Genomic DNA, 55035 nt, shown 5'->3' on the forward strand with positions numbered 1-55035 from the left:
GCGACGTGCGCCGGATCGCCACCGGGCTCGATCAACTGCTCGCGCAGGGCAAGCTCGGCGAAGCCGACCTCGCCGCGATGAGCGCCGATGCGGGCTCCGTGCGCGGCCGCCTGGCCGAAGTGGGCGTGGCGCTCGGCTCGGATGTGAAGGCCTCGGTCTTTGCCGCGGCCAACACCTACCGCGAAATGGCCACCACCAGCCACACGCTGATGACCATCGTCGTCATCGCGCTGGCGCTGGCGGGGCTGGTGTTCGCGCTGTCGCGGATCCGGCCGGAGTTCCGCGCGCGCAACGTATCCGAGACCTTCGTGCGCTTCATGCTGATCGGGGCCTCGCTGGTCGCGATCATGACCACGGTGGGGATCGTGCTGTCGCTGGTGTTCGAGACGGTGCACTTCTTCCGCGTCTATCCGGCGGCCGATTTCTTCTTCAGCCTGAACTGGAACCCCAAGTTCGGCGGCGGCTCCGACCTCGGCATCTGGCCTCTGGTCTGGGGCACGCTCTACATCTCTCTGATCGCGCTTCTGGTCGCGGTGCCGGTGGGGATCTTCGCCGCGATCTACCTGTCGGAATATGCGTCGAAGAAGGTGCGCGCCTCGGCCAAGCCGCTGATCGAGATCCTGGCCGGGATCCCGACCATCGTCTACGGTCTGTTCGCGCTGATCACCGTGGGCCCGGCGCTGCGCGACTGGTTTGCCCAGCCGCTGGGGCTCGGCTCCTCCTCCAGCTCGGTGATGACCGCGGGCATCGTGATGGGCATCATGCTGATCCCCTTCGTCTCCTCGCTCTCGGATGACATCATCAACGCGGTGCCGCAATCGCTGCGCGACGGCTCCTATGGCCTCGGCGCGACGCAATCGGAAACCATCCGCCAGGTCGTGCTGCCGGCCGCGCTGCCCGGAATCGTGGGCGCGGTCCTGCTCGCGGCCTCGCGCGCGATCGGGGAAACCATGATCGTGGTGATGGGCGCGGGTGCCGCGGCGAAGATGTCGCTCAACCCGTTCGAAGCGATGACCACAGTGACGGTGAAGATCGTCAGCCAGCTCACCGGCGATACCGAATTCGCCTCGCCGGAAACGCTGGTCGCCTTCGCGCTCGGGCTCACGCTGTTCGTCTTCACCCTCGGCCTGAACATCCTCGCGCTCTACATCGTGCGCAAATACCGGGAGCAGTACGAATGACTGCCGAAGCCACAAACATTCCGCCCTCGCTCTACAAGACCGACGCGCGCACCCGCCGCCGCAACGCGGCCGAGGCCCGGTTCCGCTACTATGGCATGGCCGCCGTGGGCTTCGGCGTGCTGGCGCTGGTGGTGCTCCTGGCCTCCGTGCTGGGCTCGGGGCTGAGCTCGTTCTTCCAGACCCGGATGACGATGCAGGTCACGCTCGATGCGGCGCAGCTCGACAAGGCCGGCACCCGCGACCCGGCAACGCTCGCCAAGGTCACCACGCTGACCTACGGCAAGCTGCTCGATCAGGCGCTGGTGGCCGAAGTGAAGGAAAAGGGCCTCGCCCCCGCGGGCATGTCCGACAAGGACATCGCGGGCCTGCTCTCGAAGGAAGCCCCGGCGCAGCTGCGCGCCGTGGTGCTGGCCGATCCGTCGCTGATCGGGACGACGATCAGCTTCGATGCGCTCGCAGGCGGGCGGATCGACGGCTTCTTCAAGGGCCGGGTGACGATGGAGAGCGCCGCGCTCGACAGCAACGTCACCCCCGACCAGCTCCGCCTCGCGCAGGCCATGCGCGACCAAGGCCTGATCGCCCAGCCCTTCAACTGGGACTTCATCTCCGCGCCCGATGCCTCCGAAGTGCGCCCCGAAGCCGCGGGCCTCGGCGTCGCGATCCTCGGCTCGCTCTACATGATGCTGATCGTGCTGGTGCTGGCGCTGCCGATCGGGGTCGCGGCCTCGATCTACCTGGAGGAATTCGCGCCTAAGAACTGGTTCACCGACCTGATCGAGGTGAATATCGCGAACCTCGCCGCGGTGCCCTCCATCGTCTACGGGATCCTCGGCCTAGCGGTGTTCATCAACTTCGGCGGCCTGCCGCAAAGCTCGCCCATCGTCGGCGGCCTCGTGCTCACGCTGATGACCCTGCCCACGATCATCATCGCCACCCGCGCCTCGCTGAAGGCGGTGCCGCCCTCGATCAAGGACGCTGCCCTCGGCATCGGTGCATCAAAAACGCAGATGGTGTTCCACCACGTCCTGCCGCTGGCGATGCCCGGGATCATGACCGGCACCATCATCGGCATGGCGCATGCGCTCGGCGAAACCGCGCCGCTGCTGCTGATCGGGATGGTGGCCTTCGTGCGCGATTACCCGGCTGCCCCGCCCGAGGGCTTCTTCGATCCCGCATCGGCGCTGCCGGTACAGGTCTACAACTTCACCCGGCGGGCCGATCCCGCCTATCTCGAGCGCGCGTCCGGTGCCATCATCGTCCTGCTGGTCTTCCTGCTGGCGATGAACATCATCGCGGTGCTGCTGCGCCGCAAGTTCGAACGCCGCTGGTAAGGATGACGATCATGAACGACATGAGACTGACGGAGAGAGTCGTGGACGCCACCAAGATCAAGATCGCGGCGCGCGGGGCGCAGGTCTATTACGGCACCACCCATGCCCTGAAGGACGTCAATATCGACGTGCTGGACAAGACGGTCACCGCCTTCATCGGCCCGTCGGGCTGCGGCAAGTCCACCTTCCTGCGCTGCCTGAACCGGATGAACGACACCATCGCCTCGTGCCGGGTCGAGGGCGAGATCCTGCTGGATGGCGAGAACATCTACGACAAGAAGGTCGATCCGGTGCAGCTGCGCGCCCGGGTGGGCATGGTGTTCCAGAAGCCGAACCCGTTCCCGAAATCCATCTATGACAACGTGTCCTACGGGCCCAAGATCCACGGGCTGGTGCGCAACAAGGCCGAGCTCGACGAGGTCGTCGAGAGCTCGCTGCGCAAGGCGGCGCTGTGGAACGAGGTGAAGGACCGCCTGGATGCACCGGGCACCGGCCTTTCGGGCGGGCAGCAGCAGCGCCTGTGCATCGCCCGCGCCGTCGCCACCTCGCCCGAGGTTCTGCTGATGGACGAGCCCTGCTCGGCGCTCGACCCGATCGCCACGGCGCAGGTCGAGGAGCTGATCGACGAGCTGCGCGCCAATTTCTCGGTGGTGATCGTGACCCACTCCATGCAGCAGGCCGCGCGGGTGAGCCAGAAGACCGCCTTCTTCCACCTCGGCAATCTGGTGGAATTCGGCGAGACCGCGCAGATCTTCACCAAGCCCTCGGATCCGCGGACCGAAAGCTACATCACCGGCCGGATCGGCTGAGGGAGAACCGAATGTCCCAACACATCCTTTCCGCATTCGACAGAGACCTGGAGACGGTCCAGGCGCTGGTCGTGAAGATGGGCGGCCTGGTCGAGGCGCAGATCGTCGATGCGGCGACCGCGCTCGAGACCCGCGACGAGGAGCTGGCGCAATCTGTGCGCAAGCGCGACAAGGCCGTCGATGCCCTGGAAGAGCAGATCAATGCCGAAGCCGCACGGCTGATCGCCCTGCGCGCGCCCGCGGCCTCCGATCTGCGGGTGGCGCTGTCGGTGATCAAGATCTCCGGCAATCTGGAGCGCGTGGGCGATTATTCGAAGAATATCGCGAAGCGCACCCAGGTGCTCTTGCAGATGCCCACCGTCAGCGCCTCCACCGGCGCGATCCGGCGCATGGCGCAGGCCGTCGAGAGCATGCTCAAGGATGCGATCGACAGCTACATCCAGCGCGATGCGACGCTGGCCGCCGATGTGCGCGCCCGCGACATCGAGATCGACCAGATGTACAACGCCCTGTTCCGCGAATTCCTGACCTACATGCTGGAAGACCCGCGCAACATCACCGCCTGCATGCACCTGCATTTCATTGCGAAGAACATCGAGCGGATGGGCGACCTCGCGACCTCGATCGCCGAACAGGTGATCTATCTCGTCACCGGCGAAATGCCCGACGACGAGCGGCCGAAATCCGAGAGCGTGACCGCGTTCGACAAGGTGGGGGACTGACGCATGAGCCCCGCCCAACAGCCCTGCGTGCTGGTGGTCGAGGATGAATCGGCCCAGCGCGAAGTCCTGCAATACAACCTGGAGGCAGAAGGCTTCCGGGTTGCAATGGCGGTGAACGGCGATGACGCGCTGCTGATGGTTCGGGAGGAAAAGCCCGACCTGATCGTTCTGGACTGGATGCTGCCCAATGTCTCCGGCATCGAGATCTGCCGCCGGGTGAAGGCCAATCCGGAGACCCGCGCGATCCCGATCATCATGCTCTCGGCCCGCTCCGAAGAAGCCGACCGCGTGCGCGGCCTCGAAACCGGCGCCGATGATTATGTGGTGAAGCCCTATTCGGTGGTGGAGCTGATGGCGCGCCTGCGTACGCAGCTGCGCCGGACCCGCCCCGCCACCATGGGCGAGCGGCTGGTCTATGAGGACATCATCCTCGATGCCGGCGAACACCGCGTGTTCCGCGATGGCCAGCAGCTGAAGCTCGGCCCGACCGAATTCCGCCTGCTCTCCACCCTGATGGAGAAGCCGGGCCGGGTCTGGACCCGGGACCAGCTGCTCGACCGCGTCTGGGGCCGCGACATCTATGTGGACACGCGCACGATCGACGTGCATGTGGGCCGGCTGCGCAAGGCGCTGATGGTCCATGGCGGCGTGGACCCGGTCCGCACCGTGCGCGGCACCGGCTATTCGCTGGGCTGATCCGCGAGGAACGCATCGACCGCATCGCGGGCGGGAATGGCATCGGCCGCCCCTGCCCGCGTCACCTTCCGCGCCGCCGCGGCCGCCGCGCGGCGCGTCGCGGCCGGGGGCTCCAGCCCCTGCGACAGCCCCGCGATCAGATAGCCCGCGAACGTATCCCCCGCCCCGGTCGTATCCACCGGGATGACGGGGAAAGCCGGGGTCTCATGCGCAAGACCCGCGCCCAGATCGTGCCAGACCGCGCCGCGGGCCCCCAGCGTCACCACCAGATGCGGCACCGGCAGGTCTTTCAGCGCAACACCCATCTCGGCGCAAAGCTGCGCGGCCTCGACCTCGTTCACGATCAGCAGCGTGACATGGGGCAGGACCGCACGCACCGCCGCCGCCTCGAACGGCGCCGCCGAATAGGCGACGGAGAGGCCCTGCGCATGGGCAGCAGCCGCGGCCTCGGCCTGGGCCGAGGTCTCGTTCTGGGTGATGAACCAGTCTCCGGCCTGGGCCGCGGCCAGCGCCTGCACCACCCGCGGCGCCGCAATGGCCCGGTTCGCGCCCGGGTAGATCAGGATCGCATTCTCACCCGCGGCATCGACCTCGATGATCGCATGGCCCGAGGCCATGGCGAGCTCCGCCACCGCGCTGCACTCGACGCCGAACTCCGCCAACCGCTCCGCCATCCAGCGGCCATCGACGCCGATGGCGCCGATATGGCGCACCTGCGCCCCGGCCAGAGCGAGCGCAACCGACTGGTTCGCGCCCTTGCCGCCCAGGCCCACCGCATAGTCCTGCGCGGCCAGGGTTTCGCCCGGACGCGGCAGATGCGGCAGCCGGTAGACGTGATCGGCGTTGATGGAGCCAAGGTTCCAGACGGTCATGCCTTGCGCTGCCCCAAGCGGCAGGCCGCGATCGCCGCCATGTTCAGGATGTCGTTCACGGTGGCGACGGTGGAGCAGATCTGGATCGGATCGGCCGCGCCAATCAGGATCGGGCCGATCACGGTAGCCCCGGCCATTTCCTGCATCAGCTTGGTGGAGATCGAGGCCGAATGCCGCGCCGGCACCACCAGCACATTCGCAGGCCCGGTCAGGCGGCAGAACGGATAGTGCTTCATCTGCTCCATGTTCAGCGCCACATCGACGGTCATTTCGCCATCATATTCGAAATCGACGCCACGCCCATCGAGCACCTCGGCCGCCAGATGCATTTTCGTCGCGCGCTCCGAGACCGGATAGCCGAAGGTGGAGAAGGAGGCGAAGGCTACCCGCGGCTCCAGCCCGAGGCCGCGCGCCACCGTAGCCCCGGCGACGGCGATATTCGCCAGATCCTCGGGCTCGGGCCATTCATGCACCAGCGTATCGCCGATAAGGACCACGCGGCCCTTGTGCAGCACCGCGGTGATGCCCACCGCCCCGTCCGAGGGCTTCACGTCATAGACCTTGCTGATCCGCTCCAGGATATGCGCGGATTTGCGCGTGGCCCCGGTGACCATCCCGTCGCCATGGCCGTGCTCCAGCATCAGCGCCGAGAACACATGGCGGTCGCGCGTGGTCAGCTTGTGCACGTCCTCACGGTCATAGCCCTGCCGCTGCAGGCGGGCATAGAGGAATTCCTTGTAGGTATCGATATGCTTCGAATTCAGGGAGTTGACCACCGTCAGCTCGCGGTAGGCATCGCCGAGGCCGGCGGATTCGAGCTTCTCGCGCACATCGCTCTCGCGGCCCACGACCAGCGCCTGGCCCATGCCGCCGCGCTGATAGGCCACCGCCGCGCGCAGCACGCGCACATCGTCGCCCTCGGCGAAGATCATCCGCGCCTGCGCCTGCCGCGCCCGCGCCTGGATCCCCTGCAGGATCGAGGCGGTCGGATCCATCCGCGCCTTCAGGCTGTGGGCATAGGCCTCCATATCGATGATCGGGCGCCGCGCGACGCCGGTGTCCATCCCTGCCTTCGCCACCGCAGGCGGGATCACATGGATCAGCCGCGGGTCAAACGGGGTCGGGATGATATAGTCGCGCCCGAAGGTCAGCTTGCGGCCATAGGCCATGGCGACCTCATCGGGCACGTCTTCGCGGGCGAGCTGCGCCAGCGCATTGGCGCAGGCGATCTTCATCTCCTCGTTGATCGCGCGGGCGTTCACATCCAGCGCGCCGCGGAACAGATAGGGGAAGCACAGCACATTGTTCACCTGGTTCGGATAATCCGACCGGCCGGTGGCGACGATGGCATCGGGGCGCACGGCATGCGCCTCCTCCGGGGTGATCTCCGGATCCGGGTTCGCCATGGCGAAGATCACCGGATTGTCGGCCATGGAGGCGACCATCTCCGGCGTCACCGCGCCCTTGGCCGAAACGCCGAGGAACACATCCGCGCCCTTCATCGCATCTTCGAGGCTGCGCGCATCCGTCTGCGCGGCATGGGCGGATTTCCACTGGTTCATGCCCTCGGTGCGGCCCTTGTAGATCACGCCCTTGGTATCGCACATGATGCAATTGTCATGGCGCGCGCCCATCGCCTTGATCAGCTCGAGGCAGGCGATCCCGGCCGCCCCCGCGCCGTTCAGCACGATGCGCACATCCTCGATCCGCTTGCCGGAGATTTCGAGCGCATTGAGCAGCCCGGCCGCGCAGATCACCGCGGTGCCGTGCTGATCGTCGTGGAACACCGGAATATCGCAGATTTCCTTCAGGCGGCTTTCGATGATGAAGCACTCGGGCGCCTTGATGTCTTCGAGGTTGATCCCCCCGAAGGTCGGCGACATCAGCTTCACCGCCTTGATGATCTCGTCCGGGTCCTCGGTATCGAGCTCGATGTCGATGGCGTTCACATCGGCGAAGCGCTTGAACAGCACCGCCTTGCCCTCCATCACCGGCTTTGACGCCAGCGCGCCGAGGTTGCCGAGGCCGAGGATCGCCGTGCCGTTCGACACCACCGCGACCATGTTGCCCTTGACCGTGTAATCATAGGCGGTTTCGGGCCGCTCCGCGATCGCCTCCACCGGCACGGCGACGCCCGGGCTGTAGGCCAGGCTCAGGTCGCGCTGCGTGGTCATCGGCTTCGACGCGGTGATGTCGTATTTGCCGGGCTTCGGATCGAGGTGATAGGCCAGCGCCTCTTCGGCGGTGACGCGGTTTTTCGTGGACATGGGCTTCCTCCGGGTTGCGCCAGTCTTAGCGTTCCGCCGGGCGGGCCTCAATGGATTTGCAGCTGGGGGTGGCCTTTTGTAGGGTCGCGCCAAACACGGGAGACGCGAATGAACGAGCCGCAGGTCACGCCGATGATGGCGCAATATCTGGCGATCAAGGAGGCGAACCCGGGCGCGCTGCTGTTCTACCGGATGGGCGACTTCTACGAGATGTTCTTCGAAGATGCCGTGGCGGCTTCGGCGGCGCTCGACATTGCGCTGACGAAACGCGGCCAGCATCTGGGCGCGGATATCCAGATGTGCGGCGTGCCGATCCACGCGGCCGAGGGCTACCTGCTGACGCTGATCCGCAAGGGCTTCCGCGTGGCCATTGCCGAGCAGATGGAGGACCCGACGGAGGCGAAGAAGCGCGGCTCCAAATCGGTGGTGAAGCGCGATGTGGTGCGGCTGGTCACGCCCGGCACGCTGACCGAAGACAGCCTGCTGGAGGCGCGGCGCAACAATTTCCTGGCGGCCTGGGCGGAGGTGCAGGGTGAGGGCGCGCTGGCCTGGGTGGATATCTCCACCGGCGAATTCCGGGTGATGCCCTGTGGGCTGGCGCGGCTCGGGCCGGAGCTGGCGCGGCTAGCGCCGCGGGAGGTGCTGGTGCATGAGGCGCGCGAGGCGGAGTGTGCGCCGATCGCGGCCGACATGCGCGCCGCGCTGACGCCGCTGCCGCGGGCGAGCTTCGATAGCCATGGCGCGGAGCAGCGCCTGCTCGGGCTTTATGCGGTGGGCTCGCTCGATGCCTTTGGCAGCTTCGCGCGCGCCGATGTCTCGGCTATGGGGGCCATCGTCGATTATCTGGATCTGACGCAGCGGGGCAAGCTGCCGCTCCTGCGCCGCCCGGTACGCGAGGAGGCGGGCAGCCTGATGCAGATCGACGCCGCCACCCGGCGCAATTTGGAGCTGACGCAGGCGCTCTCGGGCGGGCGCGAGGGCTCGCTTCTTGCGGCGATAGACCGGACGGTGACGGCGGGTGGCGCGCGGCTGCTGGAGCGGCGGATCGCGGCGCCCTCGCGCGACCTCGCGCAGATCCACGCGCGCCATGAAGCGGTGCGTTTCCTGCTGGAACAGAGCCGTTTTTCAGAGGATCTGCGCGCCGATCTGCGCCGCGCGCCGGATATGGACCGGGCGCTGAGCCGGCTCGCACTGGACCGCGGCGGCCCGCGCGACATGGTGGCGATCCGCGCAGCACTTGGCCAGGCCGGGCGCATCGCCGCAGCCTTCGGCGGCAGTGACGCCCCCGACCTGCTGAAGCAAGCGGCGCGCGCGCTCCTCGGGCATGAGGCGCTGGTGGCGCTGCTGGAGGCGGCGCTGGTGGCGGAGCCGCCGCTCCTGATGCGCGATGGCGGCTTCATCGCGCCCGGCCATGAGGCCGAGCTCGACGAGACGCGCCGCCTGCGCGACGAGGGCCGCGGGGTAATTGCGCGGATGCAGGCGGAGTTCATCGCGGAAACCGGCATCGCTTCGCTGAAGATCAAGCACAACAACGTGCTGGGCTATTTCATCGAGACCACCACCACCCATGCCGAGAAGATGATGGGATCGCCCCGGTTCATCCACCGGCAGACGACGGCGAACCAGGTCCGGTTCACCACGGTGGAGCTGAGCGCGCTGGAGACCCGGATCCTGAATGCGGGCGCGCATGCGCTGGAGATTGAAAAACGTCTCTATGACGGCCTGAAAGCCGCGATTCTGGCGCAGGCGGGCCCTATTGGCGAGGCCGCGCGCGCCCTGGCGGAGATCGACCTCGCGGCGGCATTCGCCGACCTCGCGGCGGGCGAGGACTGGGTGGAGCCGCTCGTCGATGAAAGCCGCGCCTTCGCGATCGAGGCCGGGCGGCATCCGGTGGTGGAGGCGGCGCTGAAGCGGCAGGGCGAGCCCTTCATCGCCAACGACTGCGGCCTGACCAGCGGCGCGACCCCGGCGATCTGGCTGCTGACGGGGCCGAACATGGCGGGCAAATCCACCTTCCTGCGGCAGAATGCGCTGATCGCGCTTTTGGCGCAGGCGGGCAGCTTCGTGCCGGCGCGGCGCGCCCATATCGGGCTGGTGAGCCAGCTGTTCTCCCGCGTGGGGGCGGCGGACGACCTTGCGCGTGGGCGTTCCACGTTCATGGTGGAAATGGTCGAGACGGCAGCGATCCTCAATCAGGCCGACGCGCGCGCGCTGGTGATCCTCGATGAGATCGGCCGCGGCACGGCGACCTATGACGGGCTGTCCATCGCCTGGGCGGTGATGGAACATCTCCATGCCACGAACCGCTGCCGCGCGCTCTTTGCCACGCATTACCACGAGATGACCGCGCTTTCGGCGAAGCTCGACGGGGTGGAGAATGCGACCGTTTCGGTGAAGGAGTGGGAGGGCGACGTCATCTTCCTGCACGAGGTCCGCAAGGGCGCGGCCGACCGCAGCTATGGCGTGCAGGTGGCGCGGCTGGCAGGCCTGCCCGACAGCGTGGTTGCGCGGGCGCGGGTGGTGCTGGATGCGCTGGAGAAGGGTGACCGCGAAAGCGGATCGAAGAAACAGATGGTGATCGACGATCTGCCGCTGTTTGCCGTGGCGCCGCCGCCGAAGCCCGCCGGATCTGCGGTGGAGGCGGAGCTGCGCGCGCTTTCGCCCGATGACATGAGCCCGCGCGAGGCGCTGGAGGCGCTCTATCGCCTGCGCGGCCTGCTGAAGGAAAAGGGCCGGGATTGACCCGGCCCGCCTTCACGATTTCGGGGTGGAGCTGACGCCCACTTTCGCCGGGCGCAGCAACCGGTCGTGCAGCAGGAAGCCGCTGTCCATCACCTGGATGATGTCGCCCGCCTGGGTGCCGGGCAGCGGCGCCTCGAACATGGCCTCATGGTGCTGCGGGTCGAATTTCTCGCCCACGGCGGGCAGGATCGCCACGATCCCGTGCCGCTTGAACACGTTCAGCAGTTCGCGCTGCGTCAGCTCCACACCCTCGAACAGCGCGGGCGCCGCGGCGCGGATTTCCTCATTCGCGGCATCCAGCGCGCGTTTGAGCGCGTCGAACACCGGCAGCATGTCGCGCGCGAGCTTGGAGCCGCCATATTGTTCGGCCTCGCGCCGGTCGCGGTCCGCGCGCTTGCGGGCGTTCTCGGCATCGGCGAGCGCGCGCATGAAGCGGTCCTTGAACTCGTCCCGCTCGGCGCGCAGCGCCTCCAGCTCGGATTCCTCGGCCAGCGGATCGTTCAGGTTCTCCTGATCCTCGAGCATCTCGTCTTTCTTCTCACTCATGGTCCTACCCTTTGGCCCTGCCGGACAGAATGCGCCCGACAAGTTGCGCCGTGTAATCCACGATCGGAACGATCCGGCCATAGTTGAGCCGTGTTGGCCCGATGACACCGATCGCCCCGATGATCTTGCGTTCCGCGTTCATATAGGGAGAGACGACGACAGAGGAACCCGAAAGTGAAAAAAGCTTGTTCTCGGAGCCGATAAAAATGCGCACACCGTCGCCCTGCTCGGCGAGATCGAGGAATTCGGCGATGTCGCGCTTGCGCTCCAGGTCGTCGAACAGGCTGCGGATGCGGTCGATATCGCCCGCGGTATCGAGCAGGTTCGACTGTCCGCGCACGATCAGCCGCTCGTAGGGCTGGCCGTGGTCGGCCCATTGCGCAAGGCCACTCTCCACCAGCGCAGCCGCGAGCGTGTCGATCTCCTGACGCCGCGCGGTGATCTCGGCCGACATCTGGCCGCGCAGCTCGCTCAGCGTGCGGCCTTCGGCAAGGGCATTGATGAAATTCGCGGCCTCGCGCATGGAGGAGGGCGTCTGCCCGGCGGGCGGCGTGAAAACCCGGTTTTCCACCTGGCCATCGGCGAAGACCAGCACCACCAGCGCCCGCTCTGGCCCGAGGCTCACGAATTCCACGTGGCGGATCGGTGCTTCATGCTTGGGCGCCAATACGATGCTGGCGCCATGGGTCAGGCCAGAGAGCGTACCGCTGACACGGTCGAGCAACGTGCCGATATCGGGCTCATGGCCGAGGGTCTGATCAAGCGCGAGGCGGTCGTTCGCATGGAGCGCGCTCACCTCCATGAATCCGTCGACGAACATCCGCAGGCCGAGCTGCGTCGGCACCCGCCCGGCCGAGATATGCGGGCTGCCGAGCAGGCCCATGTATTCGAGATCCTGCATCACGTTGCGGATCGTCGCGGCGGAGAGCTTCTCGCTCATCGTGCGCGTGAGCGAGCGCGAGCCCACCGGATCGCCCGTCTCCAGATAGCCTTCGACCACCCGGCGAAACACCTCGCGCGAGCGGTCGTTGAGCTCTGACAGAAGCCGCGTCTGATCGTCGTTCGGTATCGTCATGGATGCATTAAAGCCCAGCTGTCCGTCGGGTCAACGTGCTTCGGGGTTGCATCGCGCGGGGTTGGGCCTCAAATGAGGCAAACTCTAGGAAAGGACCTCTGTCATGCGCCCCTCCGGCCGGAATCTCAGCGATCTGCGCCCGATCTCGATCGAGACCGGGGTCACCAAACATGCCGAGGGCTCGTGCCTGATCAAGGTCGGCGGCACCCATGTGCTGTGCACCGCGACGCTGGAAGAAAAGGCGCCGCCCTTCCTGAAGGGGACCGGGCTCGGCTGGGTCACCGCGGAATATGGCATGCTGCCGCGCGCGACCCATTCGCGCACCCGGCGCGAGGCGGCAGCGGGCAAGCAATCCGGCCGCACGCAGGAGATCCAGCGCCTGATCGGGCGCTCGCTCCGCGCCGGGCTGGACCGCCCCGCGCTTGGCGAGCGGCAGATCGTCATCGACTGTGACGTGATCCAGGCCGATGGCGGCACCCGTTGCGCCTCCATCACCGGCGGCTGGGTGGCGCTGCGCCTTGCGGTGAACAAGCTCCTGAAGGCCGGGCTGATCACCTCCGACCCGCTGATTGACCATGTGGCGGCGATTTCCTGCGGCATCTATGCGGGCCAGGCGATTGCAGACCTTGATTACGCCGAAGACAGCGAGGCGGGCGTGGACGGCAATTTCATCATGACCGGGCGCGGCAAGCTGGTGGAAGTGCAGATGTCGGCCGAGGGCGCGACCTTCAGCCGCGATCAGATGAACCAGCTTCTGGACCTGGCCGAAGCCGGGATCGCGCAGCTGGTCGAAGCGCAGAAGGCAGCGCTGGCATGAGGAAATTCACCGGCCGCAAGCTGCTGTTTGCCACGCATAATGCGGGCAAGGTGGCTGAGATGCGCGCGCTGCTGGCGCCCTACGGGATCGAGGTCGTCAGCAACGCCGATTTCGGCCTGCCGGAGCCCGAGGAAACCGGCACCAGCTTTGTGGAGAATGCCCGGATCAAGGCCCATGCCGCGGCCCGGGCCACCGGCCTGCCCGCCCTGTCGGACGACAGCGGCATCGAGGTGGATGCGCTTGGCGGGGCGCCCGGCATTTATACCGCCGATTGGGCCGAAACGCCGAACGGACGCGATTTCGTTCAGGCGATGAGCCGCACCTGGGGGGAATGCGAGGCGGTATCGGCGCCCTTGCCCCGCGTGGCGCGGTTCCGCTCCACGCTGGTGCTGGCCTGGCCCGACGGGCATGACGAGGTATTTGACGGCAAGGTCGAGGGCCAGCTGGTCTGGCCGATGCGCGGGGTGGAGGGCCATGGCTATGACCCGATGTTCCAGCCCGACGGCTTCGCCATCACCTTCGGCGAAATGGACCCGGCCCAGAAGAACGAGATCAGCCATCGCGCCGATGCCTTCCGCAAGCTGACCCGGGTGTTCGCTGCGCGGCGCAATATTTCGGGCGGCTCGCCCTATGAGCCGAAGCTGGGCTATTCGCGCGCCGTGGTGCAGGGCGACTGGTGCTTCGTTGCCGGGACGACCGGCGCCGATCCGGTGAGCAAGACCTTCCCCGAAAGCGTGCTGGACCAGGCGCGCAACACGCTGGCTACCATCCGCGGTGTGCTGGAGGCGCAGGGCTTCGCGCTGAGCGATGTGGTGCGGGCGAACTATATCATCACCGATCCGGCCTATATGGAGGCGATCGTCCCGGCGCTTTCCGAGACCTTCGGCGAGATCCGCCCTGCGGCGACGATGATCGTGGCCGGGCTGGTCAATCCCGCGATGAAGATCGAAATCGAAGTCACGGCCTTTCGCGGATGAGCGAGGATTGGCGGCACGGCGGGTTCGGCCTGTATCTGCATTGGCCTTTCTGTGCCGCCAAATGCCCCTATTGCGATTTCAACAGCCATGTTTCGGCGACGGTGGATCAGGCCCGCTGGCAGCGCGCCTATCTGGCCGAGATCGACCGGATCGGCGCAGAGACCTCCGACCGGATCCTCAATACGGTGTTTTTCGGGGGCGGGACGCCATCCCTGATGGACCCGGAGCTGGTGCAGGCGATTCTGGACCGGGTGCGCCGTACCTGGCGCCTCTCCAACGACCTGGAGATCACGCTAGAGGCCAATCCGACCAGCATCGAGGCCGGGCGCTTTCGCGGCTATGCCGAGGCGGGCGTAAACCGGATTTCGATGGGAATGCAGGCGCTGAACGATGCCGATCTGCGCCGGCTGGGCCGGATGCATTCGGTGGCGGAGGGGCGGCGCGCCTTCGACATTGCCCGCAACCAGTTCGACCGGGTGAGCTTCGATCTGATCTATGCTCGCCAGGATCAGGATCTGAGCGCCTGGGAGGCGGAGCTGCGCGAGGCGGCAGCGATGGCGGTGGATCACTTCTCGCTCTATCAGCTGACGATCGAGGAGGGCACGGCCTTCGGCGCCCGGGCGGCTGCGGGCAAGCTGCGCGGGCTTCCGGATGATGATCTATCAGCTGATATGTACCTGAAAACACAAGATATTTGTGATTCTCTGGGGTTATCGGCTTATGAGGTCTCGAACCACGCCCGGGCCGGCGCGGAATGCCGGCACAACCTGGTTTACTGGCGCTACGGGGACTATGCCGGGATTGGCCCCGGCGCGCATGGGCGGCTGACGCTGAACGGCACGCGCATGGCAACCGATACGCCGAAAGCGCCTGCGCTTTGGCTGCAAATGGCCGAACGCGGGAATGCCGAGCTGCCGCGCGAGGCGCTGCCGCTGGAGGAACAGGCGGTGGAATTCCTGCTGTTCGGGCTGCGTCTGAGCGAGGGGATCGACCCAGATCGCTATTGCGCATTGCGCGGGCAGCCCCTGCCCTCCGGGAAGATCGCGGATCTTCAGGAGCTGGGGCTGATTACGCAGTCAAACGGGCGGCTCGCAGCCACGCGCGAAGGCCGCGCGGTGCTGAACGGTGTCATCCGCGAGCTGATGCCCTAGCGGGCATTGCTCAGCGCCTGGCAGATGCGGTCCAGCTCCTCAAAATCCGCATAAGCGACCACGACCTGACCGGATTGCGCGCCTTTTGCGGCGATGGAGACCTTCAGGCCAAGCGCGGCACTCAGATCGTTTTCCAGCGCGACGGTATCGGCATCCTTGCTGCGCGGCGCGGCGGGCGCCTTGGGCGCGGCGTCACGCGGCTTCTGTGCCAGGCGCTCAACTTCGCGCACCGAGAGGCCTTTGCTGACCGTATCCCGCGCGAGCCGGATCGGATCCAGCGCGGTAATCATCGCACGCGCGTGGCCCGCGGTAAGTTTGCCATCGCGCAGGAAATCCTGCACCTCGACCGGCAGATTCAGCAGGCGCAGCTGATTGGCGATATGGCTGCGGCTTTTCGACAGTGCCTCTGCGAGCTTTTCCTGCGTATGCCCAAAGCGATCCATCAGCTGCCGATAGCTGAGCGCCTCTTCCAGCGGGTTGAGATCGGCGCGCTGGATATTTTCGATAATCGCGACTTCCAGAACTTCGGTATCCGACAGATCGCGGATGATCACCGGAAGCTCGTGCTGTTGCGCGATTTGCGCCGCGCGCCAACGCCGCTCCCCGGCGACGATCTCGTAGTGATTGTCCTTGCGCGGATGCCGCCGCACGATCAGCGGCTGGATGACGCCCTTCTCGCGGATGGATGCCGCCAGTTCTTCGAGCCTGTCGGCATCAAACGTGCGACGCGGCTGATCCGGGTTGGGTTCGATGAATTCGATCGGCACATGCGTTTCGGCACGGCGCGGCGGCGCATTCGGTTCTTCCGGCGTCAGATAGGCATCCGCCATCAGCGCAGACAGCCCCCGCCCCAACCCGCGACGCTCCGGTTTCCTGTCGTTCATGCCTCAGCTCCGCTGCTGTGCCGCACCATGACGGCCAATGAGTTCCTGCGCCAGAGCGCGATAGGCCTCCGCCCCACGCGAGGACGAATCGTAATTCAGAACCGGCATCGCATAGGAGGGCGCCTCCGATACGCGCACGTTGCGCGGAATCATCGTCCGGAACACGAGCTCGCCCAGCGTCGCGCGCGCATCCGCCTCGACCTGCTGGGAGAGATTGTTGCGAACATCGTACATCGTCAAGACGACACCTTCGATCCGCAGATCGCGATTGGCCTGACGAACCTCCCGGATGGTGAGCATCAGTTGCGAGAGCCCCTCCAGCGCGAAGAATTCCGCCTGCAGCGGCACCAGTACCGAATGGGCGGCGACCATGGCGTTCACCGTCAGCTGGCTCAGCGATGGCGGGCAATCTATGAGGATGTAATCCAGTGCGAAGCGATCGATTTCAGGCTGGCGGAGCGCATCATGCAGAAGGAAGCTGCGTTTTTCGTTGGAAACCAGCTCCATATCGGCCGAGGAGAGATCCGTGGTCGCCGGGCAAATCAACAGGCCCTCAATCGCGGTATCGCGCACCACTTCGGCAAGAGGCGCATCATCGAGGAGCAGATCATAGGTGCTCAGGGTGCGGTTTTCGACTTCGACACCGAGCCCGGTGGACGCATTCCCCTGCGGGTCGAGATCGACGAGAAGGACGCGGCAGCCGCGCTCGGCAAGCGCGGCGGCCAGATTGATCGCCGTCGTTGTTTTGCCTACCCCACCTTTCTGGTTGGCGACGGCAATGATTCGCGCGCCCACAGGCCTGCTTGGATCAGACACGCTGAACTCCTTCGACTTCCAGAATGACGGCATCGGGATCTGTGGCACTCCGATGTGGCGTATAGGTGAACCGCCAGCTTTTTTGCGCTTCGGCGCATTCGTCACGCCAACGCTTCCCCTTTGGAAACAGGCAGCGCCCATTCTCAGAGAGATGACGCTCCGCAAAGCCCAGCAGATCAACTAGCGGCGCCAGAGCCCTGGCACTGAGAACATCCGCATTTAGCGGGGGAACGTTCTCGATGCGTTGCGCCTTCACGGCAATCGAAAGGCCGAGTGCATTGGCTGTAGTGGCAAGAAATGCGGCCTTTCGGCCATCACTTTCAACCAATGTGATGCGCAGATCAGGTCTCTGTTCGGCGGCGAGGATCGCGACGACCAAGCCAGGAAAGCCGCCCCCACTGCCGAGATCGGCCCAGCTGAGGCTATCCGCCGGCATCAGGGCAAATATCTGTGCCGAATCAAGAAAATGCCGGGTCCAGAGTCGATCCACGGTCTGGGGTGAAACGAGATTGATCGCCGCATTCCATTTTCGCAACGTGGCATCGTAGCTTTCCAGCCGAGCCAATGTTTCACGTGAAACATCGATGGCGGCGCAAAACGCTTCCTTCCCGATCATGCGGTGGCGACTCGCTTCGCCTGCCGCAGCCGCGCGAGGACAAGGGCCAGCGCAGCAGGAGTAACCCCATCGACGCGGCCCGCCTGCGCGAGGTTCTGAGGCCGCGCACGCGAAAGCTTCAGCTTCAGCTCGTTCGACAGGCCCTGCAGCGCCGCGTAATCGAATTCTGCTGGAATTTCCCAATGCTCATCGCGTTTGAGCGCAGCAACGTCCTGCTCCTGACGCTCAATGTAGTTCGCATAAAGCGCATCACGCGACAGCTGCTCCGCCGTCTCCGAGGAAAGTTCCTCGAGCTTCGGGAACGCCCGGGCGATGTCGCTGAAGGTGATATCAGGGAAAGACAGAAGCGCAAATGCGCTCCGCCGGGCGCCATCCTGATTCACCTTCAGGCCATGCGCGACCGCCTCCTTCGGCGTCAGGGTCAGGGATTCGAGTAGCTCGCGTCCAGACGTCAGCGTAGCCATTTTCGATTCGAACGCGGCTTTTCGCGCGCTACCAACACAGCCAAGATCCAGCCCGAACTCGGTGAGCCGCTGATCGGCATTGTCGGCCCGCAGAGAAAGCCGGAATTCGGCCCGGGAAGTAAACATACGGTAAGGCTCGGCAACACCGCGCGTCACCAGATCATCGATCATGACCCCAATGTAGCTCTTGGTCCGACTGAACGTGACTGAATCGCGCCCGAGTGCGGCCAATGCGGCATTAAGGCCCGCAACCAAGCCCTGCGCGGCGGCCTCTTCATATCCCGTCGTCCCATTGATCTGCCCAGCCAGATACAGGCCTCGCTGGTCTCGCAATTCAAGGGTCGGGGCCAGCGCGCGCGGGTCCACGAAATCATACTCGATCGCGTATCCGGGCTGCAGGATCCGGACGTTTTCGAGTCCCTTGATTGATCGAACGTAGGCCTCCTGAACATCTACGGGCAAAGACGTGGAGATACCGTTTGGATAAACCGTGTCATCGTCCAGACCTTCAGGCTCAAGGAAGACCTGATGAGAGTCCTTATCGGCGAAGCGAACGACCTTATCCTCGATCGAGGGGCAATAGCGCGGCCCGACCCCTTCAATATGCCCCCCATACATGGCCGATCGCGAGAGGTTATCGCGAATAACGTCATGCGTGCGGGTATTTGTATGGGTGATTCCGCAGGCAATTTGCCGCGCGAAGGGCTTCCGATGCAGGAAGCTGAACAGCGTCGGATCGTCATCTCCCGGCTGCGTTTCCAAAACGGACCAGTCGATTGTCTTGCCGTCGAGGCGCGGAGGCGTTCCTGTTTTCAGCCTTCCAAGCGGGAGCGACAGATCGCGAAGGCGGTCAGCAAGCGCAATCGAAGGCCGGTCGCCAATACGGCCGCCCGGCTGGCGCTGATCTCCGATATGGATCACCCCATGCAGGAAGGTACCGGTGGTCAGAACCACGGCCGCCGCGCCTATCCGCGCCCCATCCCCGAGGACCACGCCGGCGACCTGACCGGATGAGACGATCAGATCTGAAACCTCAGCCTCGATGACCTCAAGGTTCGGCTGCGCTGCGGTAAAGGCTTGCATCGTTTCGCGATAGATCTTGCGATCTGCCTGCGCCCGGGGACCCTGCACTGCCGGCCCCTTGCGCCGGTTCAGCAGGCGAAACTGAATGCCGGCATGGTCCGCGGCGCGTCCCATCACCCCGTCCAGCGCATCAATTTCGCGCACCAGATGGCCCTTACCGAGGCCACCAATCGCAGGGTTACAGGACATGACCCCGATCGCGTCGCGTCGCAGGGTAACAAGCGCCGTCTTTGCGCCCATGCGCGCAGCTGCATGTGCAGCTTCGGTCCCGGCGTGTCCACCGCCAACGACGATCACGTCAAAATGTTTCACGTGAAACACCCCTACTTGCCGATGCAGAAGCTCGCGAAAATCTCGTCAAGCAGATGCTCTACATCCACCCGCCCAACGAGCGATTCCAGCGCGCGGGCTGCTTGACGCAACCCCTCCGCCGCCAGTTCCGCCCTGTCGGACCCGCGCAATACCTCATTTCGCGCCGATTCCAAAGCATCAAATGCGCGTGACATGGCATGCCTGTGCCGCTCTCGGGTCATGACGCCGCTGCCCGCCGCCCGTTCGGCCAGACGCCGCGTTATCTCGGCAACCAGAGCATCGACGCCTTCTCCGGTTTTCCCCGAGACAGACAAGCCAACGCGGGATCCGAGATCCGCCTTGCCGTGGACGACCAGATCATCCGCTTGCGGCGCAATCAGGGGGACTTCCAGCCCATCCAGGAGAAAAACGCGCAGATCGGCGCACTCAGCCCGTTGCAGCGCACGCTCTACCCCAATCGCTTCGACGGTATCATCCGTATCGCGAAGCCCAGCCGTGTCCAGCAAGGTAACGGCGAGCCCGCCGAGATCCATCCGAACCTCGATCACATCTCGCGTCGTACCCGCGACTTCCGACGTAATCGCGGCCTCCCGGCCTGCCAGCGCATTCAGAAGTGTCGATTTTCCCGCATTTGGCCGGCCGACAATGGCCACCTCGAAGCCTTCACGCACCCTCTCCGCCGCCCCGACCCGGCCGATTTCCTGCCGCAAAGCGCGCATCACCGCATCGATCAGCGTGGTGACCTCCGGCGTGACATCAACAGGTACATCCTCGTCGGCAAAGTCGATCGTCGCTTCCAGCAGCGCCGCCGCGCGGATCAACTGGTTGCGCCACCCCTCCACCACCTTGCCAACGGCACCAGACAAAACCGCAAGGGCCTGCTTTCTTTGAGATTCAGTCTCGGCGTCAATCAGATCCGAAAGGCCTTCGACCTGTGCCAGGTCCAGCCGGCCATTTTCCAGCGCCCGTCGGGTAAATTCTCCCGGTTCCGCCAGCCGCAGCCCCTCCATCCGGCCCAGACCGCGCAACACGGCCGTTACCGTGGCAATGGCGCCATGAATATGGAGCTCGGCCACATCTTCACCGGTAAAGCTGGCGCCCGCCTCGAAACACAGCACCAACGCCTCATCGAGCGCCTCACCCTCGAGCCGCAGGTGCCGCAATCCGGCCTGCCGTGGCTCTGGCAGCTGACCGGCCAATGCCCGCGCCGCATCCCAGGCCCGCGGGCCGGAAATGCGAATGACGGCGACGCCCGCCTTTCCGCGGGCCGTCGCCTGGGCAAAGATCGTGTCCATGGCCTCAGCCGTTCATCGAATCGAAGAATTCGCCGTTGGTTTTAGTCTGTTTCAGCTTGGAAATCAGGAACTCGATCGCATCCGTGGTGCCCATCGGGTTCAGAATGCGGCGCAGCAGGTAGGTCTTCTGCAGATCCTTCTGATCGACCAGCAGGTCTTCCTTCCGCGTACCGGATTTCAGGATGTCCATCGCCGGGAACACGCGCTTGTCGGCGACCTTGCGGTCCAGCACGATTTCGGAGTTCCCGGTGCCCTTGAACTCTTCGAAAATCACCTCGTCCATCCGCGAGCCGGTATCGATCAGCGCGGTCGCGATGATCGTGAGCGAACCGCCCTCTTCGATGTTCCGCGCGGCGCCAAAGAAGCGCTTCGGGCGCTGCAGCGCATTCGCATCGACACCGCCGGTCAACACCTTGCCCGAGGACGGCACCACCGTGTTGTAGGCCCGGCCGAGGCGCGTGATCGAATCGAGCAAGATCACCACGTCGCGTTTGTGCTCCACTAGGCGCTTAGCCTTCTCGATCACCATCTCCGCCACGGCAACGTGCCGCGAGGCGGGCTCATCGAAAGTCGAGGAAATCACTTCGCCCTTCACCGAGCGCTGCATATCCGTCACTTCTTCCGGCCGCTCGTCGATCAGCAGGACGATCAGATAGCATTCCGGGTGATTGTTCGCGATCGAATGCGCGATATTCTGCAGAAGAACCGTCTTACCCGTTCGCGGCGGCGCCACGATCAGGCTCCGCTGGCCCTTCCCGATCGGCGCAACCAGGTCGATGATCCGTGCCGAACGGTCCCGGATCGTCGGATCCTCGATTTCCATCTTCAGCCGCTCGTCCGGATAGAGCGGCGTCAGGTTGTCGAAGGCGACCTTGTGGCGCGCACGCTCCGGCTCCTCGAAGTTGATCCGCTCCACCGCGGTGAGCGCGAAGTAGCGCTCATTCTCGCCGGGCGCGCGGATGATCCCCTCCACCGTATCGCCGGTGCGCAGCGAATACTGCCGGATCATCTCGGGGCTGACGTAAATGTCGTCCGGGCCGGGCAGATAGTTCGCTTCAGTGGAGCGCAGGAAGCCAAACCCGTCCTGCAGCACTTCCAGAACCCCGTCGCCGCCGATTTCCACGCCTTCCTCGGCATGTTCCTTCAGCAGCTGGAACATCATCTCGCCCTTGCGCATGGTCGAGGCATTCTCGATCTCCCAGTCCTCGGCCATCGCCAGCAGGTCCTTGGGGCTTTTCGCCTTGAGATCGGAAAGGTTGAGACGTTCGGTCATGGATACATCCATCGGGCGCCAAAGTGGCGCGTAAAAAAAGGCGTGCAGGCTGAAACCGGACGGCCGGACGGCCGGGGCTGCCTCCGCAGATAAGCGCTCAGGCGCAGCGAGTCAACAAATCCTCAGAATTTCACGATCACCGCGCAGACGATCGCGATCATCAGCAGGGTCGGGATTTCGTTCATCAGCCGCCATTGCCGGCCGGTGCGGTGGTTTTCCCCGCGCGCGAATTGCCGCCGCGCGCGGGCAAGAACCATGTGAAATCCGGTCATGCCCAGAACACCCGCAGCCTTCACCCAGGGCCAGAGGCTGGACCAATCGACGATGCCGGGCGTCGCGACCAGCGCCAGCCCGAAAACCCAGCTCGAGACCATCGCAGGGTTCATGATCGCGCGCAGGAGCAAGCGTTCCTGATGCTGAAACAGCAGATCCATGTCGGATCCGCGACTGACGCCCTGCTTTCGTAGCCCCTCGACGTGATACACATAGAGCCGCGGCAGGTAGAACAGCCCGGCCATCCACGCCAGTACCGACATGACGTGAAACGCCTTCACCCAAGGGTAAACACTCGCGAGAAAGTCGGTCATCTGGGGTCTCCTGCAGCCGCCATCTTCTTAAAGAATATAAAAAGAAAAGAAAGATGATGATGTATTAGGCCCTGTGGATAATGTGGATTACTGGTTTCTCCCCGCTTCATCCACAGCCGGGACGAAATCCGGCGCTGCAGCGCAAAATCTGTGGAAAGACAAAAACAGAATATTTTTTCAATGTGTTGCACGACTCGCTTCGGTGAATAAATCCGTGCGGAGTCACGGGATGTTCGCGTGAGTCCCTGAAGTTTTCCCCCGCACGGGGATAACCGCATCGACAGGGGGAGAGTCCGCTTTCGTTCCTTGACAAACCCTGCCCGCTCCGTGGAGGAAAAATCGGTCCCGGGTTTGTCCCCGCGGACTCCCACCCAGTTCTCCCGGGAGTTGTCCACATGGCAAATCTGATCCTGGCATCTGCCTCCGAGGTCCGCGCGCAGTTGCTGCGTAATGCGGGCCTGCCGGTGGAGATCATACCCGCCCGTATTGACGAAGAAGCCATTCGCCCCGCGCTGGAGGCGGAGGGCGCCACGCCGCGCGATATTGCGGATGCTCTTGCAGAGATGAAGGCTGCGAAAATTTCCGCGAAATATCCGGGCGCGGTGGTTCTCGGTGCCGATCAGATACTTGAATTAAAAGGGCAAATATTCTCGAAGCCGGATAGGTCCGAGACCGCGGTGGCGCAGCTTCTGGCCCTCTCCGGCCAGACGCACCGGCTTCTGAGCGCGCTGGTCGTCTGCCGAGATGGTGCGCCGGTGTGGCGCCACACCGGCGAAGTGCGGCTGACCATGCGCCGCCTGTCGGAGCCCTTCATCCGCGAGTATGTGGCCCGGAACTGGGAGAGTATCCGCTGGTCTGTCGGCGGCTATAAGCTGGAGGAGGAGGGCGTCACGCTTTTCTCCGCCATCGAAGGGGATTACTTCTCGGTGCTGGGCCTGCCGCTGATCCCGTTCCTGAACTGGCTGCATGTGCGAGGAGAGCTGAAAACATGAAAATCCCGCTGGCCGGTGTCATCGGCGCACCGATCGGGCATTCGCGCTCCCCTGCCCTGCATGGCTACTGGCTGCGCCATTATGGCATCCGTGGCCATTACATCCCGATGGAGGTGGCGCCGGGGGATCTGGCGCAAGTTCTGGCGGCTCTGCCGAAGGCGGGTTTCGTGGGCTGCAATATCACCATCCCGCATAAGGAGGCCGCCCTCGCGCTGGCCGACCAGGTATCGGATGACGTACGGCGGATCGGCGCGGCCAATACGCTCAGCTTCACGGCAGATGGCATCCATGCCGATAATACCGATGGCTATGGCTTTATCGCCAATCTGCGCAGCGGTGCGCCGGATTGGGATCCGGCGGCGGGCCCGGCGGCAGTGATCGGCGCCGGTGGTGCGGCGCGGGCGATCGTGGTGGCGCTGCGCGATGCCGGCTGCCCGGAAATACGGATCACGAACCGCACCGATGCGCGCGCGGCCGCGCTGGCCGAAGAATTCGGGCTGCGGGCCCTGCCCTGGGGGCAGCGGGGCGATAGTCTCGATGGTGTGGCGCTGGCGGTAAACACGTCGTCGATGGGCATGGCGGGCAAAGACGCTTTCGACGTCCCGCTCGATGCCTTGCCGCCCGAAGCCGTCGCGACGGATATCGTCTATACCCCGCTGATCACGCCGTTCCTGGCTGCTGCACAGGCGCGCGGCTGTCCGATTGTTGACGGATTGGGGATGCTCCTGCATCAGGCCGCGCCCGGGTTCCGCCGCTGGTTCGGGCATCGGCCGGAGGTCACGCCGGCTTTGCGCAACGCAGTCCTGGCATGAGGCCGTTTCTTCTCGGCCTTACTGGCTCCATCGGCATGGGGAAATCCACCACCGCGCGGATGTTCGCCGAAGAAGGTGTCCCGGTCTGGGATGCGGATGCGGTGGTGCATGCGCTCTATGCCAAGGGGGGCGCCGCTGTGGCGCCGGTGGCGCAGGCCTTCCCGGGCGTGGCTCTGGACGGCGCAATCGACCGCCCCCGCCTGCGGGAGGCTCTCGCGTGTAATAAACAGTCTCTATCCCGGCTGGAAAGCATCGTTCATCCGCTCACAGCCGCCGCGCGCGAAGCCTTCATCGCGGCGCATGCCCAGGCTGATCTGATCCTCCTCGATATCCCGCTTCTGTTTGAAACCGGAGCAAACAAACTCTGCGATGCCGTGCTTGTGGTGTCGGCTCCGGCGGAGGTGCAGCGGGCGCGGGTGCTGGAACGGGGCACGATGTCCTCCGAACAGCTCGATCTGATCCTTCAGCGCCAGCTTCCCGATGCGCAGAAGCGGGCTCGGGCCGATCATGTGATCGAAACGCTGACCCTTGAGGGCACCCGCGCCGCCGTGCGAGAATTGATCGCCCGGATCAGGAGCCAGCATGCGTGAAATTGTTCTCGATACAGAAACGACAGGGTTCGAGCCTTCGGAGGGCCACCGGATCGTGGAAATCGGCGCGGTGGAGCTGTTCAACCATGTGCCCACCGGAAAAACCTATCACCAATACATCAACCCCGAGCGCGACATGCCAACGGAGGCCTTCCAGGTCCATGGCATCAGCGAGGAGTTCCTGCGCGACAAGCCGGTCTTTGCGCAGATCGCGCAGGATTTCCTGGATTTCATCGGCCCCGAATCAAAGCTCGTGATCCACAACGCGGCCTTCGACGTGAAATTCCTGAATGCCGAGCTGTCCTGGGTCAAAAAACCTCTGATCGAGCCCGCCCGCGCGATCGACACGCTGATGATGGCGCGGCGCAAATTTCCGGGCTCCCCGGCCTCGCTCGATGCGCTTTGCCGCCGCTTCGGCATCGACAATTCGTCGCGCACGCTGCACGGGGCCTTGCTCGACTCCGAAATCCTGGCGGATGTCTATCTGGAGCTGATCGGCGGGCGGCAGCCCGTGTTCGGCCTCAGCATCGAGCCAAGCCGCGCGCAGTCAGCCGCGGTGGAGGAAGACTGGCGCCCGCGTCCGCGCCCGGTGCCGCTCCCGTCCCGGCTGAGCCAGGCGGAGGCCGACGCGCATCAGGCCTTCATCGCAAAAATGGGTGAAAAGTCGATCTGGCTGCGTTAACGCAGCCAGTTGCGAAACTCGGAGAACACCTGCTCGTAGACCGGCCGCTTGAACGGCACGATCGACTCCAGCACTTCGGCATGGCTTTTCCAGGCCCAGACCGAGAATTCCGGATGCTCGGTCTGAATATCCACGTCGCTATCCGCCCCAAGGAAGCGGAACAGGAACCATTTCTGTTTCTGCCCGCGGTACTTACCCTTCCAGACCTTGCCCAGCAATTCGGGCGGCAGGTCATAGGTGACCCAGTCGGTCGTCTTGGCGAGCTTCTCAACCAGCTCCGCCCGCACCCCGGTCTCTTCCCAGAGCTCGCGCAACGCTGCTTCGCCGGGCTTCTCCCCCGCATCGATGCCCCCCTGCGGCATCTGCCAGGCCGGAACCGGGCTGTCGATCCGTTGCCCGGCAAAGACCAGGCCCTGAGGGTTCAGCAGGACCACCCCGGCACAGGGCCGATAGGGCAGCGCATCGCGTTCTTCGGGTGTCATCACTCTGTTCCGTAAAAAGGGGGCCCGAAGGCCCCCGGAGGTCAGTTGGATTTCTTCGCGGGCGCCGGGGCCGGCACAGGCACCGGCTTTGCCGCGGCCTGTGCGCCTTCATTGCCGAGGACAGACAGGCCCTTGATGATATCGAGCGCATAGGCGAGCTGATAATCCTCGAGGCGCAGCTTCGCCGCGGCTTCCGCTTTCTCGATATCTTCCTGATATTGCTTCTTTTCCTCGTCGGTCATCGAATCGTTCGACAGGATGCCGCGCAGATCGGCCTCGGACCGGGTCTTCACCGTATCCTTGTCCTGATCCTCCTCGCCCGCGGGCACCGGATCGGGCTGCTGCACCACCACATCGGGCGCGATGCCCAGAGCCTGGATCGAGCGCCCCGAGGGCGTGTAGTAGCGCGCCGTGGTCAGGCGCATGGCACCCTCGCCCTTGATCGGGATCACGGTCTGCACCGAACCCTTGCCGAAGCTCTTGGTGCCCACGACGATCGCGCGGTGATGATCCTGCAGTGCGCCGGTGACGATTTCGGACGCCGAAGCCGAGCCGCCGTTGATCAGAACCACGATCGGCTTGCCCTCGGCCAGATCGCCGGCGGTGGCGTTGAAGCGCTCGCTGTCTTCGGGCTTGCGGCCGCGGGTCGAGACGATCTCGCCCTTGTCGAGGAAGGCATCGGAAACCGCGATCGCCTGCGTGAGCAGCCCGCCTGGATTGTTGCGCAGGTCGAGCACGATCCCGTCGACCTTGTCCATGCCGCCCGCGTCTGCCACGGCCTTCTTCAGGCTGTCTTGCAGGTTCGGGAAGGTCTGGTCGTTGAAGGTGGTGATCCGCAGCACCGCGGTCTTGCCTTCCAGCCGCCCGCGCACCGCGGTGAGCTTGATCGTGTCGCGGGTCATGGTCACGTCGAACGGGTCCTGCGTGCCCTTGCGCACCACGGTCACGGTGATCTCGCTGCCCACCGGGCCGCGCATCTTGTCCACCGCCTGATCGAGGGTCAGGCCCATCAGGCTCTCGCCGTTCACCTGGGTGATATAATCCCCGGACTGGATCCCGGATTGGGCGGCGGGCGTGCCGTCCATCGGCGACACGACCTTCACCAAGCCGTCTTCCTGCGTGACCTCGATCCCGAGCCCGCCGAAGGAACCGCGGGTCTGGACCTTCATGTTGTCGTAATCGTCGGGCGGCATGTAGCTCGAATGCGGGTCGAGCGAGCTCAGCATCCCGTTGATCGCGGCCTCGACCAGCTTCTTGCTGTCGACCTGCTCCACATAGTCCTGGCGGATCCGCTCGAACACATCCCCGAACAGGTCGAGCTGTTCATAGACAGAGGCCGGCTTGGCCGCGTCTTGCGCCAGCAGCGGTGCGACCTGAGACGAGATCAGCACCCCCGCGACGGTACCGCCAAGCGCGGCCATGACGAATTTTCTCATTCCCAACCTTCAGTCTTTCGTCTGGGTGAACCACTCAGCGGGGTTCACGGGCGTCTTGCCCTTCCTGAGTTCCAAATAAAGCGTCTCCGAACGGTCGGCGCCACCACCATTCTGTGCGGCTTTTACGAAATCCGCACCGAATTCCTGCGCGGCGGGTTCGGATCCGCCCATCAAACCGACCGGCGTCCCCCGCGGGAGCACGTCGCCCACCTCACCATAGACGGTGCCAAGCCCCGCCAGAACCAGAAGATAGCCCTGCGCCGGCTCCAGAATCATCACATTTCCGTAGTCGAGCAGCGGCCCGCGGTAGCGGATCGTCGCGGGCCAGGGTGTGGTCACCAATGTGGCGGGTGCTGCGGCAATCACCAGGCCCGGGCGCCGGATCCCGGCCGCGTCGGCCTCGTTGAAGCCGCGCAGCACCGATCCCATCACCGGCATCGGCAGGCTGCCCTTGGCTCCGGCGAAATCCTCGCGCGGGGGGCCGATATCGCTGTCGAGGCCGGCCACGCCGGTCGCGAAGGCCTCCAGCGTATCGGCGCTGCTGACCAGCTGGCGCAGCTCCTCGGGTTCTTCCAGATAGCGTTTGGGCAGCGCACTGCGGTCTGAAATCGCCTGCGCGAGCGCGGTACGGGCGTTCTGCACCGAGGCGAGCCCGCCCTCCAATACCTGCGCCGCATTCGCCTGCACGCTGCGCAGCTCGCGGATCTCCTCGAGCGACGTGCGCATTTTCTCCGCTTCGGCCTCGAGTGCCGGGGTCACCGTGCCCATCACCATCCCCGAGCGCGCTGACCCGACAGCCCCGGCCGGATGCAGCAGCAGCAGCGGCCCCTCGGATTGCTGCATGGTGCTCATCACGCCCAGCAGCCGGCCCACCTGCGCGCGCTTCGCGTTGAAGCCCTTCTCGATCTCCTGCTCGCGGATCGCGGCGCGCCGCAGCCCGTCGCGCAGTGCCGCGAGGCCGCGTTCATAGGCGGTGATGGTGGTAGTCAGCGCCGCCACCCGGTCCGCCTTGGTCTGCGCGGCATCGAGCTCCGCGATCGCGCCGCGCAGGTCATCCGCGGCCTTCAGCGCCGCATCCGTTGCCGGATTGGCCGCGGCCAGCGAGGCCGAAAGCAGCCAGATCGCGAAGGCCCGCATCAGCGCACGATCAGCGTCTTGCCGGTCATTTCTGGCGGAAGCGGCAGCTGCATCAGGTCGAGCAGCGTCGGCGCCAGATCCGCCAGCCGCCCGGGCCGCAGGCTCACGCCCGCGGGCCCGCCCACCAGCGCCACCGGCACCAGGTTCGTGGTATGCGCCGTATGAGGCCCGCCCGTCACCGGGTCGATCATGGTTTCGCAATTGCCGTGATCGGCGGTGATGATCATGGCGCCCCCGGCCTGGTTCAGCGCGGCGATGACCCGGCCGATGTCGCGGTCGATCTCCTCGCAGGCCTGAATCGCGGCGGGCAGGCTGCCGGTATGACCGACCATGTCGGGGTTGGCATAGTTCACCACGATCAGGTCGTAGCCATGCGCGATCGCCTCGACGAACCGCTCGGTCACCTCGGGCGCGCTCATCTCCGGCTGCAGGTCATAGGTCGCGACCTTGGGCGATTTCGGCATCGTCCGGTCCTCGCCGGGCCAGGGGGCCTCTTTGCCGCCGTTGAGGAAGAAGGTCACATGCGGGTATTTTTCCGTCTCGGCGCAGTGAAACTGGGTAAGCCCCTGTTTCGAAACCCATTCCGCCAGGGTATTGACGATGTCACGCTTCGGATAGGCGGTCTCCATATAGGCGTTGTGCGCCACCGAATATTCGACCATCCCCAGCATTGCAGACCAGTCCGGCCGCCCGGCGACGTCGATCTCCGCAAATCCCGGCTCGGCCAGCGCCCGCAGGATCTCGCGGGCGCGATCCGCGCGGAAGTTCAGGCAGAAGAAGCCATCGCCATCCTCGGCCCCGGCATAATCGCCGATCACCGTGGGCTGGATGAATTCGTCCATCTCTTTCTTGGCATAGCTTTGTGCCACCGCCTCGGCCGGGGTTTCGGCATGGAGCCCCGCCGCATCCACGATCGCCTCATAGGCGCGCCCCACCCGCTCCCAGCGGTTGTCGCGGTCCATCGCCCAATAGCGCCCGATCACCGTGCCGACGCTGGCGCCCTTCGGTATCCGGGCCACAAAATCGTCGATGAAACGCGCGGCGGAATCGGGGGCCACGTCGCGGCCATCGGTGATCGCATGCACCACGACCGGCACGCCCGCATCGGTCAGCGCCTTGCAGGCCGCCAGCGTATGCGTGATGTGGCCATGCACGCCGCCATCGGAAATCACCCCGAACAGATGCGCCCTGCCCTTCGCGGCCTTCACCTTCTCGGTGAACCGCAGGATCGCCTCATTACGGAAAAAGCTGCCATCCTCGATTGCGAGGTCGATCTGGCCCAGATCCATCGCCACCACCCGGCCCGCGCCGATATTGGTATGGCCCACTTCGGAATTGCCCATCTGCCCGGTCGGCAGGCCGACATCGGGACCGAAGGTGATCAGCGTCGATTTCGGGCAGGTGCCGAAAACCTTGTCCAGGTTCGGGGTATGCGCCAGCGCCGGCGCATTGCCTTCGGTCTCGGCGCGCTCGCCCCAGCCGTCGAGAATGCACAGAACCACGGGTTTCGGAACGGACATCGGGGCCTCCTGCGGATTGTCGCCCCCTGTTTACGCGCCCCGCGCCCGCGCCACAACGGCTACGCGCGCAATCACACGCGATGATAGGGGGTTCCGGCGAGGATCTGCCCCGCGCGATACAGCTGCTCGGCCAGCATCACCCTTACCAGCATATGCGGCCAGACCATCCGCCCGAAGCTCAGCGACCAGTCCGCCCGCGCGCGCAGGCCGGGTGCAATGCCGTCGGCGCCACCGATCACGAAGGCCACATCGCGCGCGCCATCGCGCCATCCGCCGAGGCGGGCTGCGAAATCGGGGGAGGACACCAGATCGCCGCGCTCATCGAGCGTCACCAGCAGCGCGCCCGCGGGCACCGCGCGCTCCAGCAGCGCGGCCTCCGCCTCCATGCCGAGGTTCTTCTTGTCCTCGACCTCATGGATCGCGGCCGGGCCGAGGCCCATCGACCGCCCCGCCTTGTTGAAGCGATCGAGGTAATCCTCGATCAGCGTCAACTCGGGGCTCTTGCGCAGCCGTCCGACTGCGCAGATCGTCACTTTCATCCGGGTCGTGGATCAGACGCGGCTGCCCGTGGGCATCCACATCTTCTCCAGCTGGTAGAATTCGCGTACTTCGGGGCGGAACACATGGACGATCACGTCCTGCGTGTCGATCAGGACCCAGTCGCCCTGCTCCTTGCCCTCGATCTTGCTGTTGCGGCCGAAATCTTCCTTCAGCCGCTCGACCAGCTTCTCGGCGATGGCGCCGACCTGCCGCGAGGACCGCCCGGAGCAGATCACCATGTAATCCGCAATCGACGAGCGCCCGCGCAGGTCGATCGTGATGATGTCTTCCGCCTTGTCGTCGTCGAGGGAAGAAAGCACGCGCGCCAGGATCTGATCGCTCGTCGCATCGGCACCCGCGGTGATGGGACCGGCCGTCATGGGTGCCGCCTTTGCGTCGGAAATGCCCGCCGCTGCATATGGTTGAGACAGGACATTGTCCTCCGAAGGTTCGCGCGCCGCCGCCGCCCCGGCGCAGGGCTGTGCCTGCAGTCTATCATATCGGGCCGGAATCTCAATGCGGCCCGGCACGGCGGGGCCCCTGCGCGGTTAGGTCAGGCGCGCTGCCATGAACAATTCTTGCGCGGAATCGCCGGGCGGCCTATATGCGGGCCATGATCATGGTGTTCGATATCGTTGAACGCGTCCGCCTGTCGGAGCGCTTCATCGGCGAAAGCCGCTCCGCCCTCGCCCGACTTTGACGTCGCGCGGGGCCTTTGCCGCCCCATGCCGTCCGGCCAGAGCCGGAACCCCCTTCAGAGCCATCGAGAGAGAGAGCCATGTCCGCTCCGAAAACGCTGTATGACAAGATCTGGGACGCGCATGTCGTCTCGCAGGACGAAGACGGCACCTGCCTGCTGTATATCGACCGCCACCTGGTCCATGAAGTGACCAGCCCGCAGGCCTTCGAGGGCCTGCGCATGGCGGGGCGCAAGGTGCGCGCGCCGGAAAAGACCATCGCCGTGCCCGACCACAACGTGCCCACGACCGAGGGCCGCGAGACCCATATCGAAAACGAGGAATCGCGGATCCAGGTCGATACGCTGGACAAGAACGCCCGCGAATTCGGTATCAACTACTATCCGGTGACCGATATCCGCCAGGGCATCGTGCATATCGTCGGCCCCGAACAGGGCTGGACCCTGCCCGGCATGACGGTGGTGTGCGGAGACAGCCACACCGCCACCCACGGCGCCTTCGGCGCGCTGGCGCATGGGATCGGCACCTCTGAGGTGGAGCATGTTCTGGCCACGCAGACGCTGATCCAGAAGAAATCGAAGAACATGAAGGTGGAGATCACCGGCCATCTGCGCCCGGGTGTGACCGCGAAAGACATCACCCTCGCCGTCATCGGCAAGACCGGCACTGCGGGCGGCACCGGCTATGTCATCGAATATTGCGGCGAGGCGATCCGCGCGCTGAGCATGGAAGGCCGGATGACGGTCTGTAACATGGCGATCGAGGGGGGCGCGCGCGCCGGTCTGATCGCGCCTGATGAGACCACCTTCGCCTATGTGAAGGGCCGCCCGCATGCGCCCAAAGGCGCGCAATGGGAGGCTGCGCTGAACTGGTGGCGCACGCTCTTCACCGATGAGGGCGCGCAGTTCGACAAGGTCGTCACCATCCGCGGCGAGGATATCGAGCCGGTGGTGACCTGGGGCACCTCGCCCGAGGACGTGCTGCCGATCACCGGCACCGTGCCCGCGCCCGAGGATTTCCAGGGCGGCAAGATCGATGCCGCGCGGCGGTCGCTGGAATACATGGACCTGACGCCGGGCATGAAGCTCACCGACATCAAGATCGACGCGGTGTTCATCGGCTCGTGCACCAACGGCCGGATCGAGGATCTGCGCGCCGCGGCCGAAATCCTGAAGGGCCGCCACATCGCGCCGGGCGTGCGCGGCATGGTGGTGCCGGGCTCGGGGCTGGTGCGGCTGCAGGCCGAGGAAGAGGGCCTCGACAAGGTGTTTACCGATGCCGGGTTCGAGTGGCGCCTGGCGGGCTGCTCGATGTGCCTCGCGATGAACCCGGACCAGCTGTACCCGGGCGAGCGCTGCGCCTCGACCTCGAACCGCAACTTCGAGGGCCGTCAGGGCCGCAATGGCCGTACCCACCTCGTCAGCCCGGCGATGGCGGCGGCGGCGGCGATCACCGGCCACCTGACCGATGTGCGCACCCTGATCGGCGCGGCCGAATTCGCGTGACGGATGCGTGGTTTGCGGTACCCTGCCGCAAACCACGGCCGCAGGAGCAGAGCCATGAAAGGCACCACCGTCCTCATCCTCTCCGGCGCGCTCGCCCTTCTGGGCGGGCTCGCGGCGCTGATCTTCCCCCTGCCCGCCTCTCTGGCGGTGACCGTTCTGGTCGGCTGGGTGTTCCTGATCAGCGGCGTGGTGGGCCTTTATGCGTCCTTCTCGGACCGCACCATGCCGCACCGGGGCTGGGCGTCCTTCATCAGCCTGGTCGATATCGTGCTCGGCGTGTGGATGCTGGCGCAGCCGATGGCGGCGATGGTCTCGCTGACGCTGGTCGTGGGCGTGCTGTTCCTGGCCTCGGGCCTCGCGCGGCTTTATGCGGCCGTCGCGCGGTTCCGCGGCACGCGCCTGTTCTGGATGATGGTGCTCTCGGGCATCGTCTCCACGCTGCTCGGGCTCTATGTGCTGGCGGCGCTGCCCGCGGCCAGCCTCGTCCTTCTTGGAACGCTGCTCGCGATCGAGCTGATCGTGATCGGCATCACCCTTCTCTCGCTGGGCCTCGCGCTCAGGAAAACCGGAAAATTCTGACCCATGGACAAGTTCACCACCCTCACCGGGATCGCGGCCCCGATGCCGCTGGTCAATATCGACACCGACATGATCATCCCGAAGCAATTCCTGAAGACGATCAAGCGCTCGGGCCTGGGCGTGCATGCCTTCGACGAGATGCGCTATGATGACAACGGCAACGAAAACCCCGATTTCGTGCTGAACAAGCCGCAGTACCGCAAGGCGGAGATCATCGTCGCGGGCGATAATTTCGGCTGCGGCTCCTCGCGCGAGCATGCGCCCTGGGCGCTGGCGGATTTCGGCATCAAGGCGGTGATCTCCACCTCCTTCGCCGACATCTTCTTCAACAACTGCTTCAAGAACGGCATGCTGCCGATCCGGCTGCCGCAGGAGCAGGTCGATATCCTGATGAAGGATGCCGAGCGCGGCGCCAATGCCCGCATGACCGTGGACCTCGAAAAGCAGGAGATCACCACCTCCGACGGCCAGGTCATCCGCTTCGACATCGACCCGTTCAAGAAGCACTGCCTGATCAACGGGCTGGACGATATCGGCCTGACGCTGGAAAAGGTGGGTTCGATCGACAGTTTCGAGACCACCGCGGCGCAATCGCGCCCCTGGGTCTGAGACCGCAAGGCCGCCCCCCGGGGCGGCCTTTTTCATTGCGCGGGGCGCAAATTTCGCATTCCCTCCGGGCCATGAGATTTCTGACGCTGATCCTGTGTGCGCTTCTGGCGCTGCCGCTCCGGGCCGAAACCCTGCGCATTGCGACTTGGGACCCGGAGCTGAGCCGCGACGGTCCGGGGCTCCTGCTGCGCGATATCGAGGCGGGCAAGGACAAGCAGATCGCCGCCGCGATCGGGGTGATCGTGGCCGCGCGGCCCGACATCCTGCTCCTGACCGGGTTCGACTGGGATTATCAGGGCGATGCGCTGGCGGCCTTCATGGCGCGCCTGCGCGAGGCCGGGGTGGACTATCCCTACAGCTTCGCCGCGCGGCCCAATACCGGCATGGCCACCGGGCTCGATCTGGATGGCAACGGGCGGCTTGGTCAGGCGCGGGATGCGCAGGGCTATGGCCGGTTCCCGGGGCAGGACGGGATGGCGCTGCTGTCGCGGCTGCCGCTCGGGCCGGTGAGGGATTTCTCGACCTTTCTCTGGGCCGATCTGCCCGGCGCGGAGCTCGACGGCATGCCGGCGGAGGTGCGCCGCGTGCAGCGGCTGTCCACCACGGCGCATTGGGATGTGCCCGTCACCCTGCCTTCGGGGGCGGCGCTGCACCTGCTGGCCTATGCCCCCACCGCGCCCGCCTTCACCCCGCGCAACATCGCCCGCAATCAGGACGAGACCGCCTTCTGGCTGCGCTATCTCGAAGGCGCCCTGCCCGAGAAGCCCGCGCCCGGCCCTTATGTGGTGCTGGGCAAGATCGGGGTCGATCCACAGAAGGGCGACGGGCGGCGCGCCGTGCTGGCCGCGCTGCTGGCGCAGGTGCAGGACCCGCTGCCCGGGGTGGATACGGTGGATTACGGCAAGCCGCCCGGGGTGCTGCGCACCGATTATGTGCTGCCGGGCCCGGGGCTGCAGGTGGCGGGCGCCGGGCTCGGCCCCGCGCAGGCGGCCCGGCACCGGCTCGTCTGGGTCGATATTTCCCTGTATTGACAGGGCCGCGCTTGACCCCGCCTGCCCCTTTGGCTACGCCACTCGCGACCCATCCGGAGGAGATACGCATGGCCAACCCAACCCTTCTCATCCTCGCCGGCGACGGCATCGGCCCCGAAGTCATGGCCGAGGTGAAAAAGATCATCGGCTGGTACGGCGACAAGCGTGGCCTGGCCTTCGACGTCTCCGAAGATCTGGTCGGCGGCTGCGCCTATGATGCGCATGGCACGCCGCTCACCGATGCGACCATGGCCAAGGCGCAGGAGGTCGATGCGGTGCTGCTCGGCGCCGTCGGCGGCCCGAAATACGACAATCTGGATTTCTCCGTGAAGCCGGAGCGCGGCCTGCTGCGCCTGCGCAAGGAAATGGACCTCTATGCGAACCTGCGCCCGGCGCAGTGCTTCGACGCGCTGGCCGATTTCTCCTCGCTGAAGAAGGACGTGGTGGCCGGGCTCGACATCATGATCGTGCGCGAGCTGACCTCGGGCGTGTATTTCGGCGAGCCGCGCGGCATCACCACCGAGGGCAACGAGCGCGTGGGCATCAACACCCAACGCTACACCGAGAGCGAGATCGCCCGCGTGGCGCGCTCCGCCTTCGAGCTCGCACGGCGCCGGGGCAACAAGGTCTGCTCGATGGAGAAGGCCAATGTGATGGAATCGGGCGTGCTGTGGCGCCAGGTCGTGCAGGAAATCCACGACAAGGAATACCCCGACGTGGAGCTGAGCCACATGTATGCCGATGCGGGCGCCATGCAGCTGACCCGCTGGCCGAAGCAGTTCGACGTGATCGTGACCGACAACCTGTTCGGCGATCTGCTCTCGGATCTGGCGGCGATGCTGACCGGTTCGCTGGGCATGCTGCCCTCGGCTTCGCTCGGCGCGCCGATGGCGAATGGCCGCCCGAAGGCGCTCTATGAGCCCGTGCATGGCTCGGCGCCCGATATCGCGGGGCAGGGCAAGGCGAACCCGATCGCCTGTATCCTCAGCTTCGCGATGGCGCTGCGCTACAGCTTCGATCAGGGCGCCGAGGCGGATCGCCTTGAAAAGGCCGTGGAAAAGGTGCTGGCCGATGGTGTGCGCACCGCTGATCTGATGGGCCCCGAAGGCGGCGTGCCGGTCACCACGAGCCAGATGGGCGACAAGATCCTGGCCGCGCTGGACGCAAGCCTCTGAGACCCTGACCATCGCTTGCGGCGCGGGCATGGTCCCGCGCCGTTTGCATGTCTGGCCGCCAGATCTTTCGGCGGGCAACTTCATCGAACCGATACGCCTGCGTTATCTTTCCGTCAGACAGCCCTCCTAGGGTCCGCCGCGATCAAGGCGGGCGGAAGGGCGCGGAATGCATATTCAGGTCGAGGGCGTAACGAAGATCTTCGGCGCGCGCGCCGCGGTCGACGCGGTCAGCTTCTCGGTCGCGAAGCCGATGATGATCGGGATCATCGGGCGCTCCGGGGCGGGCAAATCCACCTTCCTGCGGATGATGAACCGGATGACCGATGCCACCCGCGGGCGGCTTCTGGTCGATGGCCGCGATGTCCTGGCGCTGCGCGGCCGCGACCGCCGCGCCTGGCAAAGCCAATGCGCGATGATCTTCCAGCAGTTCAACCTGGTGCCGCGCATGGATGTGGTCTCCAATGTGCTGCATGGCCTTCTGAACCGCCGCGGCACGCTGGTGAGCCTGTTCAACCTGTGGCCGGCTGAAGATATCGCCCGCGCCATCGCCATTCTGGACCGGCTGGACATTGCCGAGCAGGCGCCGAAGCGGGCCGAGGCGCTTTCGGGCGGGCAGCAGCAGCGCGTGGCCATCGCCCGGGCGCTGATGCAGGACCCGAAGATCGTGCTCGCCGATGAGCCGATCGCTTCCCTCGACCCGATGAACGCCCAGATCGTGATGCAGGCGCTGCGCCGCATCCACGAGGAGGATGGGCGCACCGTGATCGCCAATCTCCACACCCTCGATACCGCGCGGCGCTACTGCGACCGCGTGATCGGGATGCGCGGCGGGCGGATCGTCTTCGATGGCGCGCCCGCACAGCTGACCGCAGGCGCCGCGCGCGACATCTACGGCGCCGACGCCAGCTTTTCCGAAGCCGCCACGTCGACCGCGCTCGACCTCCTGCCGGAGGATCCGGGCTATGCGCGCGCGATGCTGACCGATTGATTTTCACATCTCAGGAGACGACCCGTGAAACACCTGACCGCCGCCCTCCTTGCCGCCGCCCTGCTGGCGCAGCCCCTCGCCGCTCAACAGATCACCCAGTTCAATCTGGGCATCATGGGCGGCGAGAACGCCCAGGACCGGATCAACTCCAACGAATGCTACCGCAAGCTGATCGAAGACAGCCTGGGCGTGCCGGTGAAGGTGTTCACCCCGGCCGATTATGACGGCGTGATCCAGGGCCTGCTCGGCGGCACGCTGGATATGGCCTGGCTCGGCGCCTCAGGCTACGCCAAGATCTACCTCACCGATCCGGAGGCGGTGGAGCCGGTTCTGGTGAAGCAGAACATGGACGGCTCGATCGGCTATTATTCGATCGGCTTTGCGCGCAAGGACAAGGGCATCACCTCGCTGCAGGACATGAAGGGCAAGGTGATGGGCTTCGGCGATCCGAACTCCACCTCGGGCTATCTGATCCCGACGGTGGAAATGACCGCGGCCGGTATTTCCACGAAGCCGGGCGACTTCTTCAAGGATGTGAAGTTCACCGGCGGCCATGAGCAGACCATCGTCGCGGTCAACAACGGCGATGTCGATGGCGGCGTCACCTGGGCAGACGGGCAGGGCGCCTGGGAAGACGGCTACAATTCCGGCGCGCTGCGCAAGGCGGTGGATGCCGGGCTCGTCAACATGAACGATCTGGTGGAGATCTGGAAATCCAAGGAGATCCCGGAAGGGCCGATGGTGGTGCGCAAGGCGCTGCCGCTGGATGTGAAGGACAAGGTCACCCAGCTGAGCGCCGATCTGCACGAGACCGATGCGAAATGCGCCTATGGCGTGGCTTCGGGCGAGGCGAAGGATTTCATCCCTGTCACCCATGCGCAGTATCAGTCGATCATCGACGCGCGCAAGATGACCGGCAAGTGATTTAAATCCGTATCGGGCGGCCCTCCGGGGCCGTCCTTTTTTCATGGGCATGCGGATGAGCGACGTAACGGGGAACCTCGCCCGGATCGAGGCGGACTATCTGGCAATGGCGCGCCGCCGCAGGGGGCTGACGGCGGTGCTGCTGGCGGTGTTCGTGGCCGTGCTGGCGGCGGGGTTCGGGCTTGCGGATGCGCGCAATGCGGGCGGCTTCTGGCAGGGGCTGCACCGGATCGGGGATTTCCCGGCGGAGCTCTTCACCGAGGCCGCGGCCAAGGCCCACCGCCTGCCGGGGCAGATGCGGGCCTATCTTCCCGCGCTGATGGAAACGCTGAATATCGCGCTCAGCGCCACGCTGATCGGCACCGCGGGGGCGGTGGTGCTCTCGCTGCTGGCGGCGCGAAACCTGGCGCCCGCGGGCTGGATCGTCACCCCGGTGCGGCGGCTGATGGACCTGTTCCGGGCGCTGCCCGAAATCGTGGTGGCGCTGGCGCTGATCTTTGCGCTGGGGGGCGGGCCGGTGCCAGCCATGCTGGCAATCACGCTGCATACCTTCGGCGCGCTCGGCAAGCTCTTCGCCGAGGTGAACGAGAATGCCGATGCGAAGCCGGTGGAGGGTCTCGCCTCGGTCGGGGCGGGCTGGGTGCAGCGGATGGCGCTGGGCGTGGTGCCGCAGGTGGCGCCGAACTGGCTCAGCTACGCGCTGATGCGGCTCGAAATCAATGTGCGGGCCTCGGCCATTCTCGGCTTCGTGGGCGCGGGCGGCATCGGCTACGAGCTGAAGGTCGCCATCGGCTGGGGCCTCGGGCGCTACGATGCCGCAGCCGCAATCTTCATCCTGCTTTTCGTCACCATCGTCGTCATCGACCAGCTCTCCAGCCGGCTGCGCGACCGCCTGATCCGGGGAACAGCATGACCGCCGCCGCGATTTCGCCCGAGGTGCAGCAGCATTTCCGCCGCCTGCGGCGCACGGCCCTCGGCCTTCCGGCTCTGGTGCTCGTGTATCTGGTCTATGCCTTCTTCGCGCTGGATGTGCCCGGCCTTGCGGAGCGGTTCCGCCCGGCGAACATGGGCGTGCTGCTGGGCGATACCTGGAGCTACAAGACCCATGTGACCCGCGATTACCGCTTCGGCGGCACAACGGTCGCGATCGAGGGCGAGCGCAAGGGCACCTATCCCGAAGGCCGCTGGCCGGAGTGGGTGCATCTGCGCGCGGGCATCACCGAAGTCGATCTGCCCGGTGGCAGCCATGCGGCGCTTGCGCCCGAAGGCGTGCGCTTCGATATTGCGGGCTATGGTACGGTTTCGGTGGCGCCGGGGCAGGGCGGGCTGCGCCTGATCACGCCCGACGGTACAGTCCAGCGCTGGATCAGCGCCTCCGATACGCGGGTGGATATCAGCGCGCCCGATGGCCGGCTGAGCGTGACCCGCTCGCGCGCCGAAGTGTTCCGCTATGCGCCCGGCTGGGAGCTGTGGTTCTTCGACCTCGACAGCCCGTTTCACTACATGAGCTGGGGCCAGATCTGGGCGAGCCTGTTCGAGGCGCCGATCCGCCCGGGCATGTCAAACCTGCGCGCTGTGCTGCAGGATTTCTGGTTCAATGGCATGTGGCACCATGGGCAGGTCTTCGGCGCGCTGTTCGAAACCCTGCTGATGGCGTTCCTGGGCACGATGGGGGCCGCGGTCTTCGCGCTGCCGCTGGCCTTCGTCGCGGCGCGCAACATGATGCCGCTTGGTCCGCTGCGCTTCGCGATCCGGCGGGTGTTCGATTTCCTGCGCGGGGTGGACGGGCTGATCTGGACGATCGTGCTCTCGCGCGCCTTCGGGCCGGGGCCACTGACCGGCGCGCTCGCGATCCTGCTCACCGATACCGGCAGCTTCGGCAAGCTGTTCTCCGAAGCGCTGGAGAATATCGACGCGAAGCAGGTGGAGGGGCTGCGCTCCACCGGCGCCAATGCGCTGCAGCGCGGCCGTTTCGGGGTGCTGCCGCAGATCGCGCCGGTGATCCTGAGCCAGGTTCTGTATTTTCTGGAATCCAACACACGCGGTGCCACGGTGATCGGCGCCATCGTCGGCGGCGGGATCGGGCTTCTGCTCACCCAGGCGATGCTGACGCAGAAAGACTGGGAGGAAGTCACCTATTACATCGTCCTGGTGCTGATCCTGGTGATGGCGATGGACAGCTTCTCGGGCTGGCTGCGCCATAAGCTGCTGCGGAAGGTGGACCATGCCTGAGCTTTCCCCCGGAGGTGCCCGGATCGGCACCGGCTGCACCCTCGTCAACGCCACCTTCGGCCCCTGGACCAGGGTCGGCGAGAGCTGCCGTATCGAGAACAGCCATATCGGCGCCTACAGCTACTGCGACCGCTTCTGCGATATTGCCAATACCACCATCGGCCGCTTCGCCAATATCGCCGCCAATGTGCGCATCGGCCCGACGGATCACCCGCTGGACCGCGCGTCGCTGCATCATTTCATGTACCGGCAGGACTATTACTGGGACGGGCTGCCGCCCTGGCCGGAATACTGGCAGCGCCGCGAGGCCCGCCGCACCAGCATCGGCCACGACAGCTGGATCGGCCATGGCGCCATCATCAAGCCCGAGGTGGTGCTCGGCCACGGGGCAGTGGTGGCCGCGGGTGCCGTGGTCACGCGCGACGTGGCGCCCTATACCATCGTCGGCGGGGTCCCGGCGCGGGTGCTGCGGGTGCGGCTCGCGCCCGATCTCGCGGAGCGGATGGTCGCGCTCGGCTGGTGGGACTGGGATCACGACACGCTGCGCGACCGAACCCCGGATTTCCGCGTGCTTTCTGTGCCGGAATTTCTGGAGAAATACGGCTAATCCCCCGGCGTCACCGTCAGCGCGACCCGGTCTCCGGCGAACCAGGTGCGCCCGTATTCCAGCGGCCGATCCTCCGGATCAAGGTTCAGGCTGGTGACCCGCATCACCGGCGATCCTTCCGCAATCTGCAGATGCAGCGCCTGGGTGGCGCTGGCCGCGCGCGCCTCCAGCCGGGTCCAGGCGCGGGTGTAATCGGCGATGCCGCAGAGCTTCAGTGCCGCAGTGATGGAGCTTTCGGCCTCCAGCGCCGCGATCAGCCCGGGCAGCCGCACCCCGGGCAGCACGGAGCGGAACGTGGCCAGCGGCACCCCATCGGCCAGCGAGACCCCCTCCAGCACATGCACCGGCGCGCCCTCGGGCAGGGCCAGCAGCTCGGCTTCGCGCGGGTCCGCCCGCCGCGTTTCCAGCGCCAGCACCCGGCGCCCGGCCACGCGCCCCGATGCGGCCAGGTTCTGCCGGAACCGGACCCTGCGGCTCAGCGGATAGTCGATCGCGGGCGCCGGGGCGACATGGGCGCCCGCGCCGCGCCGCGTCACGATCAGCCCTTCGGAGACAAGCGCAGCCAGCGCCCGGCGTACCGTGTGGCGGTTCACGCCGAAGCGCTCGGAGAGCTCGGCTTCCGTCGGCAGGCGGTCGCCGGGGGCGCGGCTGCCGGCGGCGATCTCGGTGCGGAGCGCATCGGCGATGGCGGTCCAGAGTGCGGTGCGGCCCAAGGTGTCACCAAAGTTTCACGCGCGGGCGGATTGCCAGCGGCGTGGGGAATCGGTTATTTGTCTAGTTGTATATATATTTCGACAAATCCGCAAGGTGTCTGAAATGAGCTTCGACGAAACCTCCGGGCGGGCGGGGTGGATGAGCCTCATGGCTTGCGCCGCGCCCGCGGATCTGGCGGCGCTGATGCCGCGCGAAATCCCCGGGCATGACTGGCTGCGCGCGCCCGAAACCGGCACCGCGATGGTCCGCGGCCGCACCGGGGCCACCGGCACGCCGTTCAATCTGGGCGAGATGACGGTCACACGCTGCGCGCTGCGGCTGGCCGATGGCAGCGAGGGCCATGCCCATGTGCAGGGCCGAGACCGCGGCCATGCCACGCGGGCCGCGCTCATCGATGCGCTGATGCAGGGCCCGCGCGCCGCCGAAATCCGCGCCGCCGTGCTGGATCCGCTGGCCGAAAAGGCGATGGCGGAGCGGCGTGCGCGCGCGGGCAAGGCCGCGGCGACGAAGGTCAATTTCTTCACCATGGTGCGCGGGGAGGGCTGATGCTGGCTGGCTTTCAGGATCCGTCGCGCGATGCGGCGCGGGCGTTTCGCGCGGCGCTCACGGCGATGTCGCGCCCGGGAACCATCGTCACGCTGGAGGGGGTGGCGGCGCCCGCGCCGCTCTCTCCTGCCGCGGCGGGGCTCTTGCTCACTCTTGCGGACCGGACCACCGGGATCTGGCTCGCGCCCGGCCTCTCCGGTGCCGCGGTGCGGGATTGGATCACCTTCCACACCGCCGCGCCTTTCGTTGCGCCGGAGGAGGCCTGCTTCGCCATTGGCGCCTGGCCGGAGCTGTGCCCGGTCGCGCGGTTCCCTGTGGGCCAGGCGGATTATCCGGATCGCTCCGCCACGCTGATCGTGGAGATGGCGGCGCTTCGCCCTGTGGGCACGCGGCTCACCGGCCCCGGTATCCGCGAGGCGGCCGCGCTCTCGCTGCCGGAGGGCGCGGCATTTCGCGCCAATGCCGCGCTGGCGCCGCAAGGGCTCGATTTCTTCTTCACCTGCGGCGCCCGGCTGGCGGCGGTGCCGCGCAGCACCCGCGTGGAGGATTGCTGATGTATGTGGCGGTGAAGGGCGGCGAGCGCGCCATAGACAATGCGCATCGCTGGCTCGCAGAAGAACGGCGCGGCGACCCGGATGTGCCGGAGCTGCGCGACGATCAGCTCACCGCGCAGCTGAAACTCGCGGTGGACCGGGTGATGGCGGAGGGCTCGCTCTATGATCCGGAGCTGGCCGCACTCGCCATCCGGCAGGCGCGCGGCGATCTGATCGAGGCGATATTCCTGATCCGAGCCTACCGCACCACGCTGCCGCGGATCGGTGCCGCGCGCCCGGTGGAGACGGCGGCGATGGACTGTATCCGGCGCATCTCGGCCACGTTCAAGGATGCGCCGGGCGGGCAGGTTCTGGGCCCGACCTTCGACTATACCCACCGGCTGCTCGAATTCGCGGCCCTCGCGGCGGGGCAGGGGCTGGAGGCGCCACCCGCGGAGCCCGCGAAAGTGCCGCATGTGGCAGGCTTCCTTGGCCGCGACGGGCTGATCGAGCCCGCGCCCGATGCCGATGGCGCGCCGCCCGACCTGACCCGCGCGCCGCTGGAATTTCCGGCCGCCCGCCCGCTCCGGCTGCAGGCGCTGGCGCGGGGCGATGAAGGCTTCCTGCTCTCGCTCGCCTATTCGACGCAGCGCGGCTATGGCCGCACGCATCCTTTCGTGGGCGAACTGCGCATCGGCATGGTCACGGTGGAAATGGAGATCCTGGAGCTCGGGCTCGTTGTCGCCATCGGTCGGGTGGAGCTGACGGAATGCGAAACGGTGAACCAGTTCCTGGGCTCGCGCAGCGAACCCGCGCAATTCACCCGCGGCTATGGCCTCGTGTTCGGGCAGGGCGAGCGCAAGGCGCTCTCGATGGCGCTGGTGGACCGGGCATTGCGCTGGCAGGAGCTGGGCGAGGACGACACCGGCGCCCCGGCGCAGGACGCGGAATTCGTGCTGGCGCATGCCGACAATATCCAGGCCTCGGGCTTCCTGGAGCATATCAAGCTGCCGCATTACGTCGATTTCCAATCGGAGCTGGAGCTGGTGCGGCGGATCCGTGGGGAGGCGGGGGAATGATGCTGTGGTTCGCGCCGAGGTGCCTCGAATGGGTCTGGACGCTGCAGGGGAAAGGGCGCCGGAAATGAGCGACTACAACTTCGCCTATCTCGATGAGGACACGAAGCGGATGATCCGCCGCGCGCTGCTGAAGGCGGTGGCGATCCCGGGCTATCAGGTGCCTTTCGCCAGCCGGGAAATGCCGATGCCCTATGGCTGGGGCACCGGAGGCGTGCAGGTGACGGCGGCCTGCCTGACCCCCGAAGACGTGCTCAAGGTGATAGACCAGGGCGCGGACGATACCACCAATGCGGTCTCGATCCGGCGGTTCTTCCAGCGCACGGCGGGGGTTGCGGTGACGGAGCATACCGCCGCGGCGACGCTGATCCAGACCCGGCACCGGATCCCGGAGCGCGCCCTGACCGAGGACCAGATCATGGTGTTTCAGGTGCCGATCCCGGAGCCGCTGCGGTTTCTGGAGCCGCGCGAGACCGAGACCCGCAAGATGCATGAGCTGCAGGAATACGGGCTGATCCACGTGAAACTTTACGAGGACATCGCCCGCAACGGCCATATCGCCACCGCCTATGCCTATCCGGTGCTGGTGGAGGGGCGCTATGTGATGGACCCCTCGCCGATCCCGAAATTCGACAACCCGAAGCTCGACATGTCTCCGGCGCTGATGCTGTTCGGCGCGGGGCGCGAGCAGCGGATCTATGCGCTGCCGCCCTATACGCGTGTGCGCAGCCTGGATTTCGAGGACCATCCGTTTGAGGCCAGAAAGGCCAACCACGCCTGCGCGCTTTGTGGCGCGACGGAAAGCTACCTCGATGAGGTGATCGTGGATGATGCGGGCGGGCGGATTTTCGTCTGCTCCGATACCGATTACTGCGCGGAGCGGCGCGCAGGGGAGGCCGCGGCATGACCCCCCTGTTCAGCGTGCGCGGGCTCGAAAAGCGCTATGGCGCCCGGATCGGCTGCACCGATGTGGCGTTCAACCTCTGGCCCGGAGAGGTGCTGGGCATCGTCGGAGAGAGCGGATCGGGCAAATCCACGCTGCTCTCCTGCCTCGCGGGCCATCTGCGCCCGGATGCGGGAAGCATCGCCTATGACGGGCAGGACATGCTGGCCATGGCGGAGCCCGCGCGGCGGCGGTTGGCGCGCACCGAATGGGCCTATGTGCACCAGAACCCGCGCGACGGGCTGCGGCTGCAGGTCTCGGCGGGCGGCAACGTGGGCGAGCGGCTGATGGCGGTGGGCGCGCGCAACTATGGCCAGATCCGCGACACGGCGATTGACTGGCTCGGCCGGGTGGAGATCGCGGCCGACCGCGTGGATGACCGCCCCTCTGCCTTCTCCGGCGGCATGCAGCAGCGGCTGCAGATCGCGCGCAATCTCGTCACCGGGCCGCGGCTGGTGTTCATGGATGAGCCCACCGGCGGCCTCGATGTGAGCGTGCAGGCGCGGCTGCTGGACCTGCTGCGCGGGCTGGTGCGGCGGATGGGCCTCTCGGCGATCGTGGTCACGCATGATCTCGCGGTGGTGCGGCTGCTTGCGGACCGGCTGATGGTGATGAAAGGTGGCCGGGTGGTCGAATCCGGCCTGACGGATCAGGTTCTGGACGATCCGCAGCATGGCTATACGCAGCTGCTGGTCTCCTCGGTGCTGCAGGTGTGAGATGATCGAAATCCGCAATGTGTCGAAAACGTTCACGCTGCACAATCAGGGCGGCACGGTGATCCCGGTGATGACGGGGGCGCGGCTTTCGGTGGCGGCGGGGGAATGCGTCGGGCTGGTGGGGGCCTCCGGGGCGGGGAAATCCACGCTGATGCGGATGATCTGGGGCAATTACCTGGCGGCCTCCGGCGAGATCCGGATCGCGGGGGTGGATATCGCGCGCGCGCGCCCGCGCGAAATCCTGGCGCTGCGGCGCGAGACGATGGGCTATGTGAGCCAGTTCCTGCGCGTGGTGCCGCGGGTTCCCGCGATCGAGGTGGTGGCGGAGCCTCTGGGCAATGCGCCGGATGCCGAGGCCCGCGCGGCGGCGCTGCTCACCCGGCTGCGGATCCCGCAGCGGCTCTGGTCGCTCTCGCCCACCACGTTTTCGGGCGGCGAGCAGCAGCGGGTGAACATTGCGCGCGGTTTCGTGCGGCCGATGCCGGTGATGCTGCTCGATGAGCCGACAGCGAGCCTCGATGCGGCGAACCGCGAAACCGTCCTGTGCCTGATCGAGGAGGCCAAGGCGCGGGGCAGCGCCATCGTCGGCATCTTCCACGACGAGCCCGCCCGCGCCCGTGTGTGCGACCGGCTGGTGGATGTGGCGGCCTTCACGCCGGGGGCGGGCTGAGATGCCGGTCTTTGCCATCTGCGGGCCTTCGGGGGCGGGCAAGGATACGCTGATCGCGGCCGCGGCCCTGTGTCTGCCGGCGCTGCATGTGGTGCGCCGCACCATCACCCGTCCGGCGGAGGCCGGGGGCGAGCCGTTCGAGCCCGTCACGGAGGCGGAATTCGCCGCGCGCGCGGGGCAGGGCGCCTTCGCGCTGCACTGGCAGGCGCATGGGCTGCGCTACGGTATTCCCATCGCTGCCCTGCGGGCGGCGGAGGCCGGGCAGGTGGTGGTGCTCAACGCCTCGCGCCGGATGCTGCCGCAGGCGATGGCGGTGTTCCCGGGCCTGACGGTGATCGAGATCACCGCGCCGCCCAAGGTTCTGGCGCAGCGCCTGGCCGCGCGCGGGCGCGAGAGCGCCGAGGATATCGCCCGCCGCCTGGCGCGGGCGGCGCCGCTGCCCGAGGGGCTGCGGGTGCTGCGCATCGACAATGGCGGCGCGCTGGCCCCCGCCGTCGATGCGCTGGTGGCGGCGCTTCAGCCGATGGCCGCGCGATGAAGCAGATGGAACCGCCCGTCCGCCGCCTCGCCGAACAGGCACAGCGACCGGATTGCGAAGGGCTCCGGCAGGAGGGGCTCCAGCACCGGCGCCAGCACCGCCTCCACCTGCGCGGCCTCCGCCGCCTCCAGCGACCCGGTCAGCGTCAGGTGAAAGCGGAATTCCTCCATCACATAGGGGTAGCCCCAGCGGTCGAGCAGCGCGGCCTGCGGCGGGCTCAGGGCTTCGGGGCGGCGGCGGGCGCGTTCGGCCGTGGTCATCGGCGCGCGCAGCGGATCGAGATCGCGCACCACCCGCGCGGCCAGTGTTTCCAGCGCATCCGTATCGCCCCGCGGCGTCAGCGCGAGGAAGCGCCCGATCCGGCTGAGCCGCAGACCGGGCAGCACCACGGGATCCAGCCCGGCCGCGAGGGCCTCCAATTCGCGCCGCAGCATCGCCTCGTCGCGCGCCTCTGCCAGCCGGAAGGGCGCCTTCAGCGTGCCATGAAAGCCATATTTGCGCGGCTCCGCGGTAAGCGCGGCCAGCGGCCGGGGCAGCCCTGCCAGCGCCGGATGCGCCACTGTAACCCGAAGTTCCGGATCCCAGCCCAGCCAATGGGCGGCAAATTCTGCCAGAGGCCCGGGCTCCGGGGCGTAATAAATGGCATAGCGGCTGTAGCTCATGGTGCTCTCCTCCCGCGCCGCGGCATGGTTACGCGGCTGACATCTTGCGGCGGCAGGCATGCCGCATGAACATGACAATTCCAAAAAGCGGACGCGGACAAGATGACCCAGACCATTCTCGCCAATGCCCGGCTGGTTCTGCCGGAGCAGATCCTGACCGGGGCTCTCATCCTGCGCAACGGGGCCATTGCCGCCATCGAGGAGGGCGCGCATATCGCCCCGGGGGCGATCGACTGCGGCGGGGATCTGGTTCTGCCGGGGCTGGTGGAGCTGCATACCGATAACCTTGAGCGCCATATCGAGCCGCGCCCCGGCGTGGACTGGCCCCGCGATGCGGCGATCCTCGCGCATGATGCGGAGCTGGCGGGCGCCGGGATCACCACGGTGTTCGATGCGATGCGGGTGGGCTCCGTGACCGGTACCGAGGCGAGCGGCTACCGCAAATATGCCCGTGAGCTTGCGAGCCAGGTGCTGCACCTGCGCGACGCGGATGCGCTGCGTATCAGCCATTTCCTGCATCTGCGCGCGGAGGTTTGCTCCGAAAGCCTGCTGGAGGAGATCGCCGAATTCGGGCCGGTGGACCGGGTCGGCATCGTCAGCCTGATGGACCACACCCCCGGCCAGCGCCAGTTCCGCGACATGACGCAGCTGGAGCGCTACCTGCGCGGCAAGCGTGGCATGAGCGCGGCGGAATTCGAGGCCCATGTGGGCAATCTGAAGCGGATGCGCGACGCCATCGGCGACCGGCACGAGGCCGAAGTGGTGGCCTTCGCCCGCAGGGTGGGGGCGGCGCTGGCCAGCCATGACGATACCACCGCGGATCAGGTCGCCGTTTCGGCCGGGCATGGCATCCGCCTCGCGGAATTCCCAACCACGGTGGAGGCGGCGCAGGCCTGCGTGGCCGCCGGGATCAAGGTGATCATGGGCGCGCCGAACCTGATCCGCGGCGGCTCGCATTCGGGCAATGTGGCGGCGCAGGATCTGGCCGAACGCGGGCTGCTGGATATCGTTTCATCGGATTATGTGCCCGCGGCGCTGCTGACGGCGGCGCTGCGGCTCGGGGCGCTGTGGCAGGATCTGCCGCGCGGGGTGCGCACGGTCACCGCCACGCCCGCGGCGGCGGCGGGGCTCGCGGATCGGGGCCGGCTGGAGCCGGGGCTGCGCGCCGATGTGATCCGCGTGCATCCGCTCGGCCCGGCCGCGGCCCGGCTGCGCGGCACCTGGGTGAAGGGGCTGCGCGTCGCCTGAGCCTGTGCGCCCAGCGGCCCCGATGCAATGCTCTAGGCGGTGATCGAATAGCCGCCGTCGATCTCGTGGATGCCGCCGGTCAGGTTCTTCGCCTCGGGCGAGGCGAGGAAGGCCGCCATGGCGCCGATATCCTCGATCGTCGCGAGGTGATGCGTCGGCGCGCGGGCCGCAGCTTCGGCCATCATGTCGTCGAAATGGGCGATGCCGGAGGCCGCCCGCGTGGCCAGCGGCCCGGGCGAGAGCGCATGCACGCGGATCCCCTTTTCACCGAGCTCCGCCGCGGCATAGCGGGTCACGCTTTCGAGCGCGGCCTTCACCGGGCCCATCATGTTGTAATTCTCCACCACCCGGGTCGAGCCGAAGAACGACACCGAGAGGCAGCAGCCGCCCGCGCCCATCAGCGGCTCGGCCAGCCGGATCATCCGCAGGAACGAATGCACCGAGACATCCATCGCCAGACCGAAGCCCTCGGCCGAGCAATCGACGACGCGGCCATGCAGGTCGTCCTTGGGCGAGAAGGCGATCGAATGCAGCAGCGTATCGAGCCGGCCCCATTTTTCGGTGATTTCGGCAAAGATCGCCTCCATCTCGCCGGGGTGGGAGACGTCGAGCGGGCCTGCGATCTCCGCGCCCAGCTCTTCGGCCAGCGGGCGCACGAACCGCTCGGCCTTTTCGTTCAGCCAGGTGACGGCGAGCTCCGCGCCCTGCGCGCGCAGCGCCTGGGCCACGCCCCACGCAATAGACTGCTGATTGGCAATTCCGACGACCAGGGCCTTTTGACCCTTCAGTGAGAACATGACGACCTCCATCCAAGGATAGCGGCAGCCTAGCACCTTTCTGCGCTGCGGCGAGATTCTTCTGCAGCTGCCCGGCGCCGGAAATGGCGCCGGGCCTGTGCCATCACTTCAGGTTGGTGACGACGTAATCGGCGAAGGCATTGACCATGGCGTGGTAATACACCATCGCATCCTTATCGAGCGCGCTCACATCGGTGCCTTCGGGTAGGAAAGCCTTGGCCTGCGGATAGGCGACGGTGAGCACGTAATTGTCGAATTTCAGCCCGTCGCCATCATCGGGGCGCACGTCGACCTTGCCGGTCAGCTGCGATTTCGACAGGTCGGCCAAGTTCGCCCAGGTCGAGGCCAGCTCCACCTCGTCGATGTCGATCTTGATCTTCTGGCCGTCCTTGTCGACCAGGGCGTTCGGGTCCAGCCGGTTCAGGATGGCCCCGCGCAGATCCTCCGACAGATTGGTGAAGACCTTCGCGGCCTCCGGGTTCTGGATGGCCGAGAGATCGGCCTCGACCTTCACCTCCTGCACCTTCACATCGGATGCGGCGAAGGCGGCGGTCGAGAGGCCGAGCACGGAAACACCGGCCAGAATGAGATTGCGGATCATGATGTCCTCCTCGGGTTGTGGATCGGTCGCGGTCTGTGCCGCGATCTGAAAACACAACGCCGGGGCGGCGGAAGGGTTCCTCAGTGTCTGATCAAGATATTGATATGATATGATTATATTGAAAAAGGCCCCGGCGGGAACCGGGGCCGTGGGCGGCTTCTGCCGGGGGCCTCAGGCCACCAGCGTTTCGGTCGAGGCGAAGAACATCGCCTGGCTGACGGCCGACTGAACCTGGCTTTCCGTATAGGGCTTCGTGATCAGGAAGGCGGGCTCCGGGCGCTCGCCGGTCAGGAGCCGTTCGGGGAAGGCGGTGATGAACACCACCGGCAGATCGTCGAACTGCTCGAGGATATCGTTCACTGCGTCAATGCCCGAGGAATTGTCCGCGAGCTGAATATCCGCGAGGATCAGGTCCGGCTTGTCGCGCGCGGCCAGGTCCACGGCTTCGGTGCGGGTGCGGGCGATGCCGGTGACGGTATGGCCCATCTCAGAGATGATAGAGGCGATATCCATGGCGATGATCGGCTCGTCCTCAATCACCATCACCTTGCCGGCGATGGAAGCCTCCATCTCGCGCAGCGCGATATCGACCAGCTCCGCGGCCTCGCTGTCCTCGACCTGCATGATCCGGCCGATATCGGCGAAGGGGAAGCCCTCGATCGTGTGCAGCAGCAGCGCCTCGCGCGTATTCGGGGTCAGCGTGCCCAGATGCAGCTGTGCGCGCGCAGAAAGATTGGTGTCGGGCTCGCCCAGGGGCGCCCCGGCCGAACGCCAGACCAGATGGAACGCTGCGAACAGCGCGAGTTTCGGATCCGCGCCATCGAAGCCGGAGGGATCGGCCAGCACCGCCTCCAGCGTGGCTGCGGCGAAACGGTCGCCAGACTGCTGGCCCCCGGTCAGCGCCCGCGCATACCGGCGCAGATAGGGCAGATTTGCCGCGATGGAACCGGCAAGATCGGCGGTCATGTTTTTCTCCCACGTCCGATTTTTTACGGGAACCCAACACCCGAGGCGGCGTTAGGTTCCCATAGAGTTATCAGGACCGCGAAAATGTTCGAAGAACCGCAGGATGGCACGGCCAAAGCCAAACTCCGCGCGCAGATCAACGAGAATCTGAAGCGGGTCTACGAGGATTCCCTCAAGGAAGAGATCCCGGACCGCTTCAGGCTGCTGCTGGATCAGCTCCGCGCGAAGGAAGGCGAGAAATGACCGTACGCGATCCGCGCGACGAACTGCCCGAGCATCTGCCTGCCCTGCGTGCCTTTGCCATGTCGCTGACGCGGAGTTCCGCCGCGGCCGACGATCTGGTGCAGGATACGATCGTGAAGGCCTGGAGCAACATCGACCGGTTCCAGGCGGGGACGAACCTGCGGGCCTGGCTCTTCACCATCCTGCGCAACACGTTCTATTCCGACCGGCGCAAGCGCAAGCGCGAGGTGCCCGATCCCGACGGGATCCACGCGGCCCAGCTGAGCGAGAAGCCCGCGCACGATGGCCGCCTGGCGATGAACGATTTCCTGCATGCCTTCGACAAGCTGACCCCGGAGCACCGCGAAGTGCTGATCCTGGTGGGCGCCTCGGGCTTTGCCTATGAGGAGGCGGCGGAGATGATGGGCGTCGCCGTCGGCACCGTGAAAAGCCGCGCCAACCGCGCCCGCGCCCGGCTCGCGGAGCTGTTGAAGCTCGAAGACGGGGAGGACCTGCTCGGCCATGACCCGAGCGCGCTTGCGGTGATCGGGAAGTCGGGGATCGCGGCCGCATGAGCAGGCGCGGCCCCCTGCGGCTGTTCGACAGGCTCGGGTTCCGGCTGGCTTTCCTGCTGGCGGTGGCGCTGTTCCCGTTGCTCGTGCTGGCGATCATGCAGTCGCGCTCCATGCTGAGCGAGGCGCAGGCCCGCTCCGAAGCCGCACTGATGGGGGAAACCCTGCGGGCCGTCTCGGGCATCACCCGGCTGATCCAGCAGGCCGAGGCCCAAAGCAACCTGCTCTCGGATCTGGTGCCCGCCGTCATGAACGACGATGCGGCCTGCAGCGCGCTGATGCGCCAGGCCAAGGCCGCCAATCCGCATGCCTCGTTCATAGGCTTCACCCGGCTTGACGGGATCATGCGCTGCTCCTCCGACGGGCGCATCGCGGACCTTTCGGCCAGCCCGCGGTTCCACTTCGTCGCGGAGCAGGACGACCTCGCCTATACGGTGGCCGAATCCGGCGCGGTCTCGGGCACGTCGGTGCTGACGATTTCCTACCCGGTGCGCGATGCCGCCGGCGCCCGCATCGGCTTCGTCTCCATCTCCTTGCCGCATCAGGGGCTGGACGGGCTGGAAAGAGCTTCGCGGATGAACCCGGTCGATCACGACAAGCCGCTGGTGATCCTCACCTTCGACAAATCCGGCAAGATCCTGACCGCCTCCGACGGGCTCGAGAACGCCGAGAGCCAGATCCCGGCGCTGCGGGACCTGTCCGGCTTCAACGGCCGTCAGGCGGTGAGCTTCATGGCCACCTCGCGCGGCGGCGAGCGGCGGATCTATTCGGTCGTGGAACTGATCCCCGAGCAGCTCTATGCCCTTGGCAGCTGGCCTGCGAAGGCCGTGCCGGTGGTGAGCCCGATCACCCAGCTGCCGCCGATCCTGTTCCCGGCGCTGATGTGGGCGGCCTCGCTGTTCGTGGCCTATTTCGCGATGCAGAAGATGGTCATCGGCCATGTGAAGCGGCTCAGCCGGGCGCTGCGCAGCTTCGCCTCCGGCAACCGGATCGTGGCCGAGCTGGATGTGGACGGGGCGCCGCGCGAGATCCGCGATCTGGCCGAGAACTACGCCAAGATGACCGAGACGATCCTGCATGACGAGGCCGAGCTGGAGGATACGATCCACCACAAGGAAGTGCTGCTGCGCGAGGTCCACCACCGGGTGAAGAACAACCTGCAGCTGATCGCCTCGATCATCAACATGCAGGTCCGCCGCGCCCGCACGCCGGAGGCGAAGGCGATGATGAAGGGGCTGCAGGAGCGGGTGATCAGCCTCGCGACCGTGCACCGCGGGCTGTACATGACCTCGGGCCTGACCGACATCGACGCGAACGAACTGATCCGGGATATCGCCCGCCAGCTGATGCGCGCCACCACCGGGCCCGATCGCCAGATCGCCACCGAGATCCACATAGACGACATCCGCCTGACCCCGGATCAGGCGGTGCCGCTGTCGCTGCTTCTGACCGAGGCGATGACCAATGCGGTGAAATATGCCTCGGCTGACAATGCTACGCCGCGGCTGAGCGTGACGCTGGAGCAATGCGCGCCCATGCGCGCACGGCTGAGCATCCGCAATACGGTCGCCACGGCGGGGCCGCGGAGCGAGAGCGCCGACGAGGCGTCATCGGGCCTCGGTTCGCAATTGCTCAATGCCTTTGTTCAACAAATTGGGGGCACGCTGTCGCTTCATGATTCGGCGGGAACCTATGCGGTGATCGTGGAATTCAACATCAGCCCGCTTGCCGAAGCGGAGCTGCGGCATCAGGAGGCCACCGCCGGCCCATAGGACGAGATGCGGGATGCGGGGCGGATCCGGATCCCCGAACACTGCCAGAGAGCGCGACACGATCATGGAGCGGATGAAGAAGGCCGGCATCACGACAAAGGGGCGGATCGACTGTTATGTCGACCGCCTGCGGGGCTGGGCCGCGCTCGAGGAGGCGATACTGGATGCCCGCCAGGCGGTGCGGATGGCCGCGGCGGGGCTGGATTTCGAAACCCCGCTCACCTCCCTGCGGGCGCGCCGGATCGGCCGCAACTGGCAGGACCTGATCCGTCATACGCTCGGGCGGGGGGTGGCCTTCGCGATGACGCTGGACGATCCGGGCCCCTGGTCCGGGCCCGAAGGCCGCTCGCCGCTGCAAGACGCGCTGATGCAGGTCTCCCAGCCGCTAAATGCCCCGCAAACCGGCCGCCGCTGGGCGGAGCTGAGCCTGACGGCGCTCGGCCATCCGTCGTTGCACCGCCGCTGCACTGCCTGGTGCCCGAGTGCGCAGAACCGGATGACCATGGGCCTGATCGACGACCGGGTGATGTTCCTCAGCCGGCGCGGGCTGACCGATACGCATGCCGGAGAGCGCGATCTGGTGATGCTCGCGCATGGGCCGGTGGTGACGGAGGGCGCGACCTTCCTCAATGAATATGCCGATATCTGCTCCGGGCTGCGGGAGCCTTCGCCCGCCCGCAGGCTGCTGCGCAGCTGCGCGTGCCCTGCCCGCGGGATGGGGCGCCTGCTCGGGCTGCAGACGGTGGCCAATGAGGTGGAATCCGCGCATCACATGCTGATCCGGCGCGCCGAGCGGCTGATCTATATCGAGACCCAGCGGTTCGACAGCCCGGCCCTGGCGCAGCATCTGGTGCAGCGCGCGGCCGCGGTGGCGGCGCTGAATCTGGTGCTGATCCTGCCCGCAGGCGCGCCGGACAGGCATACGGAGCGTTGCCTGCGGCTGCTGCGCGCGGGGTTCGGGCCGCGGCTGTTCGTGGCGCGGGCGGCGGGGGGCTGCACCAATATCTCCGTGTTCGACGATGAGACCGCGCTTGCCGGCTCGGTGGACCTGAGCCTGCAAGGGCTGCGGCGCGATACCGGCCTCTCGCTCTATCTGCGCCGGGTGGATGGGGTCGCGGATCTGCGCCAGCAGCTGGCCCAGAACTGGATGACAGATCTGACCCCTGAGTGCGGGGCCGCGGAATGGCGCGCGGCGCTGGGCCGGGTGGAAGCGCCCGCTCTCGCGCTCGTGAGCTGATGTGAGCCTGCGCGGCCGCGCGCGCCGGAACCCTGCGGCCCCCCGGACGTTGATCCTGTACATGCCGGGGAGGACCGGCAGCGACATCAACCGAAAGGGAGACCGCGATGAACTGGGATCAGATCGAAGGCAGCTGGATGCAGGTCAAGGGCAAGGCCCGCGAGAAA

Annotated in this window: 58 protein-coding genes and 1 pseudogene (2 of these 59 running past the window's edge); 37 read left to right on the top strand and 22 right to left on the bottom strand. The window is 66.3% G+C overall.

Features of this window, described 5'->3' with window-relative positions:
- The 5 genes in view from pstC to phoB are tightly spaced (at most 11 nt apart) and all read left to right on the top strand, a layout consistent with a single transcriptional unit that may run on beyond the window.
- Positions 1–1181: the 3' portion of a phosphate ABC transporter permease subunit PstC gene (gene pstC, locus ACOMG5_RS04455; protein ID WP_420342582.1), read on the top strand. 280 nt of this gene lie to the left of the window's left edge; only the last 1181 of its 1461 coding nucleotides appear in the window; its start codon lies off the left edge, out of view; the stop codon is at positions 1179–1181.
- Positions 1178–2512: a phosphate ABC transporter permease PstA gene (pstA, locus tag ACOMG5_RS04460; protein WP_420342583.1), complete on the top strand. Its 1335-nt coding sequence runs from the start codon at positions 1178–1180 to the stop codon at positions 2510–2512. Before pstC ends, pstA begins: the two co-directional genes overlap by 4 nt.
- A gap of 11 nt (positions 2513–2523) precedes the next feature.
- A complete protein-coding gene (gene pstB, locus ACOMG5_RS04465) occupies positions 2524–3321 on the top strand; it encodes a phosphate ABC transporter ATP-binding protein PstB (RefSeq protein WP_420342584.1) in 798 nt (265 codons plus the stop codon).
- Positions 3322–3332: 11 nt separating this feature from the next.
- On the top strand, positions 3333–4043 hold the full coding sequence (phoU, locus tag ACOMG5_RS04470; RefSeq protein ID WP_420342585.1) for a phosphate signaling complex protein PhoU: 711 nt from the start codon (positions 3333–3335) through the stop codon (positions 4041–4043).
- 3 nt (positions 4044–4046) lie between these two features.
- Positions 4047–4739, top strand: coding sequence for a phosphate regulon transcriptional regulator PhoB (phoB, locus tag ACOMG5_RS04475; protein WP_420342586.1), 693 nt, complete (start codon positions 4047–4049; stop codon positions 4737–4739).
- Here phoB and ACOMG5_RS04480 read toward each other — a convergent pair.
- Positions 4724–5611, bottom strand: a complete 888-nt coding sequence (locus ACOMG5_RS04480; RefSeq protein ID WP_420342587.1) for a PfkB family carbohydrate kinase — start codon at positions 5609–5611, stop codon at positions 4724–4726. The genes phoB and ACOMG5_RS04480 overlap by 16 nt on opposite strands.
- Positions 5608–7878, bottom strand: coding sequence for an NADP-dependent malic enzyme (locus tag ACOMG5_RS04485; RefSeq protein ID WP_420342588.1), 2271 nt, complete (start codon positions 7876–7878; stop codon positions 5608–5610). Before ACOMG5_RS04485 ends, ACOMG5_RS04480 begins: the two co-directional genes overlap by 4 nt.
- 108 nt (positions 7879–7986) lie before the next feature.
- On the opposite strand from ACOMG5_RS04485, the gene mutS reads away from it, so the two are divergent.
- Positions 7987–10620 (top strand): DNA mismatch repair protein MutS, encoded by a 2634-nt coding sequence (mutS, locus tag ACOMG5_RS04490; protein WP_420342589.1) that lies wholly within the window; start codon positions 7987–7989, stop codon positions 10618–10620.
- Positions 10621–10632: 12 nt separating this feature from the next.
- Here the strand turns inward: mutS and ACOMG5_RS04495 are convergent, their stop codons facing one another.
- Both ACOMG5_RS04495 and hrcA read right to left on the bottom strand, forming a co-directional pair.
- Complete coding sequence (locus ACOMG5_RS04495) at positions 10633–11166, bottom strand: nucleotide exchange factor GrpE (protein WP_420342590.1); 534 nt, start codon at positions 11164–11166, stop codon at positions 10633–10635.
- Positions 11167–11170: 4 nt separating this feature from the next.
- Positions 11171–12241: a heat-inducible transcriptional repressor HrcA gene (gene hrcA / locus ACOMG5_RS04500; protein ID WP_420342591.1), complete on the bottom strand. Its 1071-nt coding sequence runs from the start codon at positions 12239–12241 to the stop codon at positions 11171–11173.
- Positions 12242–12344: 103 nt separating this feature from the next.
- Here hrcA and rph point away from each other — a divergent pair, with 103 nt between their 5' ends.
- The 4 genes and pseudogenes from rph (at position 12345) to hemW (ending at position 15186) form a co-directional block, all read left to right on the top strand.
- Positions 12345–13058, top strand: coding sequence for a ribonuclease PH (gene rph, locus ACOMG5_RS04505; RefSeq protein WP_420342592.1), 714 nt, complete (start codon positions 12345–12347; stop codon positions 13056–13058).
- Positions 13055–13642, top strand: a pseudogene (rdgB, locus tag ACOMG5_RS04510) (RdgB/HAM1 family non-canonical purine NTP pyrophosphatase); the annotation flags it as partial. The gene rph and the pseudogene rdgB, both read left to right, overlap by 4 nt.
- A 6-nt stretch (positions 13643–13648) precedes the next feature.
- Positions 13649–14035 carry a RidA family protein gene (locus ACOMG5_RS04515; RefSeq protein WP_420342643.1) on the top strand — a complete coding sequence of 129 codons (387 nt, stop codon included), beginning with the start codon at positions 13649–13651 and terminating at the stop codon, positions 14033–14035.
- Positions 14032–15186: a radical SAM family heme chaperone HemW gene (gene hemW, locus ACOMG5_RS04520; RefSeq protein WP_420342593.1), complete on the top strand. Its 1155-nt coding sequence runs from the start codon at positions 14032–14034 to the stop codon at positions 15184–15186. The genes ACOMG5_RS04515 and hemW overlap by 4 nt, the downstream gene beginning before the upstream one ends.
- Here hemW and ACOMG5_RS04525 read toward each other — a convergent pair.
- From ACOMG5_RS04525 to ACOMG5_RS04555, 7 genes are all read right to left on the bottom strand, one after another.
- Positions 15183–16070 (bottom strand): ParB/RepB/Spo0J family partition protein, encoded by an 888-nt coding sequence (locus ACOMG5_RS04525; protein WP_420342594.1) that lies wholly within the window; start codon positions 16068–16070, stop codon positions 15183–15185. The genes hemW and ACOMG5_RS04525 overlap by 4 nt on opposite strands.
- 3 nt (positions 16071–16073) lie before the next feature.
- Positions 16074–16886 carry a ParA family protein gene (locus tag ACOMG5_RS04530; protein ID WP_420342595.1) on the bottom strand — a complete coding sequence of 271 codons (813 nt, stop codon included), beginning with the start codon at positions 16884–16886 and terminating at the stop codon, positions 16074–16076.
- The gene (gene rsmG / locus ACOMG5_RS04535) at positions 16879–17502 is read right to left on the bottom strand and encodes a 16S rRNA (guanine(527)-N(7))-methyltransferase RsmG (protein WP_420342596.1); all 624 of its coding nucleotides are present in this window, start codon (positions 17500–17502) and stop codon (positions 16879–16881) included. The genes ACOMG5_RS04530 and rsmG overlap by 8 nt, the downstream gene beginning before the upstream one ends.
- A complete protein-coding gene (gene mnmG, locus ACOMG5_RS04540; RefSeq protein ID WP_420342597.1) occupies positions 17499–19361 on the bottom strand; it encodes a tRNA uridine-5-carboxymethylaminomethyl(34) synthesis enzyme MnmG in 1863 nt (620 codons plus the stop codon). Before mnmG ends, rsmG begins: the two co-directional genes overlap by 4 nt.
- An 11-nt stretch (positions 19362–19372) precedes the next feature.
- Entirely contained in the window at positions 19373–20656 is a 1284-nt protein-coding gene (mnmE, locus tag ACOMG5_RS04545) for a tRNA uridine-5-carboxymethylaminomethyl(34) synthesis GTPase MnmE (RefSeq protein WP_420342598.1), read from the bottom strand.
- 4 nt (positions 20657–20660) lie between these two features.
- Positions 20661–21929: a transcription termination factor Rho gene (gene rho, locus ACOMG5_RS04550; protein WP_420342599.1), complete on the bottom strand. Its 1269-nt coding sequence runs from the start codon at positions 21927–21929 to the stop codon at positions 20661–20663.
- 122 nt (positions 21930–22051) lie between these two features.
- On the bottom strand, positions 22052–22516 hold the full coding sequence (locus ACOMG5_RS04555) for a CopD family protein (RefSeq protein WP_420342600.1): 465 nt from the start codon (positions 22514–22516) through the stop codon (positions 22052–22054).
- A 395-nt stretch (positions 22517–22911) separates the two neighbouring features.
- On the opposite strand from ACOMG5_RS04555, the gene ACOMG5_RS04560 reads away from it, so the two are divergent.
- From ACOMG5_RS04560 to dnaQ, 4 genes are read left to right on the top strand one after another with little or no spacing between them, the layout of a single operon-like run.
- Positions 22912–23508: a Maf family protein gene (locus tag ACOMG5_RS04560; RefSeq protein ID WP_420342601.1), complete on the top strand. Its 597-nt coding sequence runs from the start codon at positions 22912–22914 to the stop codon at positions 23506–23508.
- A complete protein-coding gene (locus ACOMG5_RS04565) occupies positions 23505–24320 on the top strand; it encodes a shikimate dehydrogenase (RefSeq protein ID WP_420342602.1) in 816 nt (271 codons plus the stop codon). The genes ACOMG5_RS04560 and ACOMG5_RS04565 overlap by 4 nt, the downstream gene beginning before the upstream one ends.
- Complete coding sequence (gene coaE, locus ACOMG5_RS04570) at positions 24317–24910, top strand: dephospho-CoA kinase (protein ID WP_420342603.1); 594 nt, start codon at positions 24317–24319, stop codon at positions 24908–24910. Before ACOMG5_RS04565 ends, coaE begins: the two co-directional genes overlap by 4 nt.
- Positions 24903–25592 carry a DNA polymerase III subunit epsilon gene (gene dnaQ / locus ACOMG5_RS04575; RefSeq protein ID WP_420342604.1) on the top strand — a complete coding sequence of 230 codons (690 nt, stop codon included), beginning with the start codon at positions 24903–24905 and terminating at the stop codon, positions 25590–25592. The genes coaE and dnaQ overlap by 8 nt, the downstream gene beginning before the upstream one ends.
- Here dnaQ and ACOMG5_RS04580 read toward each other — a convergent pair.
- The 6 genes from ACOMG5_RS04580 to rsfS all read right to left on the bottom strand — a co-directional run bounded on the left by ACOMG5_RS04580 (position 25589) and on the right by rsfS (position 31087).
- Complete coding sequence (locus ACOMG5_RS04580) at positions 25589–26074, bottom strand: RNA pyrophosphohydrolase (RefSeq protein WP_420342605.1); 486 nt, start codon at positions 26072–26074, stop codon at positions 25589–25591. The genes dnaQ and ACOMG5_RS04580 overlap by 4 nt on opposite strands.
- 41 nt (positions 26075–26115) lie before the next feature.
- Complete coding sequence (locus tag ACOMG5_RS04585) at positions 26116–27510, bottom strand: S41 family peptidase (protein WP_420342606.1); 1395 nt, start codon at positions 27508–27510, stop codon at positions 26116–26118.
- A gap of 9 nt (positions 27511–27519) precedes the next feature.
- Positions 27520–28650 (bottom strand): murein hydrolase activator EnvC family protein, encoded by a 1131-nt coding sequence (locus ACOMG5_RS04590; RefSeq protein WP_420342644.1) that lies wholly within the window; start codon positions 28648–28650, stop codon positions 27520–27522.
- Positions 28647–30167: a 2,3-bisphosphoglycerate-independent phosphoglycerate mutase gene (gpmI, locus tag ACOMG5_RS04595; protein ID WP_420342607.1), complete on the bottom strand. Its 1521-nt coding sequence runs from the start codon at positions 30165–30167 to the stop codon at positions 28647–28649. Before gpmI ends, ACOMG5_RS04590 begins: the two co-directional genes overlap by 4 nt.
- A gap of 71 nt (positions 30168–30238) precedes the next feature.
- Positions 30239–30706, bottom strand: coding sequence for a 23S rRNA (pseudouridine(1915)-N(3))-methyltransferase RlmH (gene rlmH, locus ACOMG5_RS04600; protein ID WP_420342608.1), 468 nt, complete (start codon positions 30704–30706; stop codon positions 30239–30241).
- Positions 30707–30718: 12 nt separating this feature from the next.
- The gene (gene rsfS, locus ACOMG5_RS04605) at positions 30719–31087 is read right to left on the bottom strand and encodes a ribosome silencing factor (protein WP_420342609.1); all 369 of its coding nucleotides are present in this window, start codon (positions 31085–31087) and stop codon (positions 30719–30721) included.
- Between the two features lie 398 nt (positions 31088–31485).
- Here rsfS and leuC point away from each other — a divergent pair, with 398 nt between their 5' ends.
- The 10 genes from leuC (at position 31486) to ACOMG5_RS04655 (ending at position 41055) form a co-directional block, all read left to right on the top strand.
- Entirely contained in the window at positions 31486–32910 is a 1425-nt protein-coding gene (gene leuC / locus ACOMG5_RS04610; RefSeq protein WP_420342610.1) for a 3-isopropylmalate dehydratase large subunit, read from the top strand.
- A gap of 54 nt (positions 32911–32964) precedes the next feature.
- A complete protein-coding gene (locus ACOMG5_RS04615; RefSeq protein WP_420342611.1) occupies positions 32965–33489 on the top strand; it encodes an HdeD family acid-resistance protein in 525 nt (174 codons plus the stop codon).
- A 3-nt stretch (positions 33490–33492) separates the two neighbouring features.
- Positions 33493–34098, top strand: a complete 606-nt coding sequence (leuD, locus tag ACOMG5_RS04620; RefSeq protein WP_420342612.1) for a 3-isopropylmalate dehydratase small subunit — start codon at positions 33493–33495, stop codon at positions 34096–34098.
- Between the two features lie 71 nt (positions 34099–34169).
- Complete coding sequence (locus ACOMG5_RS04625) at positions 34170–35129, top strand: endonuclease/exonuclease/phosphatase family protein (RefSeq protein WP_420342613.1); 960 nt, start codon at positions 34170–34172, stop codon at positions 35127–35129.
- A gap of 68 nt (positions 35130–35197) precedes the next feature.
- The gene (gene leuB, locus ACOMG5_RS04630) at positions 35198–36304 is read left to right on the top strand and encodes a 3-isopropylmalate dehydrogenase (protein WP_420342614.1); all 1107 of its coding nucleotides are present in this window, start codon (positions 35198–35200) and stop codon (positions 36302–36304) included.
- Between the two features lie 166 nt (positions 36305–36470).
- Positions 36471–37292 (top strand): phosphonate ABC transporter ATP-binding protein, encoded by an 822-nt coding sequence (gene phnC / locus ACOMG5_RS04635; protein ID WP_420342615.1) that lies wholly within the window; start codon positions 36471–36473, stop codon positions 37290–37292.
- 24 nt (positions 37293–37316) lie between these two features.
- Positions 37317–38216, top strand: a complete 900-nt coding sequence (phnD, locus tag ACOMG5_RS04640; RefSeq protein ID WP_420342616.1) for a phosphonate ABC transporter substrate-binding protein — start codon at positions 37317–37319, stop codon at positions 38214–38216.
- A 55-nt stretch (positions 38217–38271) separates the two neighbouring features.
- On the top strand, positions 38272–39129 hold the full coding sequence (gene phnE / locus ACOMG5_RS04645) for a phosphonate ABC transporter, permease protein PhnE (RefSeq protein ID WP_420342617.1): 858 nt from the start codon (positions 38272–38274) through the stop codon (positions 39127–39129).
- Positions 39126–40448 carry a phosphonate ABC transporter, permease protein PhnE gene (gene phnE / locus ACOMG5_RS04650; protein ID WP_420342618.1) on the top strand — a complete coding sequence of 441 codons (1323 nt, stop codon included), beginning with the start codon at positions 39126–39128 and terminating at the stop codon, positions 40446–40448. Before phnE (ACOMG5_RS04645) ends, phnE (ACOMG5_RS04650) begins: the two co-directional genes overlap by 4 nt.
- Complete coding sequence (locus ACOMG5_RS04655) at positions 40441–41055, top strand: chloramphenicol acetyltransferase (RefSeq protein WP_420342619.1); 615 nt, start codon at positions 40441–40443, stop codon at positions 41053–41055. Before phnE (ACOMG5_RS04650) ends, ACOMG5_RS04655 begins: the two co-directional genes overlap by 8 nt.
- Here ACOMG5_RS04655 and phnF read toward each other — a convergent pair.
- Complete coding sequence (gene phnF, locus ACOMG5_RS04660) at positions 41052–41768, bottom strand: phosphonate metabolism transcriptional regulator PhnF (protein WP_420342620.1); 717 nt, start codon at positions 41766–41768, stop codon at positions 41052–41054. The two genes, ACOMG5_RS04655 and phnF, sit on opposite strands and share 4 nt — an antisense overlap.
- A gap of 103 nt (positions 41769–41871) precedes the next feature.
- On the opposite strand from phnF, the gene phnG reads away from it, so the two are divergent.
- From phnG to phnN, 7 genes are all read left to right on the top strand, one after another.
- Positions 41872–42315 carry a phosphonate C-P lyase system protein PhnG gene (gene phnG / locus ACOMG5_RS04665; protein WP_420342621.1) on the top strand — a complete coding sequence of 148 codons (444 nt, stop codon included), beginning with the start codon at positions 41872–41874 and terminating at the stop codon, positions 42313–42315.
- On the top strand, positions 42315–42869 hold the full coding sequence (gene phnH, locus ACOMG5_RS04670) for a phosphonate C-P lyase system protein PhnH (protein ID WP_420342622.1): 555 nt from the start codon (positions 42315–42317) through the stop codon (positions 42867–42869). The genes phnG and phnH overlap by 1 nt, the downstream gene beginning before the upstream one ends.
- On the top strand, positions 42869–43927 hold the full coding sequence (locus ACOMG5_RS04675; RefSeq protein ID WP_420342623.1) for a carbon-phosphorus lyase complex subunit PhnI: 1059 nt from the start codon (positions 42869–42871) through the stop codon (positions 43925–43927). Before phnH ends, ACOMG5_RS04675 begins: the two co-directional genes overlap by 1 nt.
- Positions 43928–43991: 64 nt before the next feature.
- On the top strand, positions 43992–44831 hold the full coding sequence (locus ACOMG5_RS04680; protein ID WP_420342624.1) for an alpha-D-ribose 1-methylphosphonate 5-phosphate C-P-lyase PhnJ: 840 nt from the start codon (positions 43992–43994) through the stop codon (positions 44829–44831).
- Complete coding sequence (gene phnK / locus ACOMG5_RS04685; RefSeq protein WP_420342625.1) at positions 44828–45583, top strand: phosphonate C-P lyase system protein PhnK; 756 nt, start codon at positions 44828–44830, stop codon at positions 45581–45583. The genes ACOMG5_RS04680 and phnK overlap by 4 nt, the downstream gene beginning before the upstream one ends.
- Position 45584: 1 nt before the next feature.
- Positions 45585–46253: a phosphonate C-P lyase system protein PhnL gene (phnL, locus tag ACOMG5_RS04690; RefSeq protein ID WP_420342626.1), complete on the top strand. Its 669-nt coding sequence runs from the start codon at positions 45585–45587 to the stop codon at positions 46251–46253.
- 1 nt (position 46254) lies between these two features.
- Complete coding sequence (gene phnN / locus ACOMG5_RS04695) at positions 46255–46791, top strand: phosphonate metabolism protein/1,5-bisphosphokinase (PRPP-forming) PhnN (protein ID WP_420342627.1); 537 nt, start codon at positions 46255–46257, stop codon at positions 46789–46791.
- Here the strand turns inward: phnN and ACOMG5_RS04700 are convergent.
- Entirely contained in the window at positions 46770–47453 is a 684-nt protein-coding gene (locus ACOMG5_RS04700; protein WP_420342628.1) for a DUF1045 domain-containing protein, read from the bottom strand. The two genes, phnN and ACOMG5_RS04700, sit on opposite strands and share 22 nt — an antisense overlap.
- 102 nt (positions 47454–47555) lie before the next feature.
- On the opposite strand from ACOMG5_RS04700, the gene ACOMG5_RS04705 reads away from it, so the two are divergent.
- On the top strand, positions 47556–48701 hold the full coding sequence (locus ACOMG5_RS04705) for an alpha-D-ribose 1-methylphosphonate 5-triphosphate diphosphatase (RefSeq protein WP_420342629.1): 1146 nt from the start codon (positions 47556–47558) through the stop codon (positions 48699–48701).
- Positions 48702–48733: 32 nt separating this feature from the next.
- Here ACOMG5_RS04705 and fabI read toward each other — a convergent pair whose 3' ends face one another.
- The 3 genes from fabI to ACOMG5_RS04720 form a co-directional block, all read right to left on the bottom strand.
- Positions 48734–49498, bottom strand: coding sequence for an enoyl-ACP reductase FabI (gene fabI / locus ACOMG5_RS04710; RefSeq protein ID WP_420342630.1), 765 nt, complete (start codon positions 49496–49498; stop codon positions 48734–48736).
- A gap of 103 nt (positions 49499–49601) precedes the next feature.
- The gene (locus ACOMG5_RS04715) at positions 49602–50099 is read right to left on the bottom strand and encodes a hypothetical protein (protein WP_420342631.1); all 498 of its coding nucleotides are present in this window, start codon (positions 50097–50099) and stop codon (positions 49602–49604) included.
- 171 nt (positions 50100–50270) lie between these two features.
- Positions 50271–51065, bottom strand: coding sequence for a response regulator (locus ACOMG5_RS04720; RefSeq protein ID WP_420342632.1), 795 nt, complete (start codon positions 51063–51065; stop codon positions 50271–50273).
- An 84-nt stretch (positions 51066–51149) separates the two neighbouring features.
- Between ACOMG5_RS04720 and ACOMG5_RS04725 the strand changes: the two genes are divergently transcribed.
- From ACOMG5_RS04725 to ACOMG5_RS04745, 5 genes are all read left to right on the top strand, one after another.
- The gene (locus tag ACOMG5_RS04725) at positions 51150–51308 is read left to right on the top strand and encodes a NepR family anti-sigma factor (protein WP_420342633.1); all 159 of its coding nucleotides are present in this window, start codon (positions 51150–51152) and stop codon (positions 51306–51308) included.
- Positions 51305–51862, top strand: coding sequence for an RNA polymerase sigma factor (locus tag ACOMG5_RS04730; protein WP_420342634.1), 558 nt, complete (start codon positions 51305–51307; stop codon positions 51860–51862). Before ACOMG5_RS04725 ends, ACOMG5_RS04730 begins: the two co-directional genes overlap by 4 nt.
- Entirely contained in the window at positions 51859–53631 is a 1773-nt protein-coding gene (locus ACOMG5_RS04735) for a sensor histidine kinase (RefSeq protein WP_420342635.1), read from the top strand. Before ACOMG5_RS04730 ends, ACOMG5_RS04735 begins: the two co-directional genes overlap by 4 nt.
- A gap of 64 nt (positions 53632–53695) precedes the next feature.
- Complete coding sequence (locus ACOMG5_RS04740; RefSeq protein ID WP_420342636.1) at positions 53696–54868, top strand: hypothetical protein; 1173 nt, start codon at positions 53696–53698, stop codon at positions 54866–54868.
- A 107-nt stretch (positions 54869–54975) separates the two neighbouring features.
- Positions 54976–55035: the 5' end (the start) of a CsbD family protein gene (locus tag ACOMG5_RS04745; protein ID WP_420342637.1), read on the top strand. It continues 138 nt past the right edge of the window; the window shows 60 of its 198 coding nt (coding positions 1–60); its start codon is at positions 54976–54978; its stop codon lies beyond the right edge, outside the window.

Source organism: Paenirhodobacter sp., assembly GCF_041916475.1.
Taxonomy (GTDB): domain Bacteria; phylum Pseudomonadota; class Alphaproteobacteria; order Rhodobacterales; family Rhodobacteraceae; genus Rhodobacter.

Coding starts and splice junctions, on each gene's coding strand:
- mutS (WP_420342589.1), top strand. CDS start 7,987: ATGAACGAGCCGCAGGTCACGCCGATGATGGCGCAATATCTGGCGATC.
- phoB (WP_420342586.1), top strand. CDS start 4,047: ATGAGCCCCGCCCAACAGCCCTGCGTGCTGGTGGTCGAGGATGAATCG.
- ACOMG5_RS04730 (WP_420342634.1), top strand. CDS start 51,305: ATGACCGTACGCGATCCGCGCGACGAACTGCCCGAGCATCTGCCTGCC.
- rsmG (WP_420342596.1), bottom strand. CDS start 17,502: ATGATCGGGAAGGAAGCGTTTTGCGCCGCCATCGATGTTTCACGTGAA.
- leuD (WP_420342612.1), top strand. CDS start 33,493: ATGGACAAGTTCACCACCCTCACCGGGATCGCGGCCCCGATGCCGCTG.
- ACOMG5_RS04525 (WP_420342594.1), bottom strand. CDS start 16,070: ATGAACGACAGGAAACCGGAGCGTCGCGGGTTGGGGCGGGGGCTGTCT.
- ACOMG5_RS04725 (WP_420342633.1), top strand. CDS start 51,150: ATGTTCGAAGAACCGCAGGATGGCACGGCCAAAGCCAAACTCCGCGCG.
- ACOMG5_RS04705 (WP_420342629.1), top strand. CDS start 47,556: ATGACCCAGACCATTCTCGCCAATGCCCGGCTGGTTCTGCCGGAGCAG.
- ACOMG5_RS04615 (WP_420342611.1), top strand. CDS start 32,965: ATGAAAGGCACCACCGTCCTCATCCTCTCCGGCGCGCTCGCCCTTCTG.
- rlmH (WP_420342608.1), bottom strand. CDS start 30,706: ATGAAAGTGACGATCTGCGCAGTCGGACGGCTGCGCAAGAGCCCCGAG.
- ACOMG5_RS04625 (WP_420342613.1), top strand. CDS start 34,170: ATGAGATTTCTGACGCTGATCCTGTGTGCGCTTCTGGCGCTGCCGCTC.
- mnmE (WP_420342598.1), bottom strand. CDS start 20,656: ATGGACACGATCTTTGCCCAGGCGACGGCCCGCGGAAAGGCGGGCGTC.
- phnC (WP_420342615.1), top strand. CDS start 36,471: ATGCATATTCAGGTCGAGGGCGTAACGAAGATCTTCGGCGCGCGCGCC.
- ACOMG5_RS04485 (WP_420342588.1), bottom strand. CDS start 7,878: ATGTCCACGAAAAACCGCGTCACCGCCGAAGAGGCGCTGGCCTATCAC.
- fabI (WP_420342630.1), bottom strand. CDS start 49,498: ATGTTCTCACTGAAGGGTCAAAAGGCCCTGGTCGTCGGAATTGCCAAT.
- ACOMG5_RS04735 (WP_420342635.1), top strand. CDS start 51,859: ATGAGCAGGCGCGGCCCCCTGCGGCTGTTCGACAGGCTCGGGTTCCGG.
- ACOMG5_RS04720 (WP_420342632.1), bottom strand. CDS start 51,065: ATGACCGCCGATCTTGCCGGTTCCATCGCGGCAAATCTGCCCTATCTG.
- ACOMG5_RS04700 (WP_420342628.1), bottom strand. CDS start 47,453: ATGAGCTACAGCCGCTATGCCATTTATTACGCCCCGGAGCCCGGGCCT.
- ACOMG5_RS04480 (WP_420342587.1), bottom strand. CDS start 5,611: ATGACCGTCTGGAACCTTGGCTCCATCAACGCCGATCACGTCTACCGG.
- hemW (WP_420342593.1), top strand. CDS start 14,032: ATGAGCGAGGATTGGCGGCACGGCGGGTTCGGCCTGTATCTGCATTGG.
- ACOMG5_RS04560 (WP_420342601.1), top strand. CDS start 22,912: ATGGCAAATCTGATCCTGGCATCTGCCTCCGAGGTCCGCGCGCAGTTG.
- ACOMG5_RS04680 (WP_420342624.1), top strand. CDS start 43,992: ATGAGCGACTACAACTTCGCCTATCTCGATGAGGACACGAAGCGGATG.
- phoU (WP_420342585.1), top strand. CDS start 3,333: ATGTCCCAACACATCCTTTCCGCATTCGACAGAGACCTGGAGACGGTC.
- phnN (WP_420342627.1), top strand. CDS start 46,255: ATGCCGGTCTTTGCCATCTGCGGGCCTTCGGGGGCGGGCAAGGATACG.
- gpmI (WP_420342607.1), bottom strand. CDS start 30,167: ATGTCCGTTCCGAAACCCGTGGTTCTGTGCATTCTCGACGGCTGGGGC.
- phnL (WP_420342626.1), top strand. CDS start 45,585: ATGATCGAAATCCGCAATGTGTCGAAAACGTTCACGCTGCACAATCAG.
- leuC (WP_420342610.1), top strand. CDS start 31,486: ATGTCCGCTCCGAAAACGCTGTATGACAAGATCTGGGACGCGCATGTC.
- ACOMG5_RS04585 (WP_420342606.1), bottom strand. CDS start 27,510: ATGAGAAAATTCGTCATGGCCGCGCTTGGCGGTACCGTCGCGGGGGTG.
- hrcA (WP_420342591.1), bottom strand. CDS start 12,241: ATGACGATACCGAACGACGATCAGACGCGGCTTCTGTCAGAGCTCAAC.
- ACOMG5_RS04495 (WP_420342590.1), bottom strand. CDS start 11,166: ATGAGTGAGAAGAAAGACGAGATGCTCGAGGATCAGGAGAACCTGAAC.
- ACOMG5_RS04655 (WP_420342619.1), top strand. CDS start 40,441: ATGCCTGAGCTTTCCCCCGGAGGTGCCCGGATCGGCACCGGCTGCACC.
- phnE (WP_420342618.1), top strand. CDS start 39,126: ATGACCGCCGCCGCGATTTCGCCCGAGGTGCAGCAGCATTTCCGCCGC.
- ACOMG5_RS04555 (WP_420342600.1), bottom strand. CDS start 22,516: ATGACCGACTTTCTCGCGAGTGTTTACCCTTGGGTGAAGGCGTTTCAC.
- leuB (WP_420342614.1), top strand. CDS start 35,198: ATGGCCAACCCAACCCTTCTCATCCTCGCCGGCGACGGCATCGGCCCC.
- dnaQ (WP_420342604.1), top strand. CDS start 24,903: ATGCGTGAAATTGTTCTCGATACAGAAACGACAGGGTTCGAGCCTTCG.
- phnE (WP_420342617.1), top strand. CDS start 38,272: ATGAGCGACGTAACGGGGAACCTCGCCCGGATCGAGGCGGACTATCTG.
- ACOMG5_RS04740 (WP_420342636.1), top strand. CDS start 53,696: ATGGAGCGGATGAAGAAGGCCGGCATCACGACAAAGGGGCGGATCGAC.
- coaE (WP_420342603.1), top strand. CDS start 24,317: ATGAGGCCGTTTCTTCTCGGCCTTACTGGCTCCATCGGCATGGGGAAA.
- phnH (WP_420342622.1), top strand. CDS start 42,315: ATGCTGGCTGGCTTTCAGGATCCGTCGCGCGATGCGGCGCGGGCGTTT.
- rsfS (WP_420342609.1), bottom strand. CDS start 31,087: ATGACGGCCGGTCCCATCACCGCGGGTGCCGATGCGACGAGCGATCAG.
- ACOMG5_RS04580 (WP_420342605.1), bottom strand. CDS start 26,074: ATGACACCCGAAGAACGCGATGCGCTGCCCTATCGGCCCTGTGCCGGG.
- pstB (WP_420342584.1), top strand. CDS start 2,524: ATGAACGACATGAGACTGACGGAGAGAGTCGTGGACGCCACCAAGATC.
- rph (WP_420342592.1), top strand. CDS start 12,345: ATGCGCCCCTCCGGCCGGAATCTCAGCGATCTGCGCCCGATCTCGATC.
- phnK (WP_420342625.1), top strand. CDS start 44,828: ATGACCCCCCTGTTCAGCGTGCGCGGGCTCGAAAAGCGCTATGGCGCC.
- phnG (WP_420342621.1), top strand. CDS start 41,872: ATGAGCTTCGACGAAACCTCCGGGCGGGCGGGGTGGATGAGCCTCATG.
- rho (WP_420342599.1), bottom strand. CDS start 21,929: ATGACCGAACGTCTCAACCTTTCCGATCTCAAGGCGAAAAGCCCCAAG.
- pstA (WP_420342583.1), top strand. CDS start 1,178: ATGACTGCCGAAGCCACAAACATTCCGCCCTCGCTCTACAAGACCGAC.
- ACOMG5_RS04565 (WP_420342602.1), top strand. CDS start 23,505: ATGAAAATCCCGCTGGCCGGTGTCATCGGCGCACCGATCGGGCATTCG.
- ACOMG5_RS04715 (WP_420342631.1), bottom strand. CDS start 50,099: ATGATCCGCAATCTCATTCTGGCCGGTGTTTCCGTGCTCGGCCTCTCG.
- ACOMG5_RS04675 (WP_420342623.1), top strand. CDS start 42,869: ATGTATGTGGCGGTGAAGGGCGGCGAGCGCGCCATAGACAATGCGCAT.